Raw genomic sequence first — 57,671 nt, 5'->3', positions numbered from 1 at the left:
GGTGGCAAACAACAGCCAAAATGCGGCAGCGATAAGCGCTGACAGCATGACATAGATGAACTGGTTAGGCGTTACTGAAAGACCATCCAGATCGACAATGCCGCTGCGAATGGTATCGGTGACTTCACCACCTGCCAGCACAGCTCCAGACACTTCAAATATCGCTGCGATACCCAGCGCTTGTGGAATGGTCAACGTCCCCGCACCCACCGAGGTACCAAAGGAGTTGGCGACATCGTTACCACCAATATTGAATGCCATAAAGACACCAAAAGCGGTAGCTACGATAAATAGCGTCGTCTGCTGACGCATGGTGTAATCTAGACCCCACCACAAAAAGTAGGCGGTCATCGCAATCAGTAAAATGCCAAAAAATAGATTTATTCTCATAGAGCCAACTGATTTGGCTGGCTCAGTAGAACTGTTGGTAATACCCATACGTTGATACGCCCTGCGTAAGGTGATTGAAATTATCTGCGGTTATTAACATTGCGACGCCAATAATGATACCGTTTCCAGTATGCAAAACTTAAGAGCGTATGCGCAATGTGCTGGTCAAATTACAGCTTCGATCTACTGCCCTAGCGCACGTATTTACCTTAACCCTTAGCTATCATTAATTTAGCTATCATTAATACAGGGCGTCAGTACCATGCAATATCAAGGACCATAGATACATCATTCAACATGTCACAAAGCCGCAAGTGATAATGCCAAATCATTTGATTAAAGCATCTTGCGGCTTATAGCTTCCATTGTAATCGACTTCATCAAAATATTTAAAATATTTATATTAAATAAAACGAATGCTTTGTCCACACATCTCATTTAGTAGAAGGCAGAAATCATTACGTGCCTATTATATTAAATCTAGGCACATAATGCATGATGATATTGCAAGATTTGTAACTGCCAGTGTGCGAACCTGCTAACCTCTTTATTTAGTTATATATTATTAGGCATTTGAGAAATAACCAACCTTACTATGGCTGGTTATAACCGTTAACTGTCTGAGAGCGCGAACAGCTGTTTAATAGCGTGATCTAACACATCCAAACGCGCCTGACGCTTCTCATTGGTGGCGATGACGCACCAAGGTGCATACGCTGTGTCGGTATGTGCCAGCATATCAGCCGCAGATTGCACATAATCTGACCACTTATCGCGATTACGCCAATCATCATCGGTTAATTTAAACTGCTTATGCGGCGTCTCTTCACGCGCTTCAAAACGCTTAAGCTGTTCTTTTTTATCAATAGCCAACCAGTATTTGATGACCAACGTCCCTGCGGTGGCCAAGTCCGCCTCGAAGCGATTAATTTCATCATATGCACGCTGCCATTCATCATCTGTGGCAAATCCTTCAATACGCTCAACCAAGACGCGACCATACCAAGTACGATCAAAGATGGCGATACGACTAATACGATCCGTTTGCTCGTTTGGCAGTTTGGTCCAAAATCGCCATAGATAAGGGTGTTGTAACTCATACAGCATTGGCGCGCCGATATTATAAATTTGATACTCGCGTGGGTCGAGGGGTGCCACCAATCTTTTGATCGCCCCGCCTTTACCAGCAGCGTCCATCCCTTCAAAGGCGAAAACGATATGCCGACCTTTGCGCGCACGTAGCAACTCAGCAAGACGTGCTTGTTTTTCTGCCAACGCATCACGGTAGTCAGACTTATCGATATCGGCATCATCGATGTCTTCTAAAAATTTAGGGATTTTTACAGGTTTAAATTTCGCTGATTTAATTGCTTGCTGAGCTTGCTTGTCAGTCTCTGAGGTTGTTGCCGTATTTATTTTGCTGCTTACTAGCGCGGTTTGCATCGCTTGTAGTACTTCATGACAGAAGCGATCGGCGGCATCTGACTTATCATCACCATCAATAATGATCCAATCATCTTGCTGGCGGAGCAGTGTCGCGGCTACCTCATTAAACTGCGCAACTATCTCTGTACTATTCCAATCAATTTGATACAAAAACTGCGGGTCGGCTTCAGCGTCATTTAATCGCTCTTGTAACGTTTCGATATTGACATGGAACCAACATTTAAGCAGTCGGGTTTGATTGGCGGCTAAATCTTGTTCGAACGCTTGCAGCTTAATAAGTTGCTGCTGTAGATACGCTTGCCATTGCGCAATCGGTAACGCCTTTTCATTGTCAGATTTGTCATTGTCAGACTTGGCACCTTCTGGTTTTTGATTTTTCGATGGTTTATCATCATGGTCTGATGTTGCCATACGCATAACGTTATAGAGCAAATCGGCATACCAATTACCAAAATAAACCATCACATCGCCATGACGCGGCAGCGCTTTGGTATGTGCTTGCCAAATCGGCTGATACGCTAAGGGACAATCACCGATGGTTGCCTCAACCTTGAGTAGCCGAGGATCTACCCACTGGCGCAATTGCTTAACAGCAGTGCCTTTGCCTGCCTGCTCCATACCATTGACCAACACCAAAAGCCCTGTTGGTTTGTTGAGGGTTGGCGGCGTCTGTTGCCGCGTTGCTCGTAGGGCATATTGAGCGGTGACCAGTGCCAACCGTAGTGCATCTTTATCCATAGAAAACTGATTCAGTGGATTAGGGGTTAAGCGCTCCTCTATCACTTGCTCACTAAATTGGGCACTGACCGCTTGTGCTGCGTTGGGTTCAGTCGTATTGTCATTTTTGCTCATAATGGTCATCGTCCTATGATTGAAAGCACATCTGCTTAATCATAGCATTTGACCAATTCGGTAAATAACGCTGCTATGTAACAGTTTGACATTTGTATTCTGCTTTATTTTCTTTTAAGGTGAACACAATCTTGAGAGCATGCTTTAATAGGATCATAAAATAATAAAAAAAGGCTCAAAATAGGCATCAAAACTCAGCATAACTTTGACCACTTCATTCTCAACCTACACATAATTTTTACCTTTATATAGGATTTTTACTATGTCTGCCTTAACCGATTTACAACAGCACCTCACACATTTTTGGGCGCTACCACATCATCAAGATGCTGAATTAAACACCAAACTCAATGAAGTGCAAGTATGGCAACAAGCGCGACTCCAACGTACGCATAGTGAACTATTCGAACAGCCAAAAAACCAACTGATGGCAGACTATTTTCTGACGCAACTATACGGCGGTGATGAGTTTAAGTTATTGGCCAAGCAGTTAGAGCGGATTTTGCCAAAAGCCAAAAAGCTTGAACGCCTTGCAAAAGAATCAGCTTTAGAAGCTGGCAGTATGGGTATCCAAGCAGCAATTCTAGCGATTGAGCTAGATTTACATTTGGCTCAGTGGCTACTTGCCCAAGACTTACCAATTACCGAAGACAATATGCTAGCCGCCTATCGTACTGTCGATGAAGCGAATAAGCGCCGCATTCAGATTACCAATCTTAAGGATGTTTGCTACCGCACTGACAAGCATTTGAACTCATTTATGCTCAAACAAGCGTTCGCGTTAGCAAAAGGCACCGCCTATCGCTACAACTTTCAACCACTGTATGACTTTATCGATACCGGTTTTAAAGCCATGAAACCCCTTAAAAGCGTAAGCAGCTTTATCGAACCGTTTTGTGAACGTGAGCTTGAAATTATTGACGAAGTTCATGATACGGATAATGGCAATAAGCCCTTGGCGTTTGGTGTATTATAGGGCTAATTAGAGACTCAGTTAACTGGTGAAATTCGTTAACAGAAACAATATGTAATCGAAAAAGTATCTCAAAAAATAATCATAAAAGTGAATAACAGGATAATGCTATGACCGATAATACCAATGATAACACTACTCCCTCTGACCAAAAGCCAGCGCTCAACACCACGATTAATGGTCAGCTGCAAGATAAATTGGTCAGAGACAGCATCACTCACAGTCAAAACATCACCGCTCAAGTAAAAGCACGTCAAAGTCCTGTGCCTAATGCAACGACTGATACGAGTATTGATGCTAGCGTCAAAAAAAGTAAAAGTAATGACTTTACGCAAGTGCAAAACTTACCAACCGGAACCCCACAAGGTCAACAAACGACTATGCCAAACCATACCACCAACGCTAATAATACGTTGAATGACAGCGCAAGCAACACTTCAGCGCAAGCACAAACTGCCAAACAAACACTTTTTAACCAGCGTGATGACATCAATAATCCGCATACGCCTGATACTGATGGTAATGAGCAAACGCATTTTGGTTATAAAACGGTCAATAAAGCAGAAAAGCAAGCGCGCGTTGCTGATGTCTTTACCTCAGTCGCCAAAAAATACGACATTATGAATGACTTAATGTCATTTGGTATTCATCGCTTATGGAAACGTTATGCGATTAGCTTGTCAGGCGTACGTGCGGGTCAGCATGTACTCGATATCGCTGGCGGTACGGGTGATTTGGCCAAAGTATTTAGTCGTGAAGTCGGTCGCAACGGTAAAGTCGTGTTATCTGATATTAATGCGGCCATGTTAGAAGTTGGTCGTGAGCGCTTGATTAATGCTGGCTGCAATAATGTCGATTTTGTACTTGCCAATGCTGAAACATTAGCGCCATTTGATGACAATAGCTTTGATTTGCTTACCATCAGCTTTGGTCTGCGGAATGTCACGGACAAAGACGCTGCGTTAAAATCTATGTATCGCGTACTGAAACCGGGCGGTCGTTTATTGATTTTAGAATTCTCAAAACCTGTGTTTGAGCCATTATCAAAAGCCTATGATTTATACTCATTTACCGCATTACCAATGATGGGCAAGCTGATTGCCAATGATGCAGAAAGCTATCAATACTTGGCTGAATCCATTCGTATGCACCCTGATCAGCAGACGCTAAAGCAAATGATGCAGCAAGCGGGCTTTGAGAATTGTGATTATCACAACTTGACCGCTGGTATCGTTGCTGTGCATCGCGGTTTTAAAGCGTAGTTTTAGAAAAGAATAGTTTTAGAGCGTAGTTTTAAAAGCTGCTTATACAAACAAGCTTCTTCATAATGTGAAAACGTCTGTCATTAGGTAGGCGTTTAATCATAGTCATAACAGCCAATATTGAAATATGCGCCAGGCTTATGGCGCTCAACCAAACATGCGAGAGCCTTATGCTGACTGTTCTACTTTTGGCAGGTGCCGAAAAGCTGATTAACCTTGCCATTGCGAGTGATGAGATTACCAAATCAGGATTGGCACCGCTTGCTGGCAAAGTATTGCGACTGAATATAGCAATGCCTGAAATTCGTTTGGATATTCTATTCACCCATGAGCGTTTGCGTTTTGAGCCGGTGACGACGGACAGCGTGTTTGAGCCGAGCGGCCGTATGAACGAGCGCCAACAAGCCAGTATGGAGCGCGCCCGGATCGGTCATAGTCGTCCAGACTGTACCATTACCGTAGACAATCCAGCGCAATTGCTCAATCTGATGCGCGGCACTGAGGGCAACTTGCCAATCGCTGGTGACTATAAAGTGCTGATGCAGCTAAAGCAGTTGGTCGCAGGCTTTGACCCAGATGTGGCAGGACAGCTTGAGCCATTTATCGGTAAGCCAATGGCCAGTCAGTTGCATCTACTCATATCCCAACTCAAAGGCAGCTGGCGTCATAGTGCCAAACGTGCTTTTAATGATGTCAGCGATTGGGCCAATGATGTGGCGGGCAATAGTGTGCCTGATCCAGTTGAAGCGGCAGAAGTCAACGACCTTAAACAGCAGCTTTTAAAGCTGCGGGCTGATGTCGAACGTGAAGAGGCCAAACTTGCTGCCATTAGAATAGAGCAGGAAAAGCTTAAGGGCAACGAGTAGTCTTTTATTATTTTATAACGAATTTACTATTTATTGTCTTTTTCTATAATCTTGCCCATTTTATCAATTATAAATTTTTGTTCATTTACAGTAACCGTAGCTAATCCATTTTTGAAGTCGGTGGCATAATCATACTTAAAAGGTATTATTATGTCGTCCAACTTATTAATATAACCCCATTTATCATCTATACTTGCTCTCGCTAAGCTCTCTGAAAATCTGAAAGCATATTGATATTTCGGAGAGATTACAACGTCTCCTTTTGTATCAACAAACCCAAACTTGTTGTTGGTTAATAAAGCGACATAACCTTCTTGAAAATCACCTAGTCCTTCAAATTTTATGGGGATTACTACTTTGCCTACTCTATCAATAAAGCCCCACTTATCATTCAGCTTGACTGACCCAAAGCCTTCTGAGAACTTATCTGTTTGGTCATAAGTAAAAGGGATTACTATATTATTCATTGAATCAATATACCCCATTTTCTTACCCTTTTTCGCCCCAGCTAATCTTTCTGAAAAAGGAGCGATATAATCATACTCAAAGGGAACAACAATCTCTCCCAAATTATTGATTATACCGGCTTTCCCTTTAAAATAAATGGATGCAAACCCTTCTGAAAAAAGAGTAATACGATCATACTTAAATGGGACAACGACTTCTCCTAAAGTATTGATTACACCAACTCTTCCTTTCAAATAGACAGAGGCTAGGCCTTCTGAAAATCTATGTCCATCATCGTAAATAAGCGGGATCGCTACCTCTCCCTTTTCATCTACAAATCCAACTTTTTGCGTTTTATCATCCATAACTATGGCACGCCCGGAATATAGACAATCTGTAGTCTCAAAAATCTCTTTTTCAGGTGAATCACACTCAAACGCAAAAGCAGCGTGATTAATGAAAATCACTGTCAAGAGTGGCAACCATAGTTTATTTATTTTCACTTTAAATCCTTATAGAAATTTTTGACAGACCCAATCTGCCCTAAATGAATAATATAAGGCTCAGCCATTCTTAAAATATCTTTACCATGATAGTATTACCTCTAAAATTTATCTAGTTTGATCATATCTTTTAAATTTACTTAGAGTAATTTTGCCCATGCTATTATCCCATCGCGCCCGTTTACTTGAGCTTTGGCGTATCGCCGCAATATATCGCATTGATACGCACTTTTCTATTGAAGAGGCGCCACAGCTGCAACCTTTAGCACGTTTAATTCGCTTGCATCCAGCCGCTTGGGGTAAAAAGCATCAGCCAAACGCGATTAAATATGCGCTTGAGGACATGGGTACGCTGTTTTTAAAATTAGGCCAACTACTGTCAACACGTCGTGATTTGGTGCTGCCTGAGATCATCGCTCAACTGGTTCAGCTACAAGACAAGGTTAAACCATTTAACTCTGATGTGGCCATTACCCAAATCCAAGACCCTAAGCATGGTCTTGGGCAGTCTATTGGCACATTGTTCGCACGCTTTGATGTCAAACCGCTAGCGGCTGCTTCTATCGCCCAAGTACACACTGCCGCCCTGCATGATGGTCGTGAAGTCGTCATAAAGGTGGTTCGTCCCGATATCCGCACCACGATTATTTCTGACTTTGAGCTACTACGTGAATTGGCAAGCTGGGCATCCGCTCGTATTGAAGCGGCGCGTGCCGTACATATCATCGATATTGTTGAGGATTATCGTCAAGTCATGCTTAACGAGCTAGACTTGACGTTAGAGGCAGATAATACCACCCAAATGCGCAATAACTTCTTGGGTTCAGCATTAATGTATGTGCCTGAAGTTTATGATGCTGCCAAAAATGTGATGGTGATGGAGCGTATTCAAGGCGTCCCTATCTCGCAAGTTGAGGTGTTTGATAAGCTTGGTTATGACCGAGCAGCATTGGCAAAGAAAGGCTTAACGATATTTTTTACCCAAGTATTTCGCGATAACTTTTTTCATGCCGATATGCATCCGGGTAATGTCTTTGTAGAAACGCCGCCAGTCAAAACACTCACTGCAGATATGGCAGCGGTGGATTTGGGTCATGAGCCACGCTATATTGGTCTTGATTGCGCCATAATGGGTACGCTATCAAAAGACGATCAGCTTATCGTCGCGCGTATGCTGTTGGCGGTAATGAATAACAACTTTACGGCGATGGTTGATATCGTCAGCCGTGCTGGTTGGATACCGCCCAATACCGATAAGCATGCTTTAATGCGCGATATGAAACGTACTGTCGGCCCGATGCTGCAAAAATCTATTAATGATATCGACTTTGCTGGTGTGTTAATGCAGATTTTAGATATCGCCCGTCGCCACCATATGAGTATTCCGCCGCAATTAATGCTGCTACTTAAAACCTTGGTGCATGTCGAAGGACTTGGTCGTGATTTATATCCTGACCTTGATATCTGGTCGCTCGCCAAGCCCATTTTAAGTAGCTGGATTAAAGAGCAGCTCGATCCGATGCGTAACTTGCAACACTTACGCCAGCAGTTGCCAGAGATTTTATTATCAACGACTGATATTCCTAAGCTACTAGATCAAGGTCTACAAAGCCTTGCCTCACAAGGGTCGCGCCAAGACAGTCAGCTGCGAGAAATACAGCAGATACGCGCTGACATGCTTAATGATCGTCGCCGTGATTGGCTAGCGCTGTCAGGTTTTGCCGTGTTTATTGCCATCGCTACACAAGTCGGTTGGTTTGCGCCTATCTTTTATTTATTGGCTATGATTGTCGTTATTTGGCGGGTTCTAGCTTAAGCATATTTTTGAGCTTTATATCCTTCATAAAAAATGCGCCTACTTTTAATGATTTAAATTAAAAGTAGGCGCATTTTGTTTTCATTATTAAAGCATTTGATCAATCGCCATCTGCGTTAATACCCGACCACGCGCCGTACGTAATACATAACCTTGCTGAATGAGGTATGGCTCAATCACATCCTCGAGCGTACCGCGATCCTCAGCCATAGCCGCTGCGACTGCTTCAACGCCAGCTGGACCACCATCAAAACGCTCGTGTAATATCTCAATATAACGTCTGTCCAGATGGTCAAGACCACGTCTATCAACGGCCAGCATATCGAGTGCACTACCCGCAATCGCACCATTGATACTACCGTCGCCTCTCACTTCAGCATAATCACGCACACGGCGCAGTAAACGATTGGCAATCCTTGGCGTCCCACGTGCACGGCGCGCGATCTCTACCGCCCCGTCTTCACTCATCGGTACACGCATCAAGCGGGCGGCACGACTCACAATCGTCGTCAAGTCAGCTATATTGTAAAACTCTAAGCGCTGCACAATCCCAAAACGATCACGCAATGGCGACGTCAGCAGACCTGCTCGGGTGGTTGCCGCAACTAGAGTAAAGGGCGGCAAATCAAGCTTGATAGAACGCGCCGCCGGCCCTTCGCCAATCATAATATCTAGCTGAAAATCTTCCATCGCTGGATACAGTATCTCTTCAATGACCGAACTCAAACGATGGATTTCATCGATAAATAGGACATCACCTTCTTCTAAATTGGTCAGCATCGCTGCCAAATCACCTGGACGCTCAAGCACTGGCCCTGAGGTAGAACGCAGATTACCACCCATCTCACGAGCAATAATATTGGCAAGCGTGGTTTTACCCAAACCTGGTGGACCAAAAATCAGTGTATGATCCAATGGCTCACCACGACCACGTGCCGCACCAATAAAAACTTCCATCTGCTCACGCACCACCGGCTGACCAATGTATTCAGCCAATAATGCCGGTCGAATATTGGAGTCAGGCGCATCACCTGCCCCCTCGAATGGATTAATCAAACGATCTTGCATCATATGTTTTATCATTATATTAAAAAATTAGGTATAAATAGCATAACCAAACGCTACGCATAAGTCATGCAAAACATCTTAAAGCAGCCACTAAATAAAGCACAGCCTAAAACAAAAATAAGCGACAATGAATGTCGCTTATCTATTTAAGAGTTATTTATAGTTAATAATAGTAGTGAGCTAAATGAATTAAAAGCCTGACAACTGTTGCAACGTGGCTTTTAGCAAACCTTGGGTATCGGCAAAGGTATCGCCATTACTTTTAGCAGCTTTAATCGCTTGCTGAGCTTCTCTTTCTTTATAGCCAAGACTGATCAAAGCGCCTTCAACCTCAGCGATGATGTTGCCCTCGTGAGACACCTCAGCAGGTTGCATAGCAAACTCTAAATGACCGCTATCGACTTCAATATTTTTCAGCTTATCTTTTAGCTCAATCAATAGGCGCTGTGCTGTCTTTTTACCAATACCCGGGATACGGGTTAATGCCGTCTCTGACTCTTGCTCGACGTGCATTTTTAGCTCAGCAGCTGACATTGCCGATAGCATGGCTAATGCCATTTTTGCGCCAACGCCATTTATTTTAATCAATTGACGAAAGACATCGCGCTCTTTACGATCGATAAAACCATAAAGCAGCTGCGCATCTTCACGCACATGAAAATGCGTCCAAATGCTCGCCTGCTCGTTGAGACGCAACTGGCAAAATGACGGTAGCGGTAGCTCAATATCATAGCCGACACCAGAGGTGGTCATGACACAGGCAGTCGGTGCCATCAAATACTGCACTTGTCCGCTAATCAATCCAATCATAACCCACTACCTCTTATAAGAATTATCATAAAATTCAGCCAGCTGCAGAACGAAATATCTCAATAATCATTTATTCGATAAGTACTTTTTAACGTCAAATCTACTAATAAAAATCGACCATACCTTCAAGACTAATAGGGCGAATCTTATGTGCTTGACCAGCAGAACCAAAAGCTTCAAAACGATTGGTACAGATATCTGACATCGCAACCATAGACGCTTTAAAGTATTTACGGGGATCAAATTCGCTTGGGTTTTCTACTAAGAATTTACGGATTGCACCTGTTGATGCCAAACGTAAATCGGTATCGATATTGACTTTACGGACACCATGCTTAATCGCTTCAACGATTTGCTCAACCGGTACACCATAAGTCTCACCAATATCACCGCCATTTTCATTGATGACTTTAAGCCACTCTTGCGGCACTGACGACGAACCATGCATGACCAAATGGGTGTTAGGGATACGGGCATGAATCTCTTTTACGCGCTCAATGGATAAGATATCGCCCGTCGGTGGACGCGTGAATTTATACGCACCGTGACTGGTACCAATGGCAATGGCTAGCGCATCAACGTTGGTGTCTTTAACGAACTGCTCAGCTTCATCAGCACTAGTCAATAGCTGCTCGTGATCTAATATACCTTCTGCTCCAGAGCCGTCTTCTTCGCCTGCCATACCGGTCTCAAGGCTACCTAAGCAACCAATTTCGCCTTCTACCGACACGCCACATGCGTGTGCCATCTTGACGACTTCGCGAGTCACGCTGGCATTATAATCATAGTCCATTGGCGTTTTGCCATCTTCACCGAGCGAGCCGTCCATCATCACTGATGAGAAGCCAAGCTGAATTGAGCGCTGGCAAATAGCAGGTGACATACCATGATCCTGATGCATCACTACTGGGATATGTGGCCACTCTTCGATAGCTGCGATAATCAAATGACGTAAAAACGCCGACCCTGCATAACTACGTGCTCCAGCACTGGCTTGGACGATGACAGGTGAGTCACAGGCGTCGGCCGCCATCATAATTGCACGCATCTGCTCTAAGTTGTTGACGTTAAAAGCAGGAACACCATAGTTGTGTTCAGCGGCATGATCTAGAAGTTGACGTAACGATATTAAGGCCATAAAACGCTCTCTGATTAGATTTTAAAATAAATACTTGTAACTATGTGGTGATTACAAGTGTTCTATCCTCGCTGCAAGGTCGTTAAATCGACAAGCAGCACTATAGAACGGGTGGGAAAAAATGCAGGATTTTGATTAGCAATTAGCACGCGCCGATTATAGCAAATTTTGATCGTGCTTCGTAGCGGTTGCACGACTATTTATTGAGATGACAGGTTTGGGTTCACGAATTATTCACGGTATTGGATGTTTAAATTTATTAATCGATACAACGCAAAAAGCCTTGGCGATTACCAAAGCTTTCTAAATATTTTGAGGGCTTATATAGCAACTGGTATTTATAACCAATGCTTAAAATCAAAACTACTAATTAGTACTGTTGTTCTGCTTCTACGGCATTTTCACTGGCTTTATCTTCAACAGCAGCTGCACCATCAGCAACCGCGCCAGCAGTAGCGGATACGGCTTCATTTGCGCCTACCACAACCGCTTCACCAGTATTTGCTAGTGCATCAGTAGCAGCGGCACCAGCATTATCAGCGCCTTCGGCGACTTCAGCACCAGCATTTTGTGCAGCAGCTTCAGCTTCAGCAGCAGCGGCTTCTGTTTCGGCAGCGGCAGCGTCAGTGTTAGCAGCAGCGTCATCACCCGCTGACTCAGCAGCAGCTTCAGTTTTGTCTTGCGTTTCTTGGCTACATGCAGTGATTGCAAAAGTACCAGCAAGTACGCTAGCAAGTAATAAATGGCGTTTTAACATAATAAACCTCTCGTAAATAAAGCATGTCAAATACATGATTTGCGCTATTTTATAGAGTGCAAATTAGACATGCAATAATAATTTTCAGTATAGAAACAAATAATTACTACTTAATAATAATCCGTGCCTGTTCGTACTTAGTGCTTTCATACTAGCAAGTTAAACAAGAATGATAAGACAAATACCACAGTCACCCTATTATTTTTATAGCCTAACTTTTTATAGAGTAACTTAGATGCTCATCATAGGTTGTACATCTAATGTTACTCAATTGCTGAAGTATCGTTAAGCAGTTATGCTCTAATTTGTAATGCAGCAACGGCAGGTAATACCTTGCCTTCTACGAACTCTAAGAAGGCACCACCACCCGTTGACATATAGCTCACGCCATCGGCTACTTGATATTTATCGATAGCAGCTAAAGTATCACCACCGCCAGCGATTGAAAAACCTTGACTATTTTTGACTGCATCTGCCACTATTTGCGTCCCATGACCGAAAGCATCCACCTCAAAAACCCCCACTGGACCATTCCACAAAATGGTCTTTGCATTAGTAATAGCCTCAGCCAATTGCTTGGCGCTTTCTGGAGCGATATCTAATATCATATCATTGTCGCCAATCGCATCAACTGACTTGATGGTAGCAGTGGCTTGTTGTAATGAGCCAGTAAAGTCAGCAAAATCGATCTCATTTTTATCAGCGACAACAACATACTCAGGCAATAAAATCTCAGTTTTAGTCATAATGTCACGAGCGGTATCGAGCAAATCTGCTTCATATAAAGACGCACCAACACTATGACCTTGTGCTGCTAAGAAAGTATTGGCAATACCGCCACCAACGATAATTTGGGCGCACACTTCTGCCAAGCTGTGTAGTACTTCTAGCTTGGTAGATACTTTTGAGCCACCAACAATGGCTAGCATCGGTTGCGCTGGCGTTTCAAGCGCTAAGCTCAAGGCATCAAGCTCAGCGGCCAATAATGGTCCTGCACAGACTGTCTTGTCGGCTTGATGCATCGCTTGGGTCACACCCTCCGTTGACGCTTGTGCACGGTGAGCAGTACCAAAAGCATCCATCACAAACACATCGCACAAATCTGCATAAGTGTGCGCCAAATCGGCATCGTTTTTCTTCTCGCCTTTATTAAAGCGCACGTTTTCTAGTAGTACCACTTCACCTGCTTTGATTGAAACACCCTGAGTCAGATAGTCGGTGTTTAAACTAACGGGCGCGGCCAATTTGTCGCTTAAATAGTCAGCAACAGGTGCTAGAGAGTAGATCGATTCAAAACTTCCTTCGGTTGGCCGACCGAGATGTGAGCAGACAATCACCGCCGCGCCTTTTTCTAACGCCATTTTAATCGTAGGTAAACTTGCTTGCAAGCGAGCTGCACTCGTAACCTTGCCGTCTTTAATAGGCACATTGAGATCCTCTCGAATCAATACAACCTTCTCTTTTAAATCAAGCTCACTCATACGCAAAAAATTCATTACCTGCTCCTATGCATCAGTCTGTCTGTTAATCAATCGTTTTATGGCTTTATTCAATGGTTTTTCATTCAATGATTTTTCGAAAAGGGGTATGACCAGCCATTTCTTATAATCGTATCTCTTCTATCGGCTGGCTTTGCTCATGTTAGTTTATAAAATAGGTCTGACAATCTTCAAAAGCGGTGTATTCTACCAGTTTTCTAACGATTGCTCACAAGGAACTGCCATAAATTTTGGCGACTGTAGCGACATAAAAACTGTGAAAACCTAAAGATTGCGATAGTGCTTACCTTAACTGGATACTGCGGCAGCCATATCGCGCGCTTGCTACCTGAAGTTCGTTTTAAGTACTTTAAAAGTCAGTAACATTTCGTGGTGGTACTTAATAGTCAGGCTGTTTATGATAGAAAGACGCTTTATAATAAAGTGCCTATTTATAACAATTTTATAATAATTGCGCTCGACAATAACAATAACAATAACCTCAGGAGAATAAAATGACTATTGATGTCAATAATGCCAAGCAAAACTTGTTAAAGCTTAAAAAAGAATATGAAACAAGGATTGATAAAATAGAAGATCATATCCAAAACCCACAAGATGACCTTAACGAGCATTGGGAAGATCAAGCCATCTCCTATCGTCAGAACGATATGCGCCAAAGTCTGAGAGATGAAGCGCGCCAAAATTTAGTCTATGTCGAAAATGCCTTGAGCCGTATCGAAAATGGCACTTATGGTGAGTGTGAGGTATGTGGCAAACTGATTGAAGAGCAACGCTTGGAAGCACTGCCCTACGCTACTTTATGTATGGATCATGCCAAATAACGTCTTTTTTTAGCGATATTCCTAGGGCGTGTCCTCAATTCAACCGATAGCAATCTAAATGGGCTAAAAATGGTTAAATCTTGCCAAACATCGTCAAATAGCTAGGTAATATCTCGATATTATCTGCACTATTTTCCTTGTTTGACTGCAATTTACCTCATTTTTATCACCATTTTTAAAATGAGGACACGCCCTAGCTTAAAAGCTAATGAACAATGAAACTATTTAAGAAACCTTTAAGCACTCACTCGGTAATTATACCCACCACCTGTTACTAAGCAGGCGCACTCCAGACGTTGAGCGCCTGCTGCCACTGTTGACAACGCTCAGCTATTTTATGCTCTGGCAAATCCATAATATCCCCTACTACTGCCACATAAGCAATCGGCAAACCTGCCAGCTCAACGATATTTTCTGCAGTCAAGCCGCCTATGACGCATAGTGCAATACCCTGCTGACATCCATCGACCAGCTGCTGACGCGAAATAACGTCTGCCTTAGGTTTGGTCGTAGAGGCAAATACTGCACCCATTGCAGCATAACTGGCGCCAGCAGCGTGCGCTCCTTTTACCAGCTCTACATTGCCATGACAGGTGCGACCAATAATTTGATCTGCTAATAGATCTTGCTTGGCATCTTTAATTTCACCATCTTCTTGCCCTAAGTGAACCCCAACGCCAAGCTTGGCAGCCAGCTTGATATCATCATTGATGACGACTGGCACATTGTATGCTTTAGCCAACTCAGCTATCTGTCTAGCCTCTTCGTATAAATGTGCGTCACCATCAGGCAATGACAGGACTTGCTTACGACGAATTTGTAACAGCCCGATAAACCCTGTCGCTAATGCTGCTTTTAATTTGCGATACAGCAGCGCAAACTCATCATCATTGGTCAATAAGTATAGCTTTGGTGCTGGTGTGATAATCGATGCTTGAGTCATATAATTTTCCTAGGACACGTCCTAAATTCAACACAATAAAAAGGCCGTTACATTACATAACAGCCTCTTTATACCCACTAAACCAATCCGCTTACACTGTACGGCGAGTCGCCAAACTGTTTAGGATATTTTTGGCATCACCCCAACGCGTCGCTGAGCTGTTTGCGCCCAAAATGACAATAATAGCAGGACGGTTATTCACACGGGTTTCCATTACCACACAACGACCTGCCTCATTAATAAAGCCGGTTTTTGAGATACCAATTGGATAATCGCCTGAACGGACTAGAGAGCTGGTATTGTTGGCTTTATAAGTACGGTTACCATTTGAGTAATTGGCCACGTAAAAGTCATAACTCTTAGTCGTAGAGAAGCGACGGATTACATCATAGTTACCAGCAGCACGTACCATTTTTACCAAGTCATTTGACGAAGCCACATTACGTTTATCGAGACCCGTTGGATCACCAAAATAAGCCGTCGTCATGCCAAGCTCTTGCGCTTTACGGTTCATCGCTCGTATAAAGGCATCATAGCCGCCTGGATAGTTACGCGAGAGACTTTTGGCAGCAGGGTTTTCTGATTTCATCAATGCCATTAATAGCATTTCAGCACGATTCAAACGATCGCCAGATTTAAGGTTTGAGCTGGCGCGTTTTGGACCGACGAAATCTTCAGGATCTAGGGTAATCTCTTCACGCATATCAAGACCAGCATCTAACACCACCATCGCCGTCATTAGCTTGGTGATACTCGCCATAGGGCGGGCGACGTCGGCATTTTTTTCGTAAATAGATTCACCAGTTTCGGCATCGATCACCGCCACACTGCGCGAGTCAGTGCTAATCGGAATCATACTGCTGCTGCCAAAGCTACCGCGATAAGTGGTGTTATAGCTATTGGCGTTATTATAGCTGTTGTTGCTGCTACCGAAACTACTGGTCTTACTGTTCGTAATATTGGTCGTGCCATAGCCATTATCGACTTTTTTAATGGTCGAATCATTAGACTTATACATGATATTACGTGCTTCAGACAAGCTATCAGCACCGCCCCAACTCATACGAGCACTAGAGCCAGTATCAGCGCTACCATTAATCGTAAGTGCAGCTTGCGCAATACTGCCCAGACTCAATGAAATCATAGCAACAACTAGCTGCTGTTTGGTTAATGGTAAGAGCTTCATTCTTCCCCCTGCTGTCGCGCTGCTATTCAATAGATAATCAGTTACAGACTAACTAATAGCAACAACGTACGTAGCGTTTGTGGTTATGTTTGTAGGTACTCACATAGAGTTTTTGTATTTTTAGTGTATCATGGTTTGCATTTAAGTTTAATCTACTAAATCAATTAGATGAGTATTTTTTAACCTGCTTGAAATTTTGCTACATTTAAATTAGATTCTAGCAATATTAATTAACACTAGAGCAATATATGATGATAGTAGAGGATAAAAATAATTGCTCTGCAAATCCTATTATAAAATAATAAAAATCTCGATTGTTCTTACAGATATACAGATTGCTTCAGATGGTTTAACGTTCACCATGCAACCTTCATTTTGATAGACAGCAAAGAGTACAACTATGATACGAGTATTAGTAGTAGATGATCATGATTTAGTGCGGATGGGTATTAGCCGTATGCTAGCAGACAGTGCTGATATCGAGGTCGTTGGTGAAGCTGACAGCGGTGATATGGCGATTAAACTGGCCAAACAGCTGCACCCCGATGTAATTTTGCTCGACGTTAATATGCCCAATATCGGCGGGCTTGAAGCAACTAAGCGCTTAATTCAGCTGGATTTGGGCATCAAGATTTTGGCCGTTAGTAGTATGTCGGCGCAACCATATCCATCTATGTTGATTAAAGCGGGCGTCAATGGTTACATCACTAAAGGCACACCACTTGATGAGATGATACGCGCGGTCAAAAAAATCTATCAAGGCGGGCGTTATTTTAGCCAAGATGTCGCCGAACAGTTGGCTGACGTTTTACTGTCAGATAATGCCAACTCACCTTTTGACTTGTTGAGTGACCGCGAAAAACAAGTGGCGATGATGGTGGTTAATTGCCAAAGTCCTCAGCAAATTGCCGACCAGTTGTTTGTGAGTGTCAAAACCATCAATACCTATCGCTATCGCATTTATGAAAAAGTCGGCGTTGATAGTGATGTGAAGTTGACCCATCTCGCTATTCGTCATGGTCTCATTCAACCGTAGACCCCTTAATACTCTTTTTATTACGGCCAATTTATGAAATTTGCGCTCAGAGCCGTTTCTGTCATTACCCATTATCTTCAGCAAGATGAAACGCTGCCGCTACCGCAGTTACGTCGATTGGGACTGATCTATAGCAGTTATCGATTTATCGTTAGCCTGTTTTTTATGCTGATGGTGTATGTGACGGTCAAAGCTGATAATGGCTTATTACTGCCAAGTCTATTGCAGCAAACGGCGCTGAGTTTTTATGTCATTATTAGTCTGATTTTGCTTGGCTTATTTTATGTAGTCACCAAGCATTTACGGCGTCAGCTGGGTTTTGGACTGGTATTAGACGTCATTATTTTGAGCCTTTTGCTGTATACCAATGGCGCTCCTGATTTACAGCTCACCATGCTTTATATGGTCGTTGTTGCCGCCAGCTTCATGCTACTGCATGGCTCGCAAGCGCTCATCATTACCTTACTCGCCATTATTTTTGTTATTTACCAGCAGTTTTTTTATGCCATTGCCAATAGCATGAGCTTGGAAAATTTGGGCGATGCCTTGCTGATGTCAGCAAGCTTTTTGGCAGTAGGAATTTTGAGCTGGTCTATTTCCCAGCGCTTGGTACAAGTCGAACAAGTCGCCGCGCATCATGCCAAAGAGGTCGAACGACTGAATGTAATCAATCAAGAAGTCATCACCCAAATGGTCAATGGGGTCATAGTGATTGATAGACAGCAGATTGTATTGGCAAACCTAGCCGCCCATCAGCTACTCAGTATCCCCAATCCTCCGCTGGCGTCTCTGATTGATACGCCTAGTCATTTAAGTTATGAGCAAAACAACCTCGAAGCCGCCCTTCTTGCTGACTTTCAGCAGCAGCTCAGAGAACAGCATCTGCAACTTCTTGATGCTTGTTTATCGGTCGCTGAAGGGCAATCACGTAGCTTTGTTTATGAATTGCCTGCCGTCGCAAATGCCTCTGTCGTCGGCAAGCTACGCGTACAGATTATCCCGCTAAAAGATAACAGCAAGCTTATCCTGCTAGAAGACTTGCGCCGTGAGCAAGCCAGCGCTCAACAGTTAAAGCTTGCCTCGCTTGGGCAACTGACTGCCAGTATCGCTCATGAAATCAGAAACCCGCTCGCCGCTATTTCACAGGCCAGTCAGCTACTGATGGAAGATGTCGAAGAAGGTGAGAAGAAGGCCGCCGATCATAATAACAATACTATCAGCTCTACTCTTGAGCCCTTAGTAGCGCCGACAGCTGCTACCGACAGCGATATAACAGGCAATCACGAGCTTTATAAAATGATCTTTGCGCAAACCAAACGCGTCAACCGTATTATTGAAGACATCTTAAAACTGTCGCGCCAACAGACCGCTAATCAGCAATCGATTCTACTGGCTGAGTGGTTGCCGGTGTTTTTGGACAATTATTTTCGAGATCATGACGTGTTTTTGCGTGTCCATAGTCAATCCACTATCTCATTCGATACGCACCAGTTAGAACAAGTATTAATTAATTTAATCAACAACGGTCTACGTCACAGTAGCTACGCTCACCCTCATGCTTTTGTGGAAATCGAAATTTATTGTGCCGATAACGATGTTATAATCGATATTTTAGATGGTGGTATGGGCGTTAATGCCAGTGATTTACAGCATTTATTCAATCCGTTTTTCACTACTGACAAAGCCGGAACAGGTTTGGGATTGTATTTATCGCAGGCGTTCTGTGAAGCCAATCAGGCTCGTTTACTCTATATTCCTGAACTCCAAAAAACCTGCTTTCGCTTGATTGCCCCTGCTATCGATGTCGATAATGATGCCGATAATAAAATGAGATGAAGTATGACAGTAACCGCGCTAGTCGTTGATGATGAAGTGGATTTGTGCCGCTTGATGCAAATCACCTTAACCAAGATGGGGATCAAAAGCGATGTGGCTTATACCTTATCGCAGGCACGCGCCTACTGGCAGCAAAACAACTATGACTTTTGTTTGACCGATCTCAAATTACCGGATGGCTCAGGACTAGAGTTGGTCAAGGACATCAGCAATAACTCTAGTACACCAATAGCCGTGATTACTGCCCATGGTAGTATGGATTTGGCTATAGAAGCGTTGAAGTTAGGGGCTTTTGATTTCGTCAATAAACCGCTTGAGCTGCCACGCTTACGCCAGTTGGTCGAAAATGCGCTCAAGGTCATTCACCAAAATAACGAAGCAGAAACCACACCTGAATGCTCACCCGAGCAGCAAATGTTGGATAGCCGTTTGATCGGTGACTCTGCTGTCATGCACCCACTCAAAAACACTATTTTAAAATTGGCACGCTCACAAGCGCCAGTATTTTTATCGGGAGCTTCGGGCACAGGCAAAGAAGTGGTTGCCAAACTGATCCATGATTTAAGCCCACGTCGAGATGGCAGTTTTGTACCCGTAAACTGCGGTGCGATTCCTTCAGAGCTCATGGAGTCAGAGTTTTTTGGTCATAAAAAAGGCAGCTTTACCGGAGCCGTTGCTGATAAGCAAGGCCTGTTCCAACAAGCAAATGGTGGCACGTTATTTTTAGATGAAGTGGCAGATTTGCCCTTAGCAATGCAAGTCAAACTACTACGCGCCATCCAAGAAAAAACCGTGCGCGCCATCGGTGATACCAAAGAAGTACCCGTCGATATCCGTATCTTATCTGCGACCCATAAAGACTTGAACCAACTGGTACAAGATGGACTGTTTCGGCAAGACTTGTACTACCGTATCAATGTGATTGAACTAAAGCTGCCCACGCTTAATGCGCGCCGTGATGATATTCCCGTCTTAGCCAAGCATTTTTTGGCAATGATCGCAGAAGAATGGCAATTAGACACCCCGCCCTCATTGACAGCGGCCGCTTGCGAGCGCTTGCAGCACCATGATTTCGCTGGTAATGTCCGTGAGCTACGCAATTTACTTGAGCGCGCTGTGACATTGGCAGAAACCTGCACCATTGACGTCAGCCATTTGGGTCTAGCGGAACTTGATACTCATCAAGAGATTCATACTCAGCAAAGTCAAAATACCAATGCAGTTGATAATACAACGCCAACATCTAACCATAAATCAGCTGACCAGCCAACAATGACATCTGTCAGCAGTAAAGAAGAAGTCAGCCAAGCCTCAACAGCGCATAGTGCTGAGCAAACAAAGACCAATCTACATCCTTATCGCACCATTACTCAGCATTATCCCTCAACCATTCAGCGTTCGAGGGCTAATAACGCAGAACCTAATCGTAGTGTCGCCAATTCTACAGAGCAGCAATTAACGAGCAATCACGCGGCGCTTGATGAACAAGACAGTTTGCAAAATGGCTTAAAGGAAGTTAAAGACGGTTTTGAAGGTCAGTTACCTGCCAAAGGGCTAGAGCATTACCTGCAAGAACAAGAGAAAAATCTGATTATTACTGCTCTTAAGCAGACAGGCTGGAACAAGACGCAAGCCGCAGAACTGTTAGGAACGACGTTTCGCTCTTTACGCTATCGTATGAAAAAGCTCGATATTGATGAAGATCAGTCCGATTAACTTTTGCAGATAATAAGCAGCTTTGAGCGTAACGATATGATGGTCAACAAGTAATATCAAACGTCAAAAATACGATTGGCCGTGTCAAAATCGCTTAGCATGCAATGCATAGTACTTGCACCCTTTCCCTTTGCTGCTGTAATTTTTTTGAGTGGTATCAATTATATTTAGAGCTATCGTTAGCTACTTATTTTTTATTTGTCCGATCTTCGAGCGTATTATCCTCTACAGCTGAATTTCTCACAAAGCGAATACCCGACGCCAGTGCTTGTGCCCTGAGTAAATCCAGAGCCTGCTGCTCCCAAGTATTCTCATTGCCTAATAAAGCGACATCAGGCTCGACCCCGATACCGTCTATCTTATTGCCTGCCGCCGTCACATAATTGGCCACGGTTAGCTTAACAGCCTGCTCGTCATTCAAAGGTATCACCGACTGTACCGAACCTTTGCCATAGCTCACCTCACCAACAATAGTGGCGCGTTTTTGTGCTTGTAAGCTGCTTGCTAATACTTCTGCAGCGGAGGCAGAATAGCGGTTTTGTAACACCACTACGGGCAATGGCTTGAGTATCGCAGCGCCTTGTGTCGATAAAACCCGAGAATCATCTTGGCGACCTCTCACTTGTACCACATCGGTGTCCACCATAAATAAGCTGGCCACACTCACCGCAGAGGTTAGAACACCACCCGGATTATCACGCATGTCTAATAAAATGCCAGAGACCGGAGACTCTAGGCTAATGAGACCTTGCAGCAACTTTTCACGACTGTTGTTCTGAAAAGCAGGCAGTTTAATCACCGCCAGACCGTCTACAAAACGTGTCTCAATCACTTGCGGATGATTATTGTTACGCTGTAACGTCGTAGTATGCTTACGGCGACCCGCTTTAGACGTGACAATATCCACTTGTGTGCCTGCAATGCCGGTCAAAAGCTGCTCGACATCATTGCTTTGTCTGTCGTCATCCAGCTTAAACTCATCAACCTGATGCAAGTAATCACCGACTGCTATGCCTTTTTTATCTGCGGGTGAGTCATTAAGCACCTCGGTGACCACCCAATAGCCAGCCTTTGGTCGATACATCACTTTGATGCCGACGTCGCCGACATCCCCTTCGGTAAAAGCGCGCAGGTTTTCGTAGGCCTCAGCATCCAAAAATTCAGCGTGGCTGTCTAGTTTGGTCAACATACCACTCATCGCATTGTTAAATAACTCTTCGTCATTGACGGTATCCACATATTCACGGCGTACCAAATCTACGACCGCCACAAACGTCTTTAAAGTCTCAGGAGAGATGGCATTCAGTGACACTTGTTCCACTTCAGCGGGGATATCCGTGTTGATATCGTCTGCTTCATCAGTCAAAGCGCTTTCATCTGCAACGCTATCTATTGCATCATCAGACGCGTCAGCAGCATCTAACATATCGGCAATATCAGACAAATCATCTGCATCATTTTCTACCGATAACTCATCAGCATTGAGACTGATAAGCTGCAGACTGGCCGTCGGGCTGCTCTCGTCATCTATAGCAGCCTGTGCTTGCATGCCAGCGATATTCAACCCTATGAAACTGGCTATGAGTACGGGTTTCAAGACGGTCGACGTTATCAATGCGGTCATCATTGATGATTTTTTTAGTCGTTCAGACGCTGATGAGCGCTTAAGGCAGATAGAATGCATAAAAAACTCACCTAAATAAAAAGAAAATATGCAACGTTATTATATGGCAATTGATGAATAATATCTTGTAATGTAGCATTAAGAAGGCAGCGAAGATTAGAGCAAATAGATTAAAAATCTATCCTAAAAAAGGGAAGGATCGTAGATACCCTTCCCCTTTCCTTCCTTGCTCTTTATCCTTTTTCTTCATGCACTAACCGCTTCATCTGCCCTGATAACATCATAGTAGTTAACAGACGAAAAGCTCAGAAGGACTGAATCACGATACTGGAATCAATAGGTTTTCACCCGTCATTTCTTCTGGCGCAGTGATATTCATCAATGACAAGATGGTCGGTGCGATATCGCTAAGCTTACCGCCACTACGTACTTGTACTTTTTGCTCACCAATATAAATCAGAGGCACATGCTCGGTGGTATGTTGGGTATGCACCTGCCCACTTTCGTAGTCTTGCATTTGCTCAACATTGCCATGGTCAGCGGTAATGAGCATATCGCCGCCAGCTGCTCGTACTGCTGACTCAATACGGCCAACACAGACATCTAACGCCTCTACCGCTTGCACGGCTGCTTCAAAGATACCGGTATGCCCTACCATATCACCATTGGCATAATTGACAATCAATACATCATATTTGCCCGACTCAATTGCTGCTACCAACTTATCGGTCACTTCAGGAGCGCTCATTTCTGGCTGCAAGTCATAAGTGGCGACATCTGGCGACGGCACAAGAATACGTGTCTCGCCTTTATACTCTGCTTCGCGACCACCACTAAAGAAAAACGTCACGTGCGCGTATTTTTCAGTTTCGGCTATGCGCAGTTGCGTTTTACCTTGCTCTTGCAAATATTCACCCAGCGTATTGGTCAGAGAGGTTGGGTAATAAGCAATACTGGTCTTCGGGCTATCAGCTAAAATGTCTGAGTACTTGGTCAACATGACAAACGCCGCCAACTTTGGTTGCTTATGACGGGCAAAACCTGAAAACTCATGATCTGGCAGCACAAACGCTTGCGCTAGCTCACGGGCGCGGTCAGCACGGAAATTCATAAAGATAAGTGCATCATTATCATCGACAGTATAAGGCGTGTCGCCGCTCTCGATCACGGTAGTCGGATTGATAAACTCATCAGTTTCGCGGGCTTTGTAGGCAGCTTGGACAGCACCATCAGCACGGGTAGATAGACGATCAGCTTTACCTTCCGTAATAAGCTCATAGGCCTTCTGTACTCGATCCCAGCGATTGTCACGATCCATCGCATAGTAGCGACCGATGATACTGGCAATCTGTACGCGACCTTCATAATGGGCATTGAGCTTGTTCAAATACTCACGCAGACGATTGATATACTTATCAGCAGACTTAGGCGGCGTATCACGACCATCTAAAAAACAATGGACAAACACGTTTTTGGCACCGTGTACCAACGCCGAATGACACATTCCTTCGATATGGTCTTGATGCGAATGCACGCCACCATCAGACAGTAAGCCCATGATATGCACATTGCCGCCAAGCTCGTTCGCCGCTTTTACGGCATCGACCAAGGCTTCGTTTTTATAGAACTCGCGATTGGCAAGCTCACTTGAGATACGCGTTGAGTCTTGATATAGCACACGACCAGCACCTAGGTTCATATGTCCCACTTCAGAGTTACCAAACTGACCATCTGGCAAACCAACATCTTCACCTGACGCCGAAATCAATCCATGCGGATATTTCTGATAGATCTTATCTAGATTCGGCATATTAGCCGCAGCAATGGCGTTATCCTTGTCTTCTTCACGATGACCAAAGCCGTCCAATATCATTAAGACATGCGGTGTTTTTTTATGCTGTGCGCTTTCTTGCTTGCTATCAAGCTGCGCCTGATTGTCGTCAATAGATTCAGATTGTTGCTGGGTACTGGTCATAGATTACCGCTCCTCAAGTGAATGAACGCCTATACTGCTATATTAGGATGTCGAAAGTTGTCTATATTAGCATACATCTTGAAATTGCTGAAAAACTGCGCGTTTATCCTGCTGTTTCAACGCTTTCAAGCCTTTTCTTCTATTAGTTATTGTATAAAATACCGCTGCTATGATTGCTGCGCATTTCTAAAGAGACGTATAAATCTGTAAACCGCGCTTGCAATCAGCTATGCCATTGGTTAAGATAAATCTATTCTGAAGTGTTGGCTAGTAGATGTTTATTCCCTGAGCCGATAATGCTTTACCAGGATGTGGTACCTATTGCTTCATTGTGTATGCCTGCACCGCTTGCGGTGTATCAGGAAACCTGCAGAGGCAATGACGCATCCGCCCTGAACTTCACGGTTCATGGGTCACCATCTTACGGCGGCACTTCGGTTGTTATATTCGGTTAGTTGTCTCTCTATTTATATTCACTAGGTTTATTAATACCTATAAGTTTGTAAAAAGCTGATAACAACCACCAAAAAGCCCCTCTCGTCACTGACGTAAGGGGCTTTTTTATGTTCGATTTTTCACTAACTTTTATTCATCATTAGCAGATTTGGTAATCTTTTTGACATCTTTAGGTATATTTTTTGCCGTGCCGTCAACAGTTGTATGCTGCTTGAACACATCCCCAAACGGATTTTGTTGTTGTTGACCGAATGGGTTTTGACCATTAATACCGCCACCAGCGCCACCAAATGGATTTTGTCCACCCATACCACCTGCACCACCGAACGGGTTTTGACCGCCGCCCATCTGTTTGGCCATCATCTCCATCATTTTTTGTTGGTTGTTCATGACGTAATTATTAGCAAAGTCTTTGAGCTTCTTTTGCACCGGCGGTAGTACCACCAATAACGCGAGCAAATCACTAAGCACACCTGGAATAAGTAGCAAAATGCCAGCCGCTGCCATGGCCACACTTTTAAGCATGGTTGATTCTTGTGGACGCATCGCTGGGTTCATCATGCCGCCCGCTTTCATTTGCTGAGCCATCGGATTTAGCGCTGCCATACCTTTACGAATAAAGGTGATACCGATGACAGCGGCGATAATGAACCACATGAATACCCACCAACCGCTCATAAACTGAGCAATTAAATACCACAGTAGCATCTCGATAATAAACCAAACGATGGCAATACCAACTATCTGACCCATAAAGTGTCGTCCTATAAAATAAAAACCAATAAATTGAGCGCCATGCAAATTAAGATGGCTAACATATGATGTATATGGGGATTGATTGCTATACTATCAAACTTAAGGCCTATTTTTAAGCCATTAAACAAAATGAAAGCAAGACGGAAGACTATGGCAATTATTATCGGGATTGACCCAGGCTCACGTATGACGGGTTATGGTATCGTGCAACAAACGGGCGATAAGCTGACGTATATTGATGCGGGTACTATTCGTACGGATACCAAAGAGATGCCTGAACGCCTAAAGCGTATTTTTAATGGCTTGACGCGTATTACTCAGCATCATTTAAAATATGCAGAAGAGCCTATCTATACGGCAATTGAACAAGTATTCATGGCAGAAAACCCAGACTCTGCGCTGAAACTTGGGCAAGCAAGAGGCGCAGCCATCGCCGCGATGGTGGCACTGGATTTGGAAGTATCAGAGTATACCGCACGCCAGATTAAACAGGCGGTTTGCGGTTATGGTGCCGCAGCCAAAGAACAAGTACAGGAGATGGTCTGCCGCATACTGTCTTTAGATGTCGTGCCACAACAAGATGCCGCTGATGGTCTTGCCTGCGCCATTTGTCATGCGCACTCAAGCCATTCAATGAACAAATTGCTCCTAAATAGCGCCATGCGTGGACGCGGGGCCTCTAAGAAAAAAGGACGCTGGCGTTTAACCGAAGAAGACTTAGGTAACTTACGATAAGATAAGAAGCCAAAATATAATAAAATAAAGAAAATCTCCATAAAAAAACACGCGATCAAATGATGCGTGTTTTTGGTTTAAACCAATGCTGTTAATAGTTTTTGAAAACCAGCATCTAAATAAAGCTGTTGACCAACTTACTCTACCACAGAACTTTCAATCACCGCATCCAATACATAGGCGTACGCTTCGGTTGACTCATTATCAGGATTTTCGATGTCATTGACTTGATAGCGTTGTAGGCGTAGTACTTCTTCGTGCATGCCGTCGTGCTGGTAGCCATCAATATCACCGTTGAATGCCGTCCACTCACCTTCGCTGGTTTTCAGGCCTTGATCATCATAAGTGACAGGCTTGACTTGCAGGCACATACTCGAATCACCATCGCCACAAGCCACTTTTTCACTATTCACGGCCCAAAATACGGTCTTGCCTTTACCACTGTACTTTGCTTGTGCCGTAAGCCTACCCGTCCAAACCAAAGTCATCGAATCATTGGTCACTTGCGTCAATAGTGGAGGCTCACCTGCAGACACAGACAGCTCACTATTACCTTGCATCAACGTATTCAACAGATTTTCTGCACTATCAAGATCGCCACAAGACATCTTGGTACTCATACTGTCTTCGGTCGTCAGTGTCTGGGCTTGTAACTCGTAGCCAGCACTCATCGTATTGCAACCAACGCTATAACTTAAGGTGTTTTGACCTTGATGTTGATTGAATAATAGCGTCACCTGGTCGTTAATATTCATTAGTGGTGCTAATGCTTGAGCGCTCGCATCCTTGGCAGTCAAGAGTGTCCAACGATAGCGAGCGAGGTTGGCAATCATTTGTTGTTCTGGGCTAAGTTCGGCGACCTTAGACGCGTCTACTGTCTCGTCAATATCAGACTCATTAATATCAGCGCCATTCTCAATCTCCGCTGCACTACCGATGACCTCTGCACTTTGCGTAGTGTCTGACGCCTCATTTTCGGCAGGTGGCGCGTTCTTCTGACACGCTCCCAATGTCAGGATTACTGCCAATACACTGGGCAATAACAGTAATTTTGTGGTGGGTTGTGTCTTCATACCTACCATATTACATCCCTCTTACTAAGCTTATAGTCAATCTTATATAAATTGGATACGCTGTCCGCCTTGCTTAGCCTACTAGCTGTAGTACTTTGGCTCGCTTTCCTTGTCTCCAAACTATATATTGATCGACTATATCTAATATCTACTTTTACTGTATTAACTTATAAAGATTTTTATCTTTATTTATATCGATAAAACTAATAGCAGCAATCCGGTACAATTTAACTACTATAACCTCGATCCTATTGTCTTATGTAATGAAACGTTTCGTTTTATTAATTGTTTTTTAAGTCCGCCTTCTAAATGGACATAGTAAGTCCAAAAAAAATAGGGATAATCAACAGATTTTGTTAACCATCCCTATTTGGACGTTCAGTACACAGCACAAAATATTTAGGGCTTTAGCAGATAAGGATTAAATGTTCTCTATTCATTAGCTTCCGTAGGCTTCGCTTTTGCCATTTTTTTAATGCTAAAGCGCTCATGCATTCTCGCATAAAACTGCGCAAGGTTTTCGCCATGGGCAGTAGGATCTACTTTTAATGCTTTGCCAAAGTCCAAGCCTAGATATAGCACGATATCTGCAAAGCTCAGTTGATCCCCGATCAAATAGTCATGACCTTCTAGGCTGGTTTCAAAGTATGCCAAAGCTTTGACCGCACGAGCGATGGATGGTGCTACAAATTCAGGGACTTGCTCAACACGTTGTGCCTTTGATGGATGGCTGTGTTGAAAGGCCAACATCAAGTTATAAAGCACTTCAAACTCCGCAATACGGCGCATCGAACAGACTTGTGCACGCTGAACCACATCATTGCCCATCACTGAGCGCTCACCATAAACGCGGTCAAGGTATTCACAAACCGCCTGCGAATCATTGAGCACTGTGCCATCATCTAGGGTTAAAACTGGCACTGTCTGCATGGGATTTATCTTAGTAAAAGCCTCTGACATCTGTTCCTTGGCAGCAAAATCAATGTCGACCACATCGATATCATCCATATCATCGACATCGATACCTTTTGAGGCAAGTAATATAAGGGCTTTTCGAGGGTTGGGTGCAGTACGAGTTATATATAGTTTTTTCATGGTAAATTCCTTTTAAGTATTATTTCCGAAAAGAACGATAACGGTAAATTTTTATGACTATCGTTGTATCATCAAAGCGCAGAAGCTTGTTATTGCTCGCTTAGCACAGTGACTATTGGTTTTTATCATAGCAAAACCTTGTCGCTGCTTGTGATATGAATGGTAAAAAACCCCATAACAGTAAGTTATAGGGTTTTTATTTTTTAAGCAATTGCAAAAACGCTCACTTTATTTATTAGGTGCTGGCGTGGTGCGCAAATAAGGCTTAATTTCTGTATGACCTTTAGGATAATTGGCTGCGATGTCTTCATTCTTTACGCTTGGTGGAATGATAACATCATCGCCGTCCTTCCAATCGACCGGCGTAGCGACGTTATATTTATCAGACAACTGCATGGCGTCAATGACTCGTACAATCTCGTCAAAGTTACGGCCACAGCTGGCTGGATAGGTTAAGGTCAAGCGTACCTTTTTGTTAGGGTCGATGATAAAGACACTTCTAACCGTCGCTGTATTATCCGCATTGGGGTGAATCATGTCATAAAGATTGGCTACTGTGCGCTCAGAGTCTGCAATGATAGGAAAGTTGACAGCAGTTCCTTGAGTCTCTTCAATATCGCTAACCCAGCCTTTGTGATCTTCTAAGCCATCAACTGATAAAGCGATCGCCTTTACATTGCGCTTTTGAAACTCGCCGCCTAATGCCGCAGTACGACCAAGCTCAGTGGTACATACTGGTGTATAGTCTGCAGGATGCGAAAAGAAAACGACCCAGCTGTCGCCTGCCCAATCGTAAAAATTGATATCGCCTTCTGTGGTTGTGGCGTCAAAATTCGGTGCGCTGTCACCTAAACGTAAATGTGCCATGCTTAATTCCTTAACTATCGTTAGTGATGAGCGCTAGTATCTAAAAGCTAATATTAAAAGGTTAGCATCTAAAGAAGGTCATGCGCTCTATTATTATCATTGACGTGTAGCGCTATAAAAATAACGGAGTACCCGTCAGGAAATCCTATTTCATCTTAACAGACTGGTTATGAATGTCTTGTGACGGATTGTAATGCGCTTATGCCATTTAGGTCTAAACGCATAAGCTCCGATGAAACCTGCATCTATACCACCATCCCAGAGTCCCATAAACAAAACTCGCCAAATTTACCACGTTTGCTGGTACCACCAGCCGCACGGCCAGTATCCGTCAATACCAACTCGCCTTCTTGCTCTATTAGATAGCCTGCGGCAAGGAGCTTATCGTTTAACTCTTGCGTCTTAAAGCCCAATTCTTTCGCCAGCTTCGCCGTCGTCAGCTTAGAATAATTAGGCGTTGCCGCTTCTGTAGCGTTACTGGCAACTGAGTCTGTGCTTACCTTGCCAGCACTAGATAGCATACTGGACGTATTTCTCGACCCATTCTTAGAAGCTTTATTAACGCCATTATTAGAGCCGTTGTTAAGGGCGCTCTTGTTATCGCTATCATGTACTTTTTCAAGGGACATGCGCACTTCATCACTGATACGAATAATGCGCTGCGCTTCCTCATAAGTATCAGCATATAATTTGGCATCTTCATTACGATAAATAAGCACCCCCATCTCATTATTATTCACTTGGCTAAACTCATAGAGATTGAGGCTGGTAATGATGCATTCATTTTCATTAAGGTAGCATTTGGCATGCAAGTTTTTGCAAAAGCTAGTACGAATAAAGGTCAGGTTTTTTAGCCAATTAATCTCTTCTGGATGTAAATCATTTTTGCCATAGACAATACGGATATCGATTTTGAGACGATTACGGTCTTCTAACAGCTCTTTAATACGCTCATTTAACTTTAAGTAGGGGCTAATAATAATCAATCTGTCAGACGCATTTTTAATCAATTCTTCTAGATGATACGTCGTCCCGCTGCTATTTAAAAATTTTGCCATGATTGCACCCTCACACCTTACGATTAAAATTTACACTTATACCATTCACAAAAACTTGAGTAGTAAGGAAAACGCGTGCAAGCACTACATTTAGTAGACTAAGCAAGTTTGACAAAACTAATCGTATTTTTTGGGTTTGGTATTATCCACAAAAAAGCCCATCCCTAGCGTACTAGAAATGGGCCAGCTTGCAAACTACTTTTGTTTAGTATTGTCTCAAATAAACGCTAGTAGCGCTAATCGCAATAAATTAAGCCGGTTTATAGCTGTCACGTAAGCTGACGATTTGATTAAAGACAGGCTGGTCACTGCTGTGCTCTTCGCTATCAGAGATAAAATAGCCTTCACGCTCAAACTGAAAGCGTGTGCCAGCATCCGCATTGACCAATGATGGCTCAACCACGGCATTTAGCTTGGTCAACGAGTTAGGATTCAATGCTTGATGCACGTCAGCGACGCTACTCGGATCTTCGACACTGAATAGCTGCTCGTATAAGCGCACGGTGGCTGGAACCCCTTGGCTGGCCGATACCCAATGAATCACACCTTTGACCTTACGACCTTCAGGGTTATTGCCTAGCGTTGCCGGATCAATCGTTGCTTTTAGCTCAACGACATTGCCTGCATCATCTAGCACATGCTCAGTCACGGCCAAGACATAGGTATTACGCAGACGGATTTCTGGCTTTTCGGGTGATAGGCGTTTATAGCCTGCTGGCGGCTCAATCTCGTAATCACCTTGATCGATGTACAAAGTCTCGGTAAACGGAATCTCACGTTCGCCCATATCGACATTAGGATGGTTCGGCTGAGTCAACCATAAGGTTTGCGTCTCAGCGTCAAAACGCGCATTGACGCTATCTGCTTTGAGCGTTTCCCACTGACTGACCGCATCGCTAAAGTTGGTTATCGTCACTTTTAATGGCTTAAGCACCGCCATACCGCGTGCTGTCGTATTGTCTAATGACTGACGAATACTAAACTCTAGCAGACGCATATCGGTCACACCATCCGCTTTGGAGATACCAACGCGATCACAGAAATCACGCAAGCCTTCAGGCGTATAGCCACGGCGACGCATACCAGCGACGGTCGGCATACGCGGATCATCCCAGCCATCGACGATACCTTCATCGACCAATTGCTTGAGCTTACGCTTACTGGTCAACGTATGGTCGACATTGAGGCGTGAGAACTCATACTGATGCGGTGGTTGCTTGAAGCCGATTTTATTGACGATCCAATCATAAAACGGACGATGATCTTCAAACTCTAGCGTACATAACGAATGGGTAATGCCTTCTAGCGCATCTGACAACGGATGGGCAAAATCATACATAGGATAGATGCACCATTTATCACCGGTCTGATGATGTTCTTGATGCATCACACGATAGATAATGGGGTCGCGCATGTTCATATTGGCATCAGACATGTCAATTTTGGCACGCAATACCGCTTTGCCGTCTTCGAACTTACCGTGTTTCATGTCTTCGAACAACTTTAAGTTGTCTGCGACACTGGCATCACGCTGTGGTGACGGTTTGCCGGCTTCATTAAATGAGCCACGATTATCGCGGATTTGCTCTGGAGTTTGTAAGTCGACATACGCATCACCCTGCTCAATCAATTGTACCGCCCACGCATACAACTGGTCAAAGTAGCTAGAAGCATGTAGCGCCTCGCCTGCCCAGTCAAAGCCCAACCACTGCACATCGTTTTTGATATTGTCGATGTAATCTTGTTTTTCTGCGGTTGGATTGGTGTCGTCGTAGCGCAAATGACAGATGCCACCAAACTCTTTAGCGACGCCAAAGTTTAGACAGATAGATTTAACGTGACCCAAGTGCAAGTAGCCGTTTGGCTCAGGCGGAAAACGGGTTACAATCTGCTGGTATTTTTGCGCATTGACATCGTCACGAATGATATTACGAATAAAGTCGTTTTTTTGTTCATCTTTCTGTACATTGTTGTTTGAGTGCTCACTCATCGGGCATTGCTCCTAACGCAAATTGTCCATTCATGCCGCGTGCCATCACGCCCCATGAAAAATTAAACCAAGCTGTTAAGACTAACCAATAAAATCAAATAGTTAGCATTAAGGTATTAAAAATAAATGGTCAAAAACTCAGTTATTAAAATTGGGGTGTCAAAATTAACGTATTGACACTGGCGTTCAAAAACCATTAAAAAGGGAAAGTTGCGTTATTCTATCAGCTTTTGCAAATGCATTAACAGCCTGATACATGACAGACGACAAAAAAGCCGTTAGACTAACGCTAACTTTTAACCACCAACTTTTTATCCACCACTTAACAGCGTCATTTTAGGCGCTGCAATCAAAAAGGATTATCCCATGGTAGACATGCCACCAGTAGTAGAACTTGACACCAGTATGGGTGCGATCGTTATCGAACTCAACGAAGAAAAAGCACCAAAAACGGTAGAGAACTTTTTAAACTATGTAAAGTCTGGTCATTATGACGGCACGATTTTTCATCGCATTATTGATGGCTTTATGATTCAAGGCGGCGGAATGGACGCCGAAATGAATGAAAAAGCAACCAACGCACCCGTTGAAAACGAAGCGGACAATGGTCTAAAAAACGACAAAGGTACGATTGCGATGGCGCGTACGCAAGATCCGCATTCAGCAACCAGCCAGTTTTTCGTTAACGTAAAAGACAACGATTTCCTAAACCACTCTGGCAAAAACATGCAAGGTTGGGGCTATACCGTATTTGGTAAAGTAACCAGTGGTATGGACGTCATCGAAAAAATGCGCGGCGTACCAACGGGTCGTTTCGGCATGCATGCTGACGTACCAAAAGAGCCAGTCATTATCAATTCAGCGACTATTGTCTCTGAATAAGTTGTTTCTGAATAAGCAACTTGAATGAGTACATTTTTAATAATCTATAGTGAAACAAATATGAATCTAGTACAAGGAAGACAAGCGAAAATTGTACGACTAGTACAGTAAGCGAGTCTGACGCCATAATAGGTTTATATTTGGTTTACTACATTAGGATAAGGATAAATGCAAAGTTTTGACCACCTAATTACCACCCGCCCTCATAGCGTGCGGCAAGTATTGATTAGCGATTTGCATTTATCACCGGAAGAGCCTGCCTTAGTGCAGGCTTTTTTGGCGCTGCTCGATGATTGCCTTGCTCTGCCTGCGTTAAAACGTTTGTTTATCTTAGGCGATTGGTTTGAGGTTTGGCTGGGTGATGATGTTTATTTGTCCTTATCAGAAGATGAGCGTCAAACCCATTGGCTCACACCATTAATTGTCAAATTAAAAAAACTACGGATCGCAGGTTGCGAGATTTTAGTCATGCATGGTAATCGTGATTTTTTATTGGGTCAGCCGTTTTGTAATTTATTTGGCGGTGAGCTGATTAACGAGCCTTATCTTTTAACGGTTGGGCAACAAAGTTACCGATTAGAGCATGGCGACGCGCTATGTACTGATGATAAGAAATATCAGTTTTTTCGCAAAGTGATGCGTAACCCGTTAATCCAGTGGTATTTGCTGAATAAACCGCTAAAAAAACGCTTGGCTATCGCCGAGAACATGCGTAAAAAAAGTCAAAAAAATAACGCCAATAAAGCGGCGCGTATTATGGACGTTAATGAAAAATCAGTGGCACTAGCAGTTAATAATCATGATGCGCTATTACACGGACATACTCATCGTCCAGATATTCATCAGACGGCTAATGACAAAATCCGTTACGTTCTTGGTGATTGGCGCTTGCTCGACGAAGACAAACGTCAACCCAAAGTCGTGGTGGTCGTTGGCGCAATTACGACAGAAGGTGAAGATTCAGCAAGCAACCATTCTAAAGGTAACAATACTGAATTTGGCTTGTTTGAATTTAAATATTCAGTGTAGAGTTCGCCTCATTAAGTACCTTTCATTTAAAAGAAAAAGGGTCTGTTGCATAAGTAACAGACCCTTTTTTATAGCTTTTCACATTTCACATTCTGCGAACCGTTATTCTGCTCACCATTATCCTAAGGCATGAGTTTAAAGAAATGCTGACGATAATGTTTTAGCTCACGGATAGAATCGCGAATATCGTCTAAGGCTAAATGACTGCCACCTTTTTCAAAATTTCTGAGAATATCAGGACGCCAGCGAAAGCACAGCTCTTTAATCGATGAGACATCCAGGTTGCGATAGTGGAAAAATCGCTCAAGCTCTGGCATTTGACGCGCCATAAAGCGGCGATCTTGGCAGATTGAGTTACCACACATGGGCGACTTACCACTATCGACCCATTTATTAAGGAACTTAATGGTTTCAGCTTCTGCTTCTGCCAAGGTCACGGTACTACGGCGTACACGGTCAACCAAGCCTGATTGGCCATGTTGCTTGGTATTCCAGTCATCCATTTTATTTAACACTTGATCCGATACCTTGATCGCAAACACAGGCCCTTCGGCAAGGACATTGAGATCCTCATCCGTCACCACGGTAGCAATCTCGATGATTTCATCGTTGATGGTATCAAGTCCGGTCATTTCTAGGTCAATCCATACCAACCCTTTTTTACCTTGATTTTTGATTTTGATTTTATTGGGATGGTCGCCGGTAGTCATAAAATATCCTATGGTCAATAAAGTTTGAGACAGTTTTGCAGCTGAGACAATTTTGTAGCAATGTTACTTAAATAAATCATCAATAGCTGGCAATGTGCAAATGACATGGCGATGCGCCTATTAGCTCGTAACGCCTAAAAAAACTCAAACATTACAAAACCACTGTCTGGCGCAAGCGCTTTAGGCTGTATGTTAGCAAATTTTCACGCTACACTTAGCAATATTTTTTTAATAGGTCACACTCCCATGGCATTAATCCGGCAACGCAAGCTGACTAAACAACAGATTCGTCGCATCGACAAACAACAGCTGGACAGTCAAGACAGCATCGATGACAGTTTGATGGATGGCGTGGTCATGGCGCATTATGGTAAGCAATTAGAAGTACAAGTGACCAGCTTGCCCGCTGTCATTCCAGTGCAGCCGGAGGTTGCGCCTGACGACCCTGAGCCGTTTTGGCAGGAGCTGGGGCTAGGCGATATTTGGCGTTGTCACGTACGTACCAACTTGCCGATGTTGGCCGCTGGTGACCAAGTACGCTGGAACGCCGACCCTAACACTGGCTTTGGACGTATCGAATCCGTCAAACCGCGCACCTCGCTGGTTTCGCGTCCTGACCGTTATCATAAGCTCAAACCCGTCGCTGCCAATGTCGATATTCTCGCCATTGTATTTGCGCCGCTACCTGCTGCTGCACCGACCCTCATTGATCGCTATTTGGTCGTTTGTCATCATGCGGGTGTAAGACCTCTACTCGTCCTTAATAAAGCTGATTTACTGGCGCAAGAAAACGGCGTCGATACTAGTGAATTATTGGCGCAATATGCGGCGCTTGGTTATGAAAGTGTATTGACCTCTGTTGACTGCCCAGAAAATATTGCTGATAGCGATGAGCAAGAAGGGTTAGATGAGCTAAAGCGCTACATCGATAAAAAATTGGTGATTTTTGCGGGTCAGTCTGGTGTCGGTAAAAGCAGCTTAATCAATGCGCTATTACCAGCCTCTGGGCAAATCGTCAATATCATCTCGGAGAACTCAAAGCTTGGTCAACATACCACCACTACGAGCCGCTTGTTACCCTTCCAGCCCGAAGATTTAACCCAAGGCGGAATCGTTGATACCCCAGGTATTCGCGAATATGGCATTTGGCATTTGACGCCAGATGATATCATTTCAGGCTTTGTGGAGCTTGCGCCACTGGCAGGTGATTGCCAGTTCCGTGATTGTCGGCACACTCACAACAGCAAAGGCTGCGCGTTATGGCAAGCGGTCGCTGATGGCGTGGTATTACAGCGCCGCGTTGAGAACTTGGTCACGTTAAGAGAAGAAGCGGACACTAAGCCTTATTAAGCATTGTCTTACTCATACATTGTCTTATTAAGCGCTGAACCCTAGGTTGAGCATCACACGTTTACTATAGATGGCCTTATCGGTATAATAGCGCCTTGTTCGCAATCGTTAGGCTGTCTTCTCAGCTTAATAGAACACTTATTTTTGGAGGTATGTTTTGGATCGTGCGCTAGAATTTGTGGGCAACCACCCGTTTTTATTTGGCATATTGGCCGTACTTGCCGTACTGTTCTTTGCCATCGAAAACAAACGTAGCGGTAAGAAAATATCGCCCAATAGCCTTGGGATGATGGTGAACTCGCAAAACGCGCAGCTTATCGATATTCGCGCCAAAAAGAAGTTTGAGACCGGTTATATCCAAGGCAGCCGCAACATACCTTTTACTGACCTCAAAGACCGCATCGAAGAGATTCGTGCAATTGAGCAGCCAGTCATCATCATTTGCGATATGGGCGTGCAAGCAGGCGCAGCCATCCAAATGATTGGCAAAGACAGTGTTTACCGCTTAGAAGGCGGTGTGGGCGGTTGGCAAAGTGCTGGCATGCCATTGGTCGGTGTAAAAGATGCCAAGTCTAAAAATAAAGGCAAGGCAAAACCGAGCTTGCATAAGTAGTTTGCATAACTTGCTTAAAATTACTGAATTAAATAGCTTGTTTAGCCTACGCGCTCGTTCTCACTGCTAGTAGCGCAAAATTCGAAAAAAGACACTTCTTTATTGGGTGTCTTTTTTTGTGTGGCATTTATGCTACTGTCACAGCTTTTGGACTGGATTGGCTTGAATTTATCCTACCCATCCCCACTTTATAATGAGCATACGCAATTACATTTGCCATTTACTCGTTGGTGACGGATTATAATATTTTTTATAACATGAGTGTTTATAATAAAACTGTCGCCAAAAACCAATAAATAAGGATTTACCATGACTGTATCTGTTAAAGTTTATACCACCCCTATCTGCCCTTACTGCTCAAACGCCAAACAACTACTAAAATCTAAAGGCGTTGATTACGAAGAAGTCGGCATGCATGACATCAGCAGCGAAGAACGCCAAGCGCTAATGAAAAAAACCAATAACTACCGCACTGTGCCACAGATTTTCGTCGGTGACACTTTCGTCGGTGGGTTTGATGAGCTGAATCAAATGAATCAACAGGGCAAACTTGACGAGCTATTAGCAGGTTAATCTGCTAACTTTGCTGACGGTCTCTCTTTACCTGTGCTATCTTTACGTTGGTGAAAACCACCTGTGTCAGAATCGCAGGTGCAAATACCGCATGTATAACGTGCATAAAGAGAGACAATGGCAAATAAAAAATATTGGTAAAAAACATCGAGATCATATCGAAATAACTTCAAAATAACTTCGAAACATAGTCTCGATTTATATTACAATTATTGTTTGCCCACTCATTTGATTAACTTTTAGAGGAATTATCATGGCTGAAGAACAAGCACAACCACAATTGGCACTAGAGCGCATCTATGTCAAAGACATGTCACTTGAAGTACCAGGCGCAGGCGTATTCACCAAAGAGTGGAACCCTGAGCTTGATATCAATCTATCAAGCAATGCTGAAAAGCTAGACGACGATCATTATCAAGTGATTTTGACCGTTAGCGTTACTGCAAAAAATGCAGAAGAAGCGGCATTTATCGCTGAGGTGCATCAAGCGGGTATTTTCTTGCTAAAAGACATTCCAGAAGATCAAATCGGTCAAATCCTAGGTGCTTATTGCCCGAACGTTTTGTTCCCGTATGCTCGTGAAGTCATCAGTGACATCGTTACCCGTGGTAGCTTCCCACAGTTATTGCTAGCGCCTGTTAACTTTGATCAAGCCTATGCGCAAAGCCAACAGCAAGCGCAAATCGATGCTGAAGGTAACGCATAAGTTTTAGCTTGATGACGTATTGATATAGCAGTATCTAAAAGTCGTTTACTTATAATGAGTAAGCGGCTTTTTTATGTTTAAGATATAATTAGTTTTTAGTCATCACTTTATTAATTTTCTAAAGGTAAGACTGATTCTGCCGGACTGAGTGTCACTTTTAGGAATCGAGTGTAACCACTCTTTTTGAATACTATCATTCATATATATTAACGTTCCATTCGTAAGATGAAAAGACTCCGTAATATTTTCAAAATATTTGTGCTTAAAGAGCATATCTCGAGCCACCCCCAACGACAAAATAGCGACACCTGTTCCATCAGCTAACTGACTCGTATCGTCTGAATGAAAGCCCATCTTGCTACTACCATCTAGGTAATAATTTACTAAGCAATTATTCGGTAAATAACCAACTACCCCTGCTATGATCAAAGCTATCTCTTGAATAATCTTTGGCATTTTTTTCTCATCATAACTCATTCCTGAATAATGATAAGAAAGACCAAAGCTTTCTGTATACCTAGAAGTCATTTGCTTATTCCAAATTACGGTCTCTTTTAATATTAAAAAGACTTCAGATGCAAAGGATGGCTTTATGAGATCAGGATGAAATATGATATTTAGTGTTGGTTTATCCATGTCACATCTGTTCCATTAACAATAGCTTGACGATTTATATTTAACTATACACTGGTTATTTTATCTCGCGCTACGCAAATATTGACTAAAAGCTATGACTTTCAAATAAAAAAACCCCGACTATTCAAAGTCGAGGTCTCTTTTATATAAATAGACTACATATCGAGGATATTTTAGCCTTTTAGCGCAGACAAAATCTGCTGCTTCACATCATCAATGCCTTGAGTACCATCAAACTTATCATACTTAGGCGCATCAGCGCCTTTGCTGGCTTTGTCTTGATAGAAACCAACGAGCGCTGATGTCTGCTCATGATACGTCGCTAAGCGATCACGAATGGTCGACTCTTTGTCATCTTCACGCTGGATAAGCGCTTCGCCAGTCACGTCGTCGATACCCTCGACCTTTGGTGGATTGTGATCGACATGATAGACGCGACCTGAGCCTGGATGTTGGCGGCGACCAGATAGGCGCTTGACGATTTCGTCATCAGGGACACTGATTTCGATCACATGATCAATCGCGACGTCTGCATCAGCAAGCGCTTGCGCCTGTGGAATCGTACGCGGGAAACCGTCAAAAATACAACCATTGACACAATCAGGCTTAGCGATACGTTCTTTCACTAGGTTAATGATGAGATCGTCAGAAACCAAACCACCAGCATTCATAATGTCTTTGGCTTGTTTGCCAAGCTCACTACCTTCTTTGATTGCTGCACGCAGCATATCACCCGTTGAGATCTGCGGAATATCATATTCTTTAGAGATAAACTGGGCTTGGGTACCTTTACCGGCGCCTGGTGGACCTAGCAAAATAATACGCATCATTACACGATTCTCCTTAATAATTGGGATTTTGGGACAAATAAAACTCAGGGATTGGTTGATTGCAAAGCTACCTTACCTTGTGGCTTTACAAAGCTCAAGTATTTTCAGTATTACAGCGATAAGTTGCCATGACTTAGCTGTTCAAATAATGCTATTGCGCGCTGCTCGGATGGGCAACAGCGCTGGTATCAAAAGTAAAAAACATAGAAATAAAGATTAAGGAACCTGTTGATTAATGTCGACATTGACCTGATTTTGCTCAGCGCTAATCACCACAGGATTACCTGATAAATCGCCGGACTCGGCGACTGCATTACCGCTGTGACTAATACGGGCAATGACGGCCAGCTGTACCTTGTCCGCACGGGCAGATTTTAGTGTCCGTGTCGGCATCATGGCATCGAGATCGCTTAGACTGATATTAACCTCACCTTGCTTAATCACGCTAATTGGCAAACGCTTAGCAGCAAACGGCGGACCACCTTTGACATCGCGTATCGCTACAAACAAGACATCATCGGCTTTGACCAACGGTAACAAGCTAGTATTGATGGTTATTGTAACGTCAATACCTTCAGACGCTTGTTGTTGCTGAGCGCTCACATTGGCACTCAGCTCATCCAAGCTGGCCAGCGCTTGCGTATGATCCCCTGGCTTTGCTGAAATGCTAGCGCGCAGACGCGTAATCCAGCCTTGTGCTTGATCAAAGTTACTACTGCGTGCCTCACCCATTGCCATGAGCATTTGCGCGCCTTCATGCTGTGGATTTTTGGCCAGCACTCCTTCTAGAACGCGGCGGCTATTAGCATCTAATTGCCCTTTATTAGCAAAAAAGCTAATCTGCGCATAGGTCGTCGCAATCTCTTCATTATCGGGCGCTAAGCGATAGGCACGCGACAAAGCCTCTAGTGCAGAATCTGTCGCTTCTAGTGATAAGAACAGCTCGGACAAGCGCATCCAGCGATTATAATCATCAGCATGGCGATAGACGTTGGTCTGCATAGCGCTAATCAACTGTTGACCATCTTCGATGGCCCAAGCTGGCGGCTGGTCAATCCTACCTGCCAATAAATCATCAGCAACTTGACCGACTTTATCCTCGGCCGCCCACAGCTCAAATACAGGCGTGCGATCACCGACCATCAGATACGCCATCGCTGCCAACACTGGCACCCAGACTACAATGATTAACCGGCTTTTGATACCGGGCGCAATCATCGGCGTCACTACGCGCTGCGCATCTAAAAGCTGACGTTCAAGCTCAAGCTTTTGGGATTGATAATGACTATCATCAATCGTGCCAGCATCCTTATCAGTTTTTAGCTCTGCTAGACGAGCGCGAAAGACAGCGATATTAATATCGAGTAGCTGATTGTCCACGGGCTTATCTGTTGCGCGTGAGGCTCTTAACCACGGCATTATGGTGATAAAACCAAGAACTAAAGCGATAAGTAAGCTTAGGGCAATAAATAAGCCAACAGTAGAAAATAGGTTCATTTTTTGTCCTCGATGCTGGTGATGTCATGATCTGTTCTGTTGACGCTATCTTTGCTATCAGCACGTGATAACAGGCGATCAAGTTCAGCTTGTTCTGCTACCGTCAATGCAGCAGCGCCATTATTTACCGTCACGCCGCTTTGACCACTAGCAACACGCTGATGGCGCTTGCTTCGCCAAAACCAACCAACTATTAAAAGCACGAGTAATAATGGTGGAAAAAACCATAGTATCCACGTTGAGGGACGGACAGGCGGTTTATAACTGATGAAGTCGCCATAACGCTCCTGCATATAACTGCGAATCTCGGTATCACTCCGACCATCTTTGACCATATTGTAGGTTTTTTGCTTTAAATCTTGGGCAATAGGCGCATCAGAACCTGCAAGGTTTTGATTTTGGCATTTTGGACAACGAAACTCTTCAATGAGACCTCGATACTGAGCTTCTTGTTGTATAGAGTCAAAGTCGTAAACATCGATGGCGGCATAAGCGCTCATACTTATGCCCATGTTTATAGTTATACCAAGGCTTATACTTAGCAAACACGCAAATATGAAGCTAGCCAATGCTGTGGTCAGAGTTTTCATGTGCTTTGTCGGCATAGTCATTGTCTTCATAGTCATTATAGGCATCGTTATCATTTGCACGCCTCCTTGACCTGATTGGGGTCGGGACTGACATTGCGTTTATTGGCTTCGTTGAGTACCATGAGACAAGGCGTGATACGACTTTGCCAATTACTCTCATTAATCTCACCGATAATATGCTGACGAATAACCCCTTCACCATCGACCACGAAAGTCTCAGGTGCTCCCGTCAAACCTAAATCTAACGCAAACTGACCCGACAAATCCTGAATAGACATCGAGAAGGGATCGCCGCCGCGGTTAAGATATCCTAGCGCATCCCCGATGTCATCTTTGTAATTGACGCCAACCAAATTGACGCCGCGCTCTTCTAACTGCATTAAAAAAGGATGCTCGATAATACAAGTGGGACACCAAGAGCCCCAAATATTCATCAAAAACGGCCGATCAGGCAGATTGTCGTTGGTCATAATACGACTGGTATCTGACAATAACGGCAGCTCAAATGCAGGCACCGGACGCTCAAGAGCAGTATTGGTGACGATTTCAGTCGGCTGGCCCAAACGCATATAGAGCATAACCACAAAGCCTGCAAAAACGATGAGCGGAATCAGAAACCATATCTTTAGCTGCTTTTTATTGATGGTCTTATTAGCATTTTGGTTAGAGGTGTTGTTTGACGTACTCATACTAATTGTCCCCCATCTTTACTGCCGGTGCTTCCACATCTGCTACAGTCACAAAGCCTGCTGAATCCATCGCATTTTGGCTGACAGTCTTAGGCTTTTTGATGCGATAACGCTTGTCTAGCATACTTAGCAATCCACCTAGAGCCATGATAATAGCACCAAGCCATATCCAACGAATCAACGGCTTCACATAGATACGTACCGCCCATTGGTTGCTGTCTTCAGCAATTGGTTCGCCAAGTGCGACATAGACATCACGCATGAGACTGGCATCAATTGCCGCCTCAGTCATCGGCATCATACTCACCACGTAAGTACGCTTTTCAGGATACAAGGTAGTCACTGCGCGACCGTCTTTGGTCACCTCCACTTCCGCTTGCATACCATCGAAGTTACTGCCTCTGACTTCATGAAAATCCTTTACAGTAAAGTCATAACCTTGCACATGCACGCTATCATTTTCGCCCAATGCCACATCACGCTCGATGCTTAGGCTACTAGTGAAGGCGATGCCGATAACCGCTATCAACACACCAATATGTGCCGTTTGCTGACCCCAGTAGCTCAAACGCAATTGACCCAAGCCTTTAAAAAAGCTCGGTGCATTTTTGGTTTTGTCTTTAAAGTCGACGACCATCCAGAACAATACCCAAAAACTAACGGCCAAAGTGACACCAATATTGAGCATAGAAGACGGGTGGACAAAGTAAGCAATAATCGCTGCCAATACTAAGCTGCTAACAGCTATGACCATACCAACGCCAAGTAATGGGCGCTTGTCTTTTTTCCAGCGGATATTAGAGCCCATACCCATCGCAATCAATAACAACCACGTTAAGGGGACAAATAGCGCATTAAAGTAAGGAGGGCCTACCGATACTTGACCCAAATTAAAGGAATCAGCAATGATAGGATATAGCGTACCCAGCAAGACCACTAAGGTAGCAATCAGAATAATGACGTTATTGATGACTAAGAATGACTCACGCGAGATAAGCTGGTACTGACTCTCGACCGTCAAACGCCAACCGCGCACTGCGAACATCAACAGGCCGCCACCAATAATAACCCCTAAGATAGCTAAGATGACTAAGCCACGAGTTGGATCAGCGGCGAACGAATGCACCGAAGTGATAACGCCAGAGCGTACTAGGAACGTGCCAAGTAAGCTCAGCGCAAAGGCAAAAATCGCCAGCATAATCGTCCATGCCTTAAAGACACCACGCTTTTCAGTCACTGCCAACGAATGTAGTAATGCCAAACCGGCAAGCCATGGCATCAGTGACGCGTTCTCTACTGGATCCCAAAACCACCAACCGCCCCAGCCAAGCTCGTAATAGGCCCACCAAGAACCCAGCGCGATACCAATGGTTAAGAAACCCCAAGCAGCGAGTGCCCATGGACGCGACCAACGCGTCCAAACGGCATCCAAGCGCCCTTCCCATAATGCTGCCATACAAAACGCAAACGGCACGACCATGCCCACATAGCCCATATATAGCATCGGCGGATGAATAATCAGACCGAAATCTTGTAGAACAGGGTTCAGATCCGCGCCATCGACAGGCAGGTTTGGCAAAGTACGATCAAACGGCGACGAGGTAAAGATTAACATCGCCAGCATCATCATCTGTACGCCAGCCAATATCACCAATACCCGCGCACGCATCGACAGCGGCAGACCACGGCTAAAATATGACACCAAGGCACACCAAGTGGCCATGATGGTCATCCATAACAATAACGAACCTTCATGCCCGCCCCACGTTGCTGATAGCTTATAGTACCAAGGCAACAAGGTATTAGAATGCTGGGTGACGTAGACCAAGCTAAAGTCATTGTAATAAAAGCCGGCCATCAAAGCGCCAAATGAGGTAATCATGGCAGCAAACTGTGCCCATGCCAAACTTGGTGCCAAACGCTGCCAAGCAACGTGATCACGCATGATGCCAATAGTTGGCAACACCACTTGCAAAATCGCCAATATAAAGGCGGCCAGCAAGGCAAAATAACCCAATTCTGTGATTAACATATGGTCTAACCTTGTTTACCTTGGATACTATCTAAGAGTCGCCGATGGCATTTATTAGCCACTGGCGAACGCTATATAGTCCTTAATGCGGTCATAGTTTACGGTTACAAACAGAGGTTTTAATCGCTATAGAAGCCCATAAAACCCGCTACTATTATCGTGATGTACTAATACGATTTATTAATACAAAGAAGCTGTCTTACACTGGTTGTGCTTTTATTAAGTCTGTAAAAAAAGTTACTTACTGCCCTACTGCCCTACTGCATCGCTGGGAAAAACACCAACACCAGATGCAACCAACCTGCCAAAAACCCAGTCAGTCCACCCAAGACGATAAGCGTCATCTCATCTTCCCGAAACGCCGGACGTAATAAGTTCTGAAACTCATTTGGCGATAATGCGCGAATACGATCTCGGAACAGCCCAAATATCTTACTGGCACGGCTTTCATTCAACTCAGGATCACGTAGTGGCACCATGGTCGCGACGATGGATTTATCAATAATAGTATTTTTTAACTGCCCATACTCACGGCGACCCAGCCCTACTCTTAACGTCGTACTAATGACCGGCGATTCTAACACCTTATATAAGTGCGACTTCATGAGCTCACGCGTTTGTGCAGCACGGTCACCATACATCATCTCATTCATGATGTTCTCAAGCGTCACCAAATCTTTTACCACAATCTCAGCGAAAACCTCAGAGACTTCTTCTTGACGCTTCATAAAGCCGCCCTGAAAACGATACTGGCCAATATGCGGCAGCTGCGGCCTAATGAACGGGAAGCGACTTTGTAGCGCAAAAAACTTCACATACGGTATAAAGTGCGGCTCTATTGGATTAAACACCATCCAAATGGCGATCCAGTTGGTGAGAAACCCCCAAATAGCGGCAAAGAAAGGTACGGTCCAATGCTGCGGCACCACCAAAAAAATGAACATTTGCACAATACCGAAAACCAATCCAATCAGCGCACTGATATGCCAAATAAAGTTAATCTCTTTTTGGCCTACCTTCAAAAACATATCGACCATTAAGCGCCGATCGTTTTCCATGGTATTAACAATCATTTTACGCATATCGACCAAGTCTTCGACATGATAAGTCAAATCCGTCACCAGCGACTGCATGATACTGGGCAACTCTTTGTGTGCTTGGGCGTAGACGCGACGCTTTAAGGCATAGGGCAAGTTGCCCCAGAGGGCTGGCGAATGGTCGAGCATAATCTCATCAATCAGTGGCTCAAGGTTTTTATCCACGGTATCAGTGATAAAAACTGCCATTTGATCCGGCTCCATCGCCTTAAAAAACTCATCAAGCGAACCGAGCTTAGAGAGCGTTTGATCTACAATTACCCCAGATATCTTGCCCGCTTTTCGCGGCACGATACCTTGCCAGCCGATACCCGGTAGGCCAAAAAACGGAAAGTTCGGAATACGAATACCCCAAAACTTAACAGGATAAAACAGCATTTTGAGCGCCATCCACACGTGTATCCAAGTGACGAATGCCGTCACGGGTGGGATGGTTAGCATGGCAAAAAACTCTGGGTGCTCAGCTATCGTTTGCCACAATGAAGTTGCGTCCATGACTTTGGTTGTCCCTGACATGATGATTGTCGTTGCTAATAAAATATGCTTAGCAAATTAAGAACGCTCAAAAGACGTTCCCCCAAAATAACTACTAATAACCAACCGGTTCAAGACCCTGTTAATTCGTTCAAGGTACCTTTAATTGGTTTAAAATATTTTTAATTGATTTAATATTTTTGAATATAAGACAGATAAGTGCAAGTCCTATCAATGCAAGTAATACTCTATAATAGCCTGCGCGACTCTGACAGCGCGTCAATGCTATATAGAATTGACGATATAAAATAAATCGCCTGATTTTAGCATACTTGCTATTCATTAGCACACGTCGACCCTAGCCAAGTTGTGACTAGAGATGACAAGTTCTGTTGCCTCACTGGTATTGTGAAAGTAATCGTAAAAGAATCATCCTCATAATCGTAAATATCTCAAACCCATTTATCTCAATCACTCATGATGCCAACGATAAAATAAATCGCAGAGTACTGCGCCCTCGCATTTGTTCTGTTATAATTTGTGATTAATTTGCAGCGAAATTCAACACACCAGTCATTGCAAGTTAATGATTGCGCATAGCACTGTATCTGATTGAAATCATTAATCTTATCCTTTATATTCATCGCGCTTAGACTGACTATCCCACCGTTTTATCCCGCTTCTGATGTTTCGCCGACCGCCTGAGTACTGATTTTATATGAATAAACCGCTAGCTTCCGACACCGAACAGGTCAACCGTATTTTTGCGCACCGGATCATTATCTTTGGGCTACTAATATTTTTGGGTCTGAGTGGTTTGCTACTACGCTATGGTTATTTGCAAGTCTATGCTCATGATAAATATACGACACAGGCAGACAACAATCGCATTAAGCTGATATCTGCACCGCCAAGCCGTGGTTATATTTATGATCGTAATGGGGTGATACTGGCGGACAATCAGCCTGTATTTACGGCGATGCTCAGCCCTGATGAGGTCGAAAACCCAGAACGTACCTTAAATTTGCTCGCGCCCATCTTTGAGCTTACCGATAAAGACATCACGGATATTTTGGCACGTCTGAGCAAAAGTAAAAACGATCCAGTGACCATTAAAATCGATTTAACCGAAGCACAATTGGCGCAGTTCAGCGAGCGCAAGCCTTTCTTTCGCGGTGTTACTATCCAGAGCAAGTTGACACGCTCATACCCTTACGACGAGCTGTTCGCCCACGTCATTGGTTACGTCGGCCGTATCAACGACAAAGAAAGCAAGCGCATTGACAAAGATCGCTATGCGGGCACGGATCTCATTGGCAAAATCGGTATTGAAGATTTTTATGAAGATATTTTACTTGGACAACCGGGCTACCAATCGGTAGAGACAGACGCTCACGGCAATATTATTCGCCAACTAGACACCAAACCGCCGATTGCAGGTAATGATATTACCCTGAGCTTAGATTACGGTTTACAAACCGTCGCTCAGCAGCAGCTCGATGGTCGTCGCGGCGCTATTGTGGCGATAGACCCGCAAAACGGTGACGTACTGGCCTTTGTCAGTAATCCAAGCTATGACCCCAACCCTTTTATCTCTGGCATCTCGTTTAGAGACTATGGCTCACTACGGGACGATCTGGATCAGCCACTATATAATCGGGCATTACAGGGCACTTACCCGCCCGGCTCTACTATCAAGCCTTTTGAAGGTTTGGGCGGGATTCATTACGGTCTGCGTGATTGGGACACCACTATTTATGATCCTGGTTATTTCAGTCTGCCCGGAGATACCCACCGTTTTCGCGATTGGAAACGTGGTGGTCACGGCACAGTCGATCTCAAAAAGTCTATCGTGATGTCGGTTGATACCTACTATTATAAGCTGGCCTATGAGATGGGCATTCAGCGTCTGCATGATTGGATGGTACGTTTTGGCTTTGGCGAGGAGACTGGCATTGACCTGCCCAATGAAAAGTCAGGCATTATGCCATCGCCAAAATGGAAAAAAGACACGTACGATAAAGGCTGGCTACCGGGTGAGACGATCTCAGTCAGCATCGGTCAAGGGTATTTCTTAGCCACGCCGCTACAGATCGCCAATGCGACAGCGATGACTGCCAACAAGGGCTATCACATTACCCCGCATCTGCTGAAAAGCAGCGATGGGGCAGCAGAGGTCAAGGTCATCACCAAACCCGATGGCAAAATCGACTATAACGGCAAACCCTCTGATTGGCTACGCATGCATGATGCGATGGAAAGTGTGGTGAAAGGTGGCACGGGACGTGGTATCTATACGCCGCGCTATCGTATCGCGGGTAAGACTGGTACGGCACAGGTAAAATCCATCGCTCAAGGCAAACGTTATGATAAGTCTGCGATAGACAAGCGCCACTGGGATCATGCGTGGTTCAACGGTTTTGCGCCAGTAGAAGACCCACAAATCGCCCTTGCCGTGTTGGTCGAAAACGGTGGCGGCGGTAGTGCCGTGGCAGCACCTATTGGTCGCGCGCTATTTGACTATTGGGTATTACAACGCAAAAATGATCCTATCTTGCCACCAACAGCTGACCAACTAAAAGTCATCAAACGTCAAAAAGCCTTTGAAAAAGTCATGCGTGATGCCCTGCGCGACAAAGAAGCAGCGTTAGCAGAGCAGGCAGCCGCGCAAGCAGCACCCACGACAGCGAGCGAATAAAGACCCATAAAGAATAAGAACGGTGACCATGAAAAAATTAGCAACATCGCATAGCACTAAGCGTAAAACGTCTCATCAAGCAAAATCGTCGGCTGCCGGTCAGGTACGTATTATCGGTGGACAGTTTAAACGGCGCAGCGTCAGCTTCATCGATGCCGAAGGTTTACGTCCGACCCCTGATCGCCTGCGGGAGACCCTATTTAATTGGTTACTTGCTGATATTCATGGTGCATACGTGCTCGACAGCTGTGCCGGTAGTGGCGTCTTAGGCTTTGAGGCACTGTCTCGTGGTGCGGCACACTGCACCTTTATCGAGATGAATCGAGCACAAAGCGACATGCTGCAGCAAAGCGCTGAGCAGTTGCGCCTCGACGCTGATACCTATCAGATTATCAATGGCACCGCAGAGCAAGTATTGATGCAAAGTCACCTTGTCTCGCGCCCTTTTGATATTGTCTTTATCGATCCGCCCTATGCTGAAGATTTGTGGCAGCCGATTTTAACGACGCTTATCAGCCAGTCGCTCATTAGCCCCACGACCCTTATTTATTTAGAGGCCGATAAAGACTTAGCAGCACAATTGAATCAGCTAGCGAATATATTCAATGAAACATCAATGATACAAGCGCCAATCAGCTTTGATTGCCTCAAACAAACCAAAGTGGGACAAGTTGTCGCTGGACTTTATCAGCTATCATCGTCATAATTGTTTGGTTAATAAAAACGATTAACAAACGTTACAAATGTTTAGAACCGCTAAAAAACTGGCCAACGCTGCAGTTTAATGTATATAAGGCGAAAATAAACCCCAATGCAGCTTGCAAGCGTAGGCGCTACTGCTTATAATGTGCAGTCTGTTTTTTGAGAGCCCCGTTCCCAGCTAAACTCTCAACGAATTCTAATTTTAAGGTTTTATCATGAAAACACTTAGTGCAAAACCAGCTGAAGTGACCCATGACTGGTATGTCGTAGATGCTGACGGCAAAACCCTTGGTCGCTTAGCCACTCAAATCGCTACTCGCTTACGTGGCAAGCATAAGCCGTCTTTTACGCCGCACGTTGACACTGGTGACTTTATTGTTGTCATCAATGCTGACAAAATCACGGTAACGGGTAAAAAAGCGCAAGATAAAAAATACTATCGTCACAGTGGCTATCCAGGTGGTATCAAAGAAACCAACTTCAGTAAACTGCTTGCACATAAGCCTGAAGATGTTCTACACAAAGCGGTTAAGGGTATGCTTCCAAAAGGTCCTCTTGGCTATGCGATGATCAAGAAGCTGAAACTATATGCGGGTACTGAACATCCACATGAAGCACAGCAACCTAAAGCACTAGACATCTAAGGATACACTTATGGAACGCAATTACGGAACTGGTCGCCGCAAAACTTCTACTGCTCGTGTCTTTTTAGCTAAAGGTACTGGTAGCATTGTTGTTAACGGCAAGCCACTTGATGAATATTTCAGCCGCGAAACCTCACGCATGGTTGTTCGTCAGCCTCTAGAATTACTTGACTCACCTACTGCTTATGATCTTTTCATTACGGTTAAAGGCGGCGGTATCAGTGGTCAAGCGGGCGCTATTCGCCACGGCATCACGCGTGCATTGATCGAGCTTGACGAAGCCAACAAACCTGCTCTAAAAGCAGCTGGTTTTGTGACTCGTGATTCACGTCAAGTTGAACGTAAGAAATTGGGCCTACGTAAAGCACGTAAACGTCCACAATTCTCGAAACGTTAATCAAAACTACTTCTTTGCTTTTTGTGGTTATCGTCTTTTTCTCAGAGTCGATTTAACCGTATTAAGCAAAAGAATAGATTTGCAAAACCCCATAAGCTGGTCACAGCTTATGGGGTTTTTTTATGCCCACTCATCTCTTTATTGACAAGCGATGTATGGCGTAAGCGGTTGCGTTGCACACCGCTCTTATTGCCGCACTTTGCGAAAATGTTGCTTGCAAAGCGCCTAACGCTACCCCATCATATTACCTATCTATTTATGATACGCCGTTATTTATAGCGCAGAAGGATATTATGAAAGCGCCCGAACAATACGATCCAAGCAAGTCATCAAAGACCGATATGCCAGCGCCAACTGCCGCGCAGCATGGGAAAGCAGCGAAGTCACCCGCTATTCCTATCGGCACGCCAACGATTACTCAAACCCATAAACGTACGGCACAAGCAGATAAAAAGCCTTTTCAATGGCAGTTTTTATTGCCTAAATATTGGGCGATTTGGCTACTACTGGTTATTTTTCTACCGATGATTTATCTGCCACTACGTTGGCAGTTTTGGCTTGGGCGTAAAGTAGGTATTTTAACCTATAAAGTAGCAGGATCGCGGCGACGTGATACGCTGATTAACTTAAGGCTGGCCTTTCCAGAGAAGCCAGAAGTCGAACGTGAGCTGATGGCTAAGCAAGTCTTTGTCAACCAAGGTATTGGTGTGTTCGAAACCTTATGTGCATGGTTCCGACCAAATGTCTTTACCCGCACCGTTTCTATCTCTGGATTACAGCATCTCGTTAATGCCCAAAACGAAGGTCGTCCAGTCATTCTACTAGGCGCTCACTATACCATGCTCGATTTGGGCGGCTTACTTTGTGCACAATTTTTCCCTGTAGACTGTATGTATCGCACGCAGAATAATCCATTACTTGATTGGTTTATTTATAATGGCCGCACCAATATATTCGGTACACAGATTTCTAGTCGAGACATGCGCAGTTTGGTCAACTCTATCAAAGCCGGACATGTTATCTGGTACTCTCCTGACCAAGATTATGGTCTTAAGCAAGGAGTAATGGCACCATTTTTTGGTGTGCCAGCAGCGACTATCACCGCTTCAAGACGCATGGCAAAGCTAGGTAGCAAAGACAAGCCACCTGCGGTCATGGCATTGCATACCTATCGGCAGACGCCTGATAATCTGCCGAGTGGCAAACGCCCGCATTATCATTTAACCATTACCCCAGCATTAGATCATTATCCCAGTAACGACGAGGTTGGTGATGCTAGCCGTGTCAATGAAATCTTAGAAGGGTTGATTCGTATTGATCCGACTCAGTGGATGTGGTTCCATCGCCGCTTCAAAAATGGGCCTGATGGTCGGACTGGTATTTATAAGTAGACTCCTATTCTTAAGAAAATTGCTGGGAAAATTTGCTATACTTTGCAGCTAATATTTTATCTTGTCATCAATACATAAATAACCACATAAATAGCGTTTCAATAACCACGCAATTATAATAATTCGATAAATAAAACCTTTATAAATAAATAACGGATTTTCCATGAATAATAACCGCACTTCTGATAATCAAACTTCTGACAGCCAAATCTCTGATAACTCGACACAAGCCAAACGCATTTTAACTGGCATTACCACTTCAGGCATTCCACACTTAGGCAACTATGTAGGCGCCATTCGCCCAGCGATTCAATCTATTCAGAACAGTAATGATGAAGCTTTTTTCTTTTTAGCCGATTATCATGGCATTATTAAATGCCATGACCCTGCTATTATTCATGAGTCTACTAAAGCGATTGCTGCAACTTGGATTGCCTGCGGTCTTGACCCTGAGCGTGTGACCTTTTATCGTCAATCAGATGTTCCCGAAATACCAGAATTGGCTTGGGTTTTAAATTGTTCATGTGCCAAGGGTTTAATGAATCGTGCTCATGCTTACAAAGCATCGGTAGATGCCAACATGAATAAAGAAGATGTTGATCCCGACCAAGGTATCACGATGGGTCTGTTTGGCTATCCGGTATTAATGGCTGCGGATATCTTAATGTTTAATGCTACTCACGTACCAGTAGGACGTGATCAAATTCAACATATTGAAATGGCGCGTGATATTGCGGGTACTTTTAATCATAAATATAAGCCGCTATTTACGCTACCCTCTGCGGTGGTCGATGATGAGATGCCGCTATTGACGGGTCTTGATGGACGTAAGATGAGTAAGAGCTATGGCAATACTATTCCGCTATTTGGTGAGCTAAATCCACAAGTTAGCGCTGAAAAGCAGATGCATAAAGCGATCATGAAAATTGTGACCAACTCACAATTGCCAGAAGAGCCAAAAGATCCTGACGATTCTGCTATTTTTGAGATTTATAAAGCCTTTGCCACACCTGCAGAAATTGCTGATATGCGTACGCAATTCGCTGCAGGTATAGGTTGGGGTGATGCCAAGCAAGCGCTGTTTGATAAAATCAACGATGAAATTGCGCCATTCCGCGCACGCTATGAAGAACTGATGGCTAATCCAAAAGAGTTGGAGGAAATCTTGCAAATGGGCGCTGCTAAAGCCCGTCGTCACAGCCAAAAACAGTTGGATAAAACGCGCCGTGCGATTGGTATCCGTCCGCTTGCTAAACTTAAATAAATTATCATTGATTACGATACTAGACTACCGACATGCAGAGTGAACGATTAATTGAGTCTAGCGTAGAAATTCATGATATGTCACTGCGTATCTATCAAACGCCAGTGCAGCATCTGCCAGAAGATCTCTATGTGCCGCCGCAAGCATTTGCCATTTGGCTCGAGCAATTTGCTGGGCCCTTAGATTTTTTGTTATATTTAGTCAAAAAAAATAACGTTGATCTGACCCAAATGCCAATATTGCCCATCACTGAGCAGTATTTGGCTTATATTAGTGAGTTGGACACCGAGCATTTTGAATTGGCCGGTGACTATCTTCTAATGGCGTCGACATTAATTGCAATCAAAACGGAGCTTTTGTTACCAAAGCCAGAAACCCCTACCGATGAGCGCGATCCAAAGGCTGAACTGATTGAGCGCCTTGAGGAATACGCCCAAATCAAAGCCGCCAGTCAGCGTTTGGACAGTCTTGTGCGTCTTGAACGCGATGTGTTTTTGGCGATGGCTAGTATGCCCAGTCAAGATATTATGAATGCCGAGCTGCCCAATTACTCGCCAAATCTGTTGATTGATAGCTTATTTAAAATGCAGTTACAGCCCGACTATCAGATGCATACCATTAAAGTCGATGCCGTTCCTCTTGCTGACCGTATCGCCAGTATTAGCCGTCAATTAAGTATGAATGGCGCGCGCTCGTTTTATGGGCTATTAGATAAAACTCAAGGCAAGATAGGTGTGGTGGTTAGCTTCGTTGCCGTGCTCGAGCTGATGAAACGCCAGCTAGTTGGTGTTATAAACGCTGATTTAGAGAGTCACCCTAACGATACTGCTACTGGTAATGAATCTGCTGAAGACAGCCACCTAGGGTCATTAACGTTACAGTGGTTGGCTTAATGGTTTTTAATAGAGAATATGTAAAATGACAGATACGCAGCATCTACATTTAGCAGAGATGAGCAAACATATTGAAGTGCTGCTGCATGCATCCGAAGCACCACTCACCGCTCATGATTTAAAGAAGCACTTGTCTGTGTCTAGCAAAGATCTCAAACAAGCTTTGGCATTATTACAGCAGCGCTTGGATACGGGTGTACTAAGCTTGCATGAGACGGCCAGTGGTTATCGCCTACAAATTGCGGATAGCTACAGTGGCTTGATTCAGCGTGTATTCCCGCAGCGTCAAGAGCGCCTTAGCCAAGCCTTACTTGAGACACTGAGTGTGATTGCTTATAAGCAGCCAGTGACCCGCAGTGACATCGAGCACGTGCGCGGTGTCACGCTATCGAGTAATATATTGCGTCAGCTGTTCGATAAAGGCTGGATTGAAGAGAAGGGTTATAAGGAAACCTTGGGTCGACCAGCATTGCTACATACCACGCCACAATTCTTAGATGCCTTTGGATTGAATCATTTAGATGAGTTACCACCGATGCCAGATATGGCAGCCATTAAAGCGCTCTCTTAGCCTCAAAGTACGCTCTTAAACAGCTTGCAATGAGAACTGTATACTATTTTTAAGACCATAAAAAAGGACAAACCTAATAGGCTTGTCCTTTTTTTGAAGCAAATTTTTAAACCAGTTTTTCTAAATCACTACAGTTAGATTAACAGTACTGATTGTTAATTATTGGTTAATAATATCAACGCCCTTTGGCGGGGTAAATTTAAACTGGCTGCTGCTGATGCTCGGGTTCAGTTTGATGCCACTAAACTTGATAGAGGTCGTTTGACCTAAGGTATCATTTAGCACCATCATGACTGGCTTACCACCACTAAAGCTCATTGATAAACTCTTAAAGCTGGCACTATCCGACTTTGGATAAAGCACATAGTAGTTTTTATTATCATACGGCTGGGTGATTTTAAAGTTTTTATCGATTTTGCTTGGATCACCTGATAATAAGAGTGCTGGGGTATTACCCACTTGGCTATCGACGTTTTGCTTAGTCGCTTGCTCTAAATCTTTGTCATAAACCCACATCGATCTGCCATTAGCAATGATTAGCTGCTGTGAAGGTGACTTTGTTTCCCAGCGAAAGTTGTTTGGACGCTGCACACTCATAGAGCCAGAAAACGTGCCACTATTAGCGCCTTTGGTTGTTTGGCTAAAGTTAGCCGTCATACTCTTGGTATTGGCTAACAGTGTATTTAAACGCTTAGCAGCCGTCAAGTTATCCGCAGGGGCAGCCGTCGCTGATTGTGTGAGTGCCATCATCGGCGCTGCGACACCAAGTGAGGTCATCAACACACCTGCTAAAGCACCGCTCCTCATTTTTTGTTTTAGGCTCGTGGTTTGTTTATTTAGTAAAGTCATTATTAATCCTCTCTCAAAATGCGTAATCGCTAAAAAATAAATGTTGTTATTAAAATTTTTGTTTTCAATACTGTTTAATAGCCTAGATAAAACCAGCCTTATTAAGCAATGCGCACAGTGTGCCAGTTTTTTCATTACGCGCCTAGTCATGATTTGCAATCATTACTACGCCTGCCATACGCGCTTGTAACCACCTCTGTTACACACTATATCAAGATATTTATATAAAACCTTATAGGGTCGATTGGTTCACAAGCTTAGACTTGCTCTGGCTTACAGACATAAAAAATCCTCTACTACCAAACGGTAATAGAGGATTTTTTAGTCATCAGATTGTTTTACTCGAAAAGAATAAAACAACCTAGATGGGCAATTATGCGCTTTCAACCATAACATAACGACGGTTGAATTTACCTTTGGTCGCAAACTTTACCACACCGTCATTCAGTGCAAATAAAGTATGGTCACGACCCATGCCAACGCCTTCGCCTGCGTGGAATTCTGTACCACGTTGACGAACGATGATGTTACCGGCAACGATGGCTTGACCGCCAAAGATTTTTACGCCGAGCATTTTTGGGTTTGAATCACGACCGTTACGGCTTGAACCGGCAGCTTTTTTATGTGCCATGAGAAAATCTCCTTGTTAATGTGACTTATCGCTAATGCGACAACTCTTAAGCATTTAGTGCGCTATTTAGCAGTAATTGCTAAGTGGATAATTAGGCATTAATCGCTTTGATTTTTAACAAGGTGTACCATTGGCGGTGACCTTGCTCTTTGTGATAATGCTTACGACGGTTGTGCTTGATGATACGGATTTTTTCGCCGCGACCATGTTCAACCACTTCTACTTCTACGCTAGCACCTTCAACGATAGGCTGACCGATTTTGACAGTTTCACCGTCAACAACCATCAACACATCTTCAAATTTGATTGTTTCGCCTTTTTCTGCTTTTAGTAATTCAACTTTTAAAAGCTCATCGACGACTACACGGTGCTGTTTACCACCAGTTTTGATTACTGCGTACATTGTCTGACTCCGTTTAACCCGTGTGCCGTGGATGATATTATACCAACGCTTTTACGACGAACACGACAGGGAAAAATTAAAGGCAAGATTTTACGGCTTTTTGCTCATAAAAGCAAGCCGCGCCTCTTGTTTTTGTAAGGTGATTACACTAAACCAGCGCTAATACTACTACATCTATTAATATAGAGGGAATGGCAGTGTGACTGATGGTTAAGTCGATCGAATCTGCCACTCAAGCAAAATGCTTACTAATAGTAATAAATACTGACTTACATCTAACAGCGGCCATTATAACGCATATAATCAGTTGCTTACAGTCTTTTATCAATCGCTTTTGCTTAAGCAGCCATTGTTGATAATGCCCCATAAAACTATTTATAATTCTTTTTTGTTTTTATCATTTTTATTTGGTACTTAGATTAACACATGAAGTGCAATACCAAATGTGAGGTGAAAAAAAGACCTAGATGCGCTAGCATCAAAGTCTTTATCCACCGACCAAAGTGAGATTGCAACCATGAAC

52 protein-coding genes and 1 other RNA gene (1 of these 53 running past the window's edge) are annotated in these 57,671 nt (G+C 43.9%); 24 read left to right on the top strand and 29 right to left on the bottom strand.

Translation table 11 applies throughout. The features are described from left to right. Together AAEY80_RS09950 and AAEY80_RS09945 are read right to left on the bottom strand one after the other, a co-directional pair. Nucleotides 1-438: the 5' end (the start) of an inorganic phosphate transporter gene (locus AAEY80_RS09950; RefSeq protein ID WP_101211464.1), read on the bottom strand. It extends 1,170 nt beyond the left edge of the window; 438 of the gene's 1,608 nt are visible here — the first part of the coding sequence; it begins with the start codon at nt 436-438; its stop codon lies off the left edge, out of view. A gap of 564 nt (nt 439-1,002) precedes the next feature. Further along, nucleotides 1,003-2,688: an ATPase gene (locus AAEY80_RS09945; RefSeq protein ID WP_201567550.1), complete on the bottom strand. Its 1,686-nt coding sequence runs from the start codon at nt 2,686-2,688 to the stop codon at nt 1,003-1,005. A gap of 262 nt (nt 2,689-2,950) precedes the next feature. Here AAEY80_RS09945 and AAEY80_RS09940 point away from each other — a divergent pair, with 262 nt between their 5' ends. From AAEY80_RS09940 to AAEY80_RS09930, 3 genes are all read left to right on the top strand, one after another. Beyond that, nucleotides 2,951-3,664 (top strand): FFLEELY motif protein, encoded by a 714-nt coding sequence (locus tag AAEY80_RS09940; RefSeq protein WP_173239837.1) that lies wholly within the window; start codon nt 2,951-2,953, stop codon nt 3,662-3,664. 107 nt (nt 3,665-3,771) lie between these two features. After that, nucleotides 3,772-4,923 (top strand): bifunctional demethylmenaquinone methyltransferase/2-methoxy-6-polyprenyl-1,4-benzoquinol methylase UbiE, encoded by a 1,152-nt coding sequence (gene ubiE / locus AAEY80_RS09935; protein WP_025652841.1) that lies wholly within the window; start codon nt 3,772-3,774, stop codon nt 4,921-4,923. A gap of 170 nt (nt 4,924-5,093) precedes the next feature. Continuing rightward, complete coding sequence (locus AAEY80_RS09930) at nt 5,094-5,789, top strand: ubiquinone biosynthesis accessory factor UbiJ (RefSeq protein WP_025652840.1); 696 nt, start codon at nt 5,094-5,096, stop codon at nt 5,787-5,789. Nucleotides 5,790-5,815: 26 nt separating this feature from the next. Here the strand turns inward: AAEY80_RS09930 and AAEY80_RS09925 are convergent, their stop codons facing one another. Then, nucleotides 5,816-6,739, bottom strand: coding sequence for a WG repeat-containing protein (locus tag AAEY80_RS09925; RefSeq protein WP_025652839.1), 924 nt, complete (start codon nt 6,737-6,739; stop codon nt 5,816-5,818). 157 nt (nt 6,740-6,896) lie between these two features. On the opposite strand from AAEY80_RS09925, the gene AAEY80_RS09920 reads away from it, so the two are divergent. Then, complete coding sequence (locus AAEY80_RS09920; RefSeq protein ID WP_025652838.1) at nt 6,897-8,555, top strand: ABC1 kinase family protein; 1,659 nt, start codon at nt 6,897-6,899, stop codon at nt 8,553-8,555. Between the two features lie 87 nt (nt 8,556-8,642). Here the strand turns inward: AAEY80_RS09920 and ruvB are convergent, their stop codons facing one another. From ruvB to AAEY80_RS09895, 5 genes are all read right to left on the bottom strand, one after another. Next, nucleotides 8,643-9,623, bottom strand: a complete 981-nt coding sequence (ruvB, locus tag AAEY80_RS09915) for a Holliday junction branch migration DNA helicase RuvB (protein ID WP_025652836.1) — start codon at nt 9,621-9,623, stop codon at nt 8,643-8,645. Nucleotides 9,624-9,812: 189 nt separating this feature from the next. Beyond that, nucleotides 9,813-10,433: a Holliday junction branch migration protein RuvA gene (gene ruvA / locus AAEY80_RS09910; RefSeq protein WP_025652835.1), complete on the bottom strand. Its 621-nt coding sequence runs from the start codon at nt 10,431-10,433 to the stop codon at nt 9,813-9,815. A gap of 103 nt (nt 10,434-10,536) precedes the next feature. Next, nucleotides 10,537-11,571: a class II fructose-bisphosphate aldolase gene (fba, locus tag AAEY80_RS09905; protein ID WP_025652834.1), complete on the bottom strand. Its 1,035-nt coding sequence runs from the start codon at nt 11,569-11,571 to the stop codon at nt 10,537-10,539. Between the two features lie 370 nt (nt 11,572-11,941). Continuing rightward, nucleotides 11,942-12,328 (bottom strand): hypothetical protein, encoded by a 387-nt coding sequence (locus AAEY80_RS09900; RefSeq protein ID WP_025652833.1) that lies wholly within the window; start codon nt 12,326-12,328, stop codon nt 11,942-11,944. Between the two features lie 293 nt (nt 12,329-12,621). Beyond that, nucleotides 12,622-13,824: a phosphoglycerate kinase gene (locus AAEY80_RS09895; RefSeq protein ID WP_025652832.1), complete on the bottom strand. Its 1,203-nt coding sequence runs from the start codon at nt 13,822-13,824 to the stop codon at nt 12,622-12,624. 497 nt (nt 13,825-14,321) lie between these two features. On the opposite strand from AAEY80_RS09895, the gene AAEY80_RS09890 reads away from it, so the two are divergent. After that, nucleotides 14,322-14,651: a TraR/DksA family transcriptional regulator gene (locus AAEY80_RS09890; RefSeq protein ID WP_025652831.1), complete on the top strand. Its 330-nt coding sequence runs from the start codon at nt 14,322-14,324 to the stop codon at nt 14,649-14,651. 274 nt (nt 14,652-14,925) lie between these two features. On the opposite strand, the gene AAEY80_RS09885 is transcribed toward AAEY80_RS09890, so the two are convergent. Together AAEY80_RS09885 and AAEY80_RS09880 are read right to left on the bottom strand one after the other, a co-directional pair. Continuing rightward, entirely contained in the window at nt 14,926-15,594 is a 669-nt protein-coding gene (locus AAEY80_RS09885; RefSeq protein ID WP_025652830.1) for a thiamine phosphate synthase, read from the bottom strand. Nucleotides 15,595-15,685: 91 nt separating this feature from the next. Then, nucleotides 15,686-16,780 carry a serine hydrolase gene (locus AAEY80_RS09880; RefSeq protein ID WP_025652829.1) on the bottom strand — a complete coding sequence of 365 codons (1,095 nt, stop codon included), beginning with the start codon at nt 16,778-16,780 and terminating at the stop codon, nt 15,686-15,688. Between the two features lie 400 nt (nt 16,781-17,180). Here AAEY80_RS09880 and AAEY80_RS09875 point away from each other — a divergent pair, with 400 nt between their 5' ends. From AAEY80_RS09875 to AAEY80_RS09865, 3 genes are read left to right on the top strand one after another with little or no spacing between them, the layout of a single operon-like run. Then, nucleotides 17,181-17,816, top strand: coding sequence for a response regulator (locus tag AAEY80_RS09875; RefSeq protein WP_025652828.1), 636 nt, complete (start codon nt 17,181-17,183; stop codon nt 17,814-17,816). A gap of 33 nt (nt 17,817-17,849) precedes the next feature. Next, nucleotides 17,850-19,652 (top strand): sensor histidine kinase, encoded by a 1,803-nt coding sequence (locus AAEY80_RS09870; RefSeq protein ID WP_025652827.1) that lies wholly within the window; start codon nt 17,850-17,852, stop codon nt 19,650-19,652. A 3-nt stretch (nt 19,653-19,655) separates the two neighbouring features. Next, entirely contained in the window at nt 19,656-21,368 is a 1,713-nt protein-coding gene (locus AAEY80_RS09865; RefSeq protein WP_025652826.1) for a sigma-54-dependent transcriptional regulator, read from the top strand. Nucleotides 21,369-21,555: 187 nt separating this feature from the next. Here AAEY80_RS09865 and AAEY80_RS09860 read toward each other — a convergent pair whose 3' ends face one another. After that, the gene (locus tag AAEY80_RS09860; RefSeq protein ID WP_025652825.1) at nt 21,556-23,052 is read right to left on the bottom strand and encodes a S41 family peptidase; all 1,497 of its coding nucleotides are present in this window, start codon (nt 23,050-23,052) and stop codon (nt 21,556-21,558) included. A 259-nt stretch (nt 23,053-23,311) separates the two neighbouring features. After that, a complete protein-coding gene (gene gpmI, locus AAEY80_RS09855) occupies nt 23,312-24,967 on the bottom strand; it encodes a 2,3-bisphosphoglycerate-independent phosphoglycerate mutase (protein WP_025652824.1) in 1,656 nt (551 codons plus the stop codon). 249 nt (nt 24,968-25,216) lie between these two features. On the opposite strand from gpmI, the gene ssrS reads away from it, so the two are divergent. After that, nucleotides 25,217-25,412, top strand: a non-coding RNA gene (ssrS, locus tag AAEY80_RS09850) — 6S RNA. Between the two features lie 140 nt (nt 25,413-25,552). Here ssrS and AAEY80_RS09845 read toward each other — a convergent pair. Then, a complete protein-coding gene (locus AAEY80_RS09845; RefSeq protein ID WP_025652823.1) occupies nt 25,553-26,176 on the bottom strand; it encodes an FxsA family protein in 624 nt (207 codons plus the stop codon). 153 nt (nt 26,177-26,329) lie between these two features. Between AAEY80_RS09845 and ruvC the strand changes: the two genes are divergently transcribed. After that, nucleotides 26,330-26,914: a crossover junction endodeoxyribonuclease RuvC gene (ruvC, locus tag AAEY80_RS09840; RefSeq protein WP_010199263.1), complete on the top strand. Its 585-nt coding sequence runs from the start codon at nt 26,330-26,332 to the stop codon at nt 26,912-26,914. A 137-nt stretch (nt 26,915-27,051) separates the two neighbouring features. Here ruvC and AAEY80_RS09835 read toward each other — a convergent pair whose 3' ends face one another. The 5 genes from AAEY80_RS09835 to AAEY80_RS09815 form a co-directional block, all read right to left on the bottom strand. Next, nucleotides 27,052-27,996 (bottom strand): DUF4377 domain-containing protein, encoded by a 945-nt coding sequence (locus AAEY80_RS09835; RefSeq protein WP_173239850.1) that lies wholly within the window; start codon nt 27,994-27,996, stop codon nt 27,052-27,054. A gap of 423 nt (nt 27,997-28,419) precedes the next feature. Further along, nucleotides 28,420-29,082 (bottom strand): glutathione S-transferase family protein, encoded by a 663-nt coding sequence (locus tag AAEY80_RS09830; protein ID WP_201566860.1) that lies wholly within the window; start codon nt 29,080-29,082, stop codon nt 28,420-28,422. Between the two features lie 228 nt (nt 29,083-29,310). Next, nucleotides 29,311-29,949: a peroxiredoxin gene (locus AAEY80_RS09825; RefSeq protein WP_025652820.1), complete on the bottom strand. Its 639-nt coding sequence runs from the start codon at nt 29,947-29,949 to the stop codon at nt 29,311-29,313. Between the two features lie 245 nt (nt 29,950-30,194). Further along, nucleotides 30,195-31,007 (bottom strand): phospholipase D family protein, encoded by an 813-nt coding sequence (locus AAEY80_RS09820; protein ID WP_350588256.1) that lies wholly within the window; start codon nt 31,005-31,007, stop codon nt 30,195-30,197. Between the two features lie 250 nt (nt 31,008-31,257). Further along, nucleotides 31,258-32,997 carry a glutamine--tRNA ligase/YqeY domain fusion protein gene (locus AAEY80_RS09815; protein ID WP_350588255.1) on the bottom strand — a complete coding sequence of 580 codons (1,740 nt, stop codon included), beginning with the start codon at nt 32,995-32,997 and terminating at the stop codon, nt 31,258-31,260. 366 nt (nt 32,998-33,363) lie between these two features. Here AAEY80_RS09815 and AAEY80_RS09810 point away from each other — a divergent pair, with 366 nt between their 5' ends. Beyond that, on the top strand, nt 33,364-33,879 hold the full coding sequence (locus tag AAEY80_RS09810; protein ID WP_025652817.1) for a peptidylprolyl isomerase: 516 nt from the start codon (nt 33,364-33,366) through the stop codon (nt 33,877-33,879). 168 nt (nt 33,880-34,047) lie between these two features. After that, nucleotides 34,048-34,908 (top strand): UDP-2,3-diacylglucosamine diphosphatase, encoded by an 861-nt coding sequence (locus tag AAEY80_RS09805; RefSeq protein WP_201566866.1) that lies wholly within the window; start codon nt 34,048-34,050, stop codon nt 34,906-34,908. 122 nt (nt 34,909-35,030) lie between these two features. Here the strand turns inward: AAEY80_RS09805 and orn are convergent, their stop codons facing one another. Continuing rightward, nucleotides 35,031-35,618: an oligoribonuclease gene (orn, locus tag AAEY80_RS09800; protein WP_025652815.1), complete on the bottom strand. Its 588-nt coding sequence runs from the start codon at nt 35,616-35,618 to the stop codon at nt 35,031-35,033. Between the two features lie 246 nt (nt 35,619-35,864). Between orn and rsgA the strand changes: the two genes are divergently transcribed. The 4 genes from rsgA (at nt 35,865) to secB (ending at nt 38,860) form a co-directional block, all read left to right on the top strand. Then, nucleotides 35,865-36,968, top strand: a complete 1,104-nt coding sequence (gene rsgA, locus AAEY80_RS09795) for a ribosome small subunit-dependent GTPase A (protein WP_025652814.1) — start codon at nt 35,865-35,867, stop codon at nt 36,966-36,968. Nucleotides 36,969-37,125: 157 nt separating this feature from the next. Then, nucleotides 37,126-37,581, top strand: coding sequence for a rhodanese-like domain-containing protein (locus AAEY80_RS09790; RefSeq protein ID WP_025652813.1), 456 nt, complete (start codon nt 37,126-37,128; stop codon nt 37,579-37,581). A 309-nt stretch (nt 37,582-37,890) separates the two neighbouring features. Continuing rightward, nucleotides 37,891-38,154: a glutaredoxin 3 gene (gene grxC / locus AAEY80_RS09785; RefSeq protein ID WP_025652812.1), complete on the top strand. Its 264-nt coding sequence runs from the start codon at nt 37,891-37,893 to the stop codon at nt 38,152-38,154. A 253-nt stretch (nt 38,155-38,407) separates the two neighbouring features. Beyond that, nucleotides 38,408-38,860: a protein-export chaperone SecB gene (secB, locus tag AAEY80_RS09780; RefSeq protein WP_025652811.1), complete on the top strand. Its 453-nt coding sequence runs from the start codon at nt 38,408-38,410 to the stop codon at nt 38,858-38,860. Nucleotides 38,861-38,962: 102 nt separating this feature from the next. Here the strand turns inward: secB and AAEY80_RS09775 are convergent, their stop codons facing one another. The 7 genes from AAEY80_RS09775 to AAEY80_RS09745 all read right to left on the bottom strand — a co-directional run bounded on the left by AAEY80_RS09775 (nt 38,963) and on the right by AAEY80_RS09745 (nt 46,726). Next, on the bottom strand, nt 38,963-39,496 hold the full coding sequence (locus tag AAEY80_RS09775) for an alpha-ketoglutarate-dependent dioxygenase AlkB (RefSeq protein ID WP_025652810.1): 534 nt from the start codon (nt 39,494-39,496) through the stop codon (nt 38,963-38,965). A gap of 173 nt (nt 39,497-39,669) precedes the next feature. Beyond that, nucleotides 39,670-40,326 carry an adenylate kinase gene (gene adk / locus AAEY80_RS09770; RefSeq protein ID WP_025652809.1) on the bottom strand — a complete coding sequence of 219 codons (657 nt, stop codon included), beginning with the start codon at nt 40,324-40,326 and terminating at the stop codon, nt 39,670-39,672. 216 nt (nt 40,327-40,542) lie between these two features. Further along, the gene (ccmI, locus tag AAEY80_RS09765; protein WP_025652808.1) at nt 40,543-41,823 is read right to left on the bottom strand and encodes a c-type cytochrome biogenesis protein CcmI; all 1,281 of its coding nucleotides are present in this window, start codon (nt 41,821-41,823) and stop codon (nt 40,543-40,545) included. After that, nucleotides 41,820-42,323, bottom strand: a complete 504-nt coding sequence (locus tag AAEY80_RS09760; RefSeq protein WP_374190022.1) for a cytochrome c-type biogenesis protein — start codon at nt 42,321-42,323, stop codon at nt 41,820-41,822. Before AAEY80_RS09760 ends, ccmI begins: the two co-directional genes overlap by 4 nt. Nucleotides 42,324-42,463: 140 nt before the next feature. Further along, nucleotides 42,464-43,102, bottom strand: coding sequence for a DsbE family thiol:disulfide interchange protein (locus AAEY80_RS09755; protein WP_025652806.1), 639 nt, complete (start codon nt 43,100-43,102; stop codon nt 42,464-42,466). Nucleotide 43,103: 1 nt separating this feature from the next. After that, a complete protein-coding gene (locus tag AAEY80_RS09750; protein WP_025652805.1) occupies nt 43,104-45,134 on the bottom strand; it encodes a heme lyase CcmF/NrfE family subunit in 2,031 nt (676 codons plus the stop codon). Between the two features lie 257 nt (nt 45,135-45,391). After that, entirely contained in the window at nt 45,392-46,726 is a 1,335-nt protein-coding gene (locus AAEY80_RS09745) for a DUF445 domain-containing protein (RefSeq protein WP_025652804.1), read from the bottom strand. A 697-nt stretch (nt 46,727-47,423) separates the two neighbouring features. On the opposite strand from AAEY80_RS09745, the gene mrdA reads away from it, so the two are divergent. The 8 genes from mrdA to scpB all read left to right on the top strand — a co-directional run bounded on the left by mrdA (nt 47,424) and on the right by scpB (nt 55,265). Beyond that, nucleotides 47,424-49,403, top strand: coding sequence for a penicillin-binding protein 2 (mrdA, locus tag AAEY80_RS09740; protein ID WP_025652803.1), 1,980 nt, complete (start codon nt 47,424-47,426; stop codon nt 49,401-49,403). Nucleotides 49,404-49,431: 28 nt separating this feature from the next. Next, a complete protein-coding gene (rsmD, locus tag AAEY80_RS09735; RefSeq protein ID WP_025652802.1) occupies nt 49,432-50,109 on the top strand; it encodes a 16S rRNA (guanine(966)-N(2))-methyltransferase RsmD in 678 nt (225 codons plus the stop codon). Between the two features lie 211 nt (nt 50,110-50,320). Further along, the gene (rplM, locus tag AAEY80_RS09730) at nt 50,321-50,749 is read left to right on the top strand and encodes a 50S ribosomal protein L13 (RefSeq protein WP_010199223.1); all 429 of its coding nucleotides are present in this window, start codon (nt 50,321-50,323) and stop codon (nt 50,747-50,749) included. Between the two features lie 10 nt (nt 50,750-50,759). Next, on the top strand, nt 50,760-51,146 hold the full coding sequence (gene rpsI / locus AAEY80_RS09725) for a 30S ribosomal protein S9 (protein WP_025652801.1): 387 nt from the start codon (nt 50,760-50,762) through the stop codon (nt 51,144-51,146). Nucleotides 51,147-51,439: 293 nt separating this feature from the next. Beyond that, nucleotides 51,440-52,537, top strand: coding sequence for an LpxL/LpxP family acyltransferase (locus AAEY80_RS09720; protein ID WP_037026150.1), 1,098 nt, complete (start codon nt 51,440-51,442; stop codon nt 52,535-52,537). A gap of 163 nt (nt 52,538-52,700) precedes the next feature. Then, nucleotides 52,701-53,801 carry a tryptophan--tRNA ligase gene (gene trpS / locus AAEY80_RS09715; protein ID WP_025652799.1) on the top strand — a complete coding sequence of 367 codons (1,101 nt, stop codon included), beginning with the start codon at nt 52,701-52,703 and terminating at the stop codon, nt 53,799-53,801. Nucleotides 53,802-53,833: 32 nt separating this feature from the next. Next, complete coding sequence (locus tag AAEY80_RS09710; RefSeq protein ID WP_025652798.1) at nt 53,834-54,694, top strand: segregation and condensation protein A; 861 nt, start codon at nt 53,834-53,836, stop codon at nt 54,692-54,694. 25 nt (nt 54,695-54,719) lie between these two features. After that, entirely contained in the window at nt 54,720-55,265 is a 546-nt protein-coding gene (gene scpB, locus AAEY80_RS09705; RefSeq protein WP_025652797.1) for an SMC-Scp complex subunit ScpB, read from the top strand. A 159-nt stretch (nt 55,266-55,424) separates the two neighbouring features. On the opposite strand, the gene lolA is transcribed toward scpB, so the two are convergent. The 3 genes from lolA to rplU all read right to left on the bottom strand — a co-directional run bounded on the left by lolA (nt 55,425) and on the right by rplU (nt 57,148). After that, a complete protein-coding gene (gene lolA / locus AAEY80_RS09700; protein ID WP_025652796.1) occupies nt 55,425-56,114 on the bottom strand; it encodes an outer membrane lipoprotein periplasmic chaperone LolA in 690 nt (229 codons plus the stop codon). Between the two features lie 373 nt (nt 56,115-56,487). Continuing rightward, entirely contained in the window at nt 56,488-56,745 is a 258-nt protein-coding gene (gene rpmA / locus AAEY80_RS09695) for a 50S ribosomal protein L27 (RefSeq protein ID WP_010199200.1), read from the bottom strand. Nucleotides 56,746-56,836: 91 nt separating this feature from the next. Beyond that, complete coding sequence (gene rplU / locus AAEY80_RS09690; RefSeq protein WP_025652795.1) at nt 56,837-57,148, bottom strand: 50S ribosomal protein L21; 312 nt, start codon at nt 57,146-57,148, stop codon at nt 56,837-56,839. Between the last annotated feature and the right edge of the window lie 523 nt (nt 57,149-57,671).

The sequence above is a fragment of the Psychrobacter sp. 78a-MNA-CIBAN-0178 genome, assembly GCF_040309625.1.
GTDB lineage: Bacteria > Pseudomonadota > Gammaproteobacteria > Pseudomonadales > Moraxellaceae > Psychrobacter > Psychrobacter okhotskensis.
The sequence above is the reverse complement of the archived record's forward strand: the minus strand, read 5'-3'. Positions and strand labels throughout refer to the sequence as shown.

Coding starts and splice junctions, on each gene's coding strand:
- AAEY80_RS09945 (WP_201567550.1), bottom strand. CDS start 2,688: ATGAGCAAAAATGACAATACGACTGAACCCAACGCAGCACAAGCGGTC.
- AAEY80_RS09940 (WP_173239837.1), top strand. CDS start 2,951: ATGTCTGCCTTAACCGATTTACAACAGCACCTCACACATTTTTGGGCG.
- ubiE (WP_025652841.1), top strand. CDS start 3,772: ATGACCGATAATACCAATGATAACACTACTCCCTCTGACCAAAAGCCA.
- AAEY80_RS09930 (WP_025652840.1), top strand. CDS start 5,094: ATGCTGACTGTTCTACTTTTGGCAGGTGCCGAAAAGCTGATTAACCTT.
- AAEY80_RS09920 (WP_025652838.1), top strand. CDS start 6,897: ATGCTATTATCCCATCGCGCCCGTTTACTTGAGCTTTGGCGTATCGCC.
- ruvB (WP_025652836.1), bottom strand. CDS start 9,623: ATGCAAGATCGTTTGATTAATCCATTCGAGGGGGCAGGTGATGCGCCT.
- ruvA (WP_025652835.1), bottom strand. CDS start 10,433: ATGATTGGATTGATTAGCGGACAAGTGCAGTATTTGATGGCACCGACT.
- fba (WP_025652834.1), bottom strand. CDS start 11,571: ATGGCCTTAATATCGTTACGTCAACTTCTAGATCATGCCGCTGAACAC.
- AAEY80_RS09900 (WP_025652833.1), bottom strand. CDS start 12,328: ATGTTAAAACGCCATTTATTACTTGCTAGCGTACTTGCTGGTACTTTT.
- AAEY80_RS09895 (WP_025652832.1), bottom strand. CDS start 13,824: ATGAATTTTTTGCGTATGAGTGAGCTTGATTTAAAAGAGAAGGTTGTA.
- AAEY80_RS09890 (WP_025652831.1), top strand. CDS start 14,322: ATGACTATTGATGTCAATAATGCCAAGCAAAACTTGTTAAAGCTTAAA.
- AAEY80_RS09885 (WP_025652830.1), bottom strand. CDS start 15,594: ATGACTCAAGCATCGATTATCACACCAGCACCAAAGCTATACTTATTG.
- AAEY80_RS09880 (WP_025652829.1), bottom strand. CDS start 16,780: ATGAAGCTCTTACCATTAACCAAACAGCAGCTAGTTGTTGCTATGATT.
- AAEY80_RS09875 (WP_025652828.1), top strand. CDS start 17,181: ATGATACGAGTATTAGTAGTAGATGATCATGATTTAGTGCGGATGGGT.
- AAEY80_RS09870 (WP_025652827.1), top strand. CDS start 17,850: ATGAAATTTGCGCTCAGAGCCGTTTCTGTCATTACCCATTATCTTCAG.
- AAEY80_RS09865 (WP_025652826.1), top strand. CDS start 19,656: ATGACAGTAACCGCGCTAGTCGTTGATGATGAAGTGGATTTGTGCCGC.
- AAEY80_RS09860 (WP_025652825.1), bottom strand. CDS start 23,052: ATGCATTCTATCTGCCTTAAGCGCTCATCAGCGTCTGAACGACTAAAA.
- gpmI (WP_025652824.1), bottom strand. CDS start 24,967: ATGACCAGTACCCAGCAACAATCTGAATCTATTGACGACAATCAGGCG.
- AAEY80_RS09845 (WP_025652823.1), bottom strand. CDS start 26,176: ATGGGTCAGATAGTTGGTATTGCCATCGTTTGGTTTATTATCGAGATG.
- ruvC (WP_010199263.1), top strand. CDS start 26,330: ATGGCAATTATTATCGGGATTGACCCAGGCTCACGTATGACGGGTTAT.
- AAEY80_RS09835 (WP_173239850.1), bottom strand. CDS start 27,996: ATGGTAGGTATGAAGACACAACCCACCACAAAATTACTGTTATTGCCC.
- AAEY80_RS09830 (WP_201566860.1), bottom strand. CDS start 29,082: ATGAAAAAACTATATATAACTCGTACTGCACCCAACCCTCGAAAAGCC.
- AAEY80_RS09825 (WP_025652820.1), bottom strand. CDS start 29,949: ATGGCACATTTACGTTTAGGTGACAGCGCACCGAATTTTGACGCCACA.
- AAEY80_RS09820 (WP_350588256.1), bottom strand. CDS start 31,007: ATGGCAAAATTTTTAAATAGCAGCGGGACGACGTATCATCTAGAAGAA.
- AAEY80_RS09815 (WP_350588255.1), bottom strand. CDS start 32,997: ATGAGTGAGCACTCAAACAACAATGTACAGAAAGATGAACAAAAAAAC.
- AAEY80_RS09810 (WP_025652817.1), top strand. CDS start 33,364: ATGGTAGACATGCCACCAGTAGTAGAACTTGACACCAGTATGGGTGCG.
- AAEY80_RS09805 (WP_201566866.1), top strand. CDS start 34,048: ATGCAAAGTTTTGACCACCTAATTACCACCCGCCCTCATAGCGTGCGG.
- orn (WP_025652815.1), bottom strand. CDS start 35,618: ATGACTACCGGCGACCATCCCAATAAAATCAAAATCAAAAATCAAGGT.
- rsgA (WP_025652814.1), top strand. CDS start 35,865: ATGGCATTAATCCGGCAACGCAAGCTGACTAAACAACAGATTCGTCGC.
- grxC (WP_025652812.1), top strand. CDS start 37,891: ATGACTGTATCTGTTAAAGTTTATACCACCCCTATCTGCCCTTACTGC.
- secB (WP_025652811.1), top strand. CDS start 38,408: ATGGCTGAAGAACAAGCACAACCACAATTGGCACTAGAGCGCATCTAT.
- AAEY80_RS09775 (WP_025652810.1), bottom strand. CDS start 39,496: ATGGATAAACCAACACTAAATATCATATTTCATCCTGATCTCATAAAG.
- adk (WP_025652809.1), bottom strand. CDS start 40,326: ATGATGCGTATTATTTTGCTAGGTCCACCAGGCGCCGGTAAAGGTACC.
- ccmI (WP_025652808.1), bottom strand. CDS start 41,823: ATGAACCTATTTTCTACTGTTGGCTTATTTATTGCCCTAAGCTTACTT.
- AAEY80_RS09760 (WP_374190022.1), bottom strand. CDS start 42,323: ATGAGCGCTTATGCCGCCATCGATGTTTACGACTTTGACTCTATACAA.
- AAEY80_RS09755 (WP_025652806.1), bottom strand. CDS start 43,102: ATGAGTACGTCAAACAACACCTCTAACCAAAATGCTAATAAGACCATC.
- AAEY80_RS09750 (WP_025652805.1), bottom strand. CDS start 45,134: ATGTTAATCACAGAATTGGGTTATTTTGCCTTGCTGGCCGCCTTTATA.
- AAEY80_RS09745 (WP_025652804.1), bottom strand. CDS start 46,726: ATGGACGCAACTTCATTGTGGCAAACGATAGCTGAGCACCCAGAGTTT.
- mrdA (WP_025652803.1), top strand. CDS start 47,424: ATGAATAAACCGCTAGCTTCCGACACCGAACAGGTCAACCGTATTTTT.
- rsmD (WP_025652802.1), top strand. CDS start 49,432: ATGAAAAAATTAGCAACATCGCATAGCACTAAGCGTAAAACGTCTCAT.
- rplM (WP_010199223.1), top strand. CDS start 50,321: ATGAAAACACTTAGTGCAAAACCAGCTGAAGTGACCCATGACTGGTAT.
- rpsI (WP_025652801.1), top strand. CDS start 50,760: ATGGAACGCAATTACGGAACTGGTCGCCGCAAAACTTCTACTGCTCGT.
- AAEY80_RS09720 (WP_037026150.1), top strand. CDS start 51,440: ATGAAAGCGCCCGAACAATACGATCCAAGCAAGTCATCAAAGACCGAT.
- trpS (WP_025652799.1), top strand. CDS start 52,701: ATGAATAATAACCGCACTTCTGATAATCAAACTTCTGACAGCCAAATC.
- AAEY80_RS09710 (WP_025652798.1), top strand. CDS start 53,834: ATGCAGAGTGAACGATTAATTGAGTCTAGCGTAGAAATTCATGATATG.
- scpB (WP_025652797.1), top strand. CDS start 54,720: ATGACAGATACGCAGCATCTACATTTAGCAGAGATGAGCAAACATATT.
- lolA (WP_025652796.1), bottom strand. CDS start 56,114: ATGACTTTACTAAATAAACAAACCACGAGCCTAAAACAAAAAATGAGG.
- rpmA (WP_010199200.1), bottom strand. CDS start 56,745: ATGGCACATAAAAAAGCTGCCGGTTCAAGCCGTAACGGTCGTGATTCA.
- rplU (WP_025652795.1), bottom strand. CDS start 57,148: ATGTACGCAGTAATCAAAACTGGTGGTAAACAGCACCGTGTAGTCGTC.